This is a genomic window from Streptomyces sp. NPDC001970 (genome assembly GCF_053594115.1).
This window is the reverse complement of sequence record NZ_JBSFDW010000052.1, coordinates 1-47,262: the sequence shown is the minus strand read 5'-3', so window position 1 is coordinate 47,262 and position 47,262 is coordinate 1. Positions and strand designations below refer to the sequence as shown.

Sequence of the window (47,262 nt, the reverse complement as noted above, 5' to 3'; positions counted from 1 at the left end):
TCGCGCCCCACGTGTACGGAGGCTGAGACGCGGACGCCCCCACCCCGCCCACCACGCCCCCGCAGGGGGAGCCAGGTGAGGGGGCGCCCCCTCACCTGCCGTTGAACGCGTCCTTGAGGCGGCTGAACAACCCCTGCTGCCCCGGCTGGAACTGCCCCAGCGGCCGCTCCTCGCCCCGCAGCTTCGCCAGCTCCCGCAGCAACCGCTCCTGCTCCGGATCCAGCTTCGACGGCGTCTGCACCTCGACGTGGACGATGAGGTCACCACGGCCCCCGCCCCGCAGGTGCGTGATGCCGCGCCCGTGCAGCGGGATCGACTGCCCGGACTGGGTCCCGGGGCGGATGTCGACCTCCTCCATCCCGTCCAGCGTCTCCAGCGGCACCTTCGTGCCGAGCGCGCCCGCGGTCATCGGAATCGTCACCGTGCAGTGCAGATCGTCGCCGCGCCGCTGGAAGACCTGATGCGGCACCTCGTGGATCTCGACGTACAGATCACCGGCAGGGCCGCCACCGGGCCCGACCTCGCCCTCGCCGGCGAGCTGGATGCGGGTGCCGTTGTCGACACCGGCGGGGATCTTCACGGTCAGCGTACGACGCGAACGCACCCGGCCGTCGCCCGCACATTCCGGGCACGGCGTCGGGACGACGGTCCCGAAGCCCTGGCACTGCGGGCAGGGACGGGACGTCATGACCTGGCCCAGGAAGGACCGGGTGACCTGCGAGACCTCACCGCGGCCCCGGCACATGTCACATGTCTGCGCCGAGGTCCCCGGCGCCGCGCCCTCGCCCGAGCAGGTCGTACACACGACAGCGGTGTCGACCTGGATGTCCTTCGTCGTGCCGAAGGCCGCCTCGTTGAGGTCGATCTCCAGCCGGATCATCGCGTCCTGCCCGCGCCGCGTCCGCGACCTGGGCCCTCGCTGGGACGCCGTGCCGAAGAAGGCGTCCATGATGTCCGAGAAGTTCCCGAAGCCGCCCGCGCCGAAGCCTCCGGCACCCGCGCCGGCGCCGCCGGACGCGGACAGCGGGTCGCCGCCGAGGTCGTAGACCTGCTTCTTCTGCGGGTCGGACAACACCTCGTAGGCGGCGTTGATCTCCTTGAAGCGCTCCTGCGTCTTCGGGTCCGGATTCACATCCGGGTGGAGCTCCCGAGCCAGCCGCCGGAAAGCCTTCTTGATCTCGTCCTGCGAGGCGTCGCGACGCACACCGAGTACGGCGTAATAGTCCGTGGCCACTACGACTCCGCCAGGATCTGTCCGACGTAACGTGCCACTGCGCGTACCGCTCCCATCGTTCCGGGGTAGTCCATGCGGGTCGGTCCGACCACGCCGAGTTTGGCGACTGCCTCGTCGCCCGAACCGTAGCCGACCGCGACGACGGACGTGGAGGTGAGGCCCTCATGGGCGTTCTCGTGCCCGATCCGTACGGTCATGCCCGAGTCCTTGGCATTGCCGAGCAGTTTCAGCAGCACCACCTGCTCCTCCAGCGCCTCCAGTACGGGCCGGATCGTGAGCGGGAAGTCGTGTGCGAAGCGCGTCAGATTGGCGGTGCCGCCGATCATCAGCCGCTCCTCGGTCTCCTCCACGAGGGTTTCGAGAAGAGTCGAGAGCACGACGGAGACGGTACCCCGGTCGTCGAGTTCGAACGACTCGGGGAGGTCCTGCACCAGCTGCGGCACGTCCGTGAACCGGCGGCCCACCACCCGGCTGTTCAGCCGGGCCCGCAGATCCGCCAGCGAGGTCTCGCCGAACGGAGCCGGGCAGTCCACATGCCGTTGCTCGACCCGCCCCGTGTCCGTGATCAGCACGAGCATCAGGCGTGCCGGAGCAAGTGACAGCAGCTCCACGTGCCGCACGGTCGAGCGGGTCAGCGACGGGTACTGGACGACCGCGACCTGGCGGGTCAGCTGCGCGAGCAGCCGTACCGTACGGGCCACCACGTCGTCGAGGTCGACGGCTCCGTCGAGGAAGTTCTGGATCGCCCGCCGCTCGGGCGTGGACAGCGGCTTGACGCCGGCCAGCTTGTCGACGAAGAGCCGGTAGCCCTTGTCCGTCGGGATCCGTCCGGCGCTGGTGTGGGGCTGGGCGATGAACCCTTCCTCCTCCAGCACCGCCATGTCGTTGCGCACGGTGGCGGGCGACACACCGAGCTTGTGGCGCTCGGTGAGGGCCTTGGAGCCGACGGGCTCCTCGGTGCCGACATAGTCCTGGACGATGGCGCGCAGGACCTCGAGTCTGCGTTCGCTGAGCATCGCGCGCACCTCCAGCTGATCATCGGCGGGTTGGTCGGTCTTGCCTTGCCGTTCGGCCTTGCTGCTCGGCCTGGTCGCTTGGCACTCACTGCTTCGGAGTGCCAGCCTTCCCCGGGCCAGTGTACGGCCGGTGGGTACGCCCCGAGCAAGGGCGGCCGGGCACCCTGTCGAAGGGACGCCGCTGGTCGCCCGGGATAGCGTCGCCGTATGGACGTCGCTTGGGAAGACTTCGGCTGGGAACGGCTCGCCGACGGCGTCGGCCGGCGCCGCCTGCCGATCTGGGACGCGACGGCCGGAGTTGTGGTCGGGAACGACTCGGTCCTCCTGTACGACACCGGCTCGACGCTCCGCGAGGGCGTCGAACTCCGGGCCCAGGTCCAGACCCTCCTCAGCGGCCGTCGTGTGACCCATATCGCGCTCAGCCACCCGCACTTCGATCATGTCCTCGGCACGGCGGCGTTCTCGGCGGCGCACGTGTACGGCGCGGTGGGCGTCGACGACCTGCTCGTCCGGGACCGGGACGTGCTGCGCGACGACGCCATCCGCCACGGGGTGGCGCCGGCCGACGCGGCGCAGGCCACGGATGTGCTGGTGCCGCCGCAGCATGTCGTCTCCGGCGAGTGGACGCTGGACCTCGGCGGCCGGCAGGTCCTGCTCGCGAACGTCGGCCCGGGCCACTCGGGCCACGACCTGGCCCTGCTGGTACCGGGCACGGCGACCGAACCGGAGGTCGTCTTCTGCGGCGACCTCGTGGAGGAGTCCGGAGACCCCCAGGCGGGCCCGGACGCGATCCCCTCCCGCTGGCCGGCGGCCCTGGACCGGCTGCTCTCGCTGGGCGGGGAGGACGCGGTGTACGTACCGGGGCACGGGGCGGTGGTGGACGCCGCATTCGTACGCGCCCAACGGGACGAGCTGGCCCGGCGGTTCACGGTGTCGTAGCGTCTGCCCAATGCGCAGCTACAACCCGGACCTGACCCCGCCGTGGAAGCGGTCCGCCCCCGTTCCGGAGGTTCCTGCCGAGCCGGACCTGGTCGTCGAGGAGGTCACCACCGGGTTCTGCGGCGCGGTGATCCGCTGCGAGGCGGGGACGGTGACGCTGGAGGACCGCTTCGGCAAGCACCGGGTGTTCCCGCTGGAGCCGCGCGGCTTCCTGCTGGAGGACAAGGTCGTCACTCTCGTCCGGCCCGCATCCGGCGCTCCCGCACGGCCCACCCGTACCGCCTCCGGCTCGGTCGCGGTGCCCGGCGCCCGCGCCCGGGTGGCCCGCGCGGGCCGCATCTACGTGGAGGGCCGTCACGACGCGGAGCTGGTCGAGAAGGTGTGGGGCGACGACCTGCGCATCGAAGGCGTGGTCGTCGAGTACCTGGAGGGCATCGACGACCTGCCGTCGATCGTCGCGGACTTCTCCCCGTCGGCCGACGCCCGCCTGGGCGTGCTGGTGGACCATCTGGTCCCGGGCTCGAAGGAGTCCCGTATCGCCGCGTCGGTCACGGACCCGCACGTCCTGGTGGTCGGCCACCCGTACATCGACGTGTGGGAGGCGGTGAAGCCCTCCTCGCTGGGCATCCCGGCCTGGCCCTCCGTCCCGCACGGCCAGGACTGGAAGACGGGCATCTGCCGCGCCCTGGGCTGGCCGGACAACACGGGGGCGGCCTGGCAGCACATCCTGTCGCGGGTCACCAGCTACAAGGACCTGGAACCGGCGCTGCTGGGGAGGGTGGAAGAGCTGATCGACTTCGTGACCGGGTAACCGTTGTGGGCAGTCGCTCCGCTGGGGCGCAACGGCAGCGGGTGCCGTCGACGTGCCCCCGGGCCCGGAGGCCCGGTCCGTCCGGCCGCGTGGCCGCTCAGTCGACCAGGTCCCGGACCACCGCGTCCGCCAGGAGCCGCCCGCGCAGGGTGAGGACGGCGCGCCCGTCGTCGTACGGCCCGGCCTCCAGCAGCCCGTCCGCCAGCGCGCGGCGCGACGCCGCGAGCCCCTCCGGCTTGAGGAGCGACAGCGGACACCCCTCCCGCAGCCGCAGCTCCAGCAGCACCCGCTCCACGCGCCGGTCCTCCTCCGCCAGGACCTCCCGCCCGGCCCCGGGCGAGCGCCCCTCCCCCAGCGCTGCCGCATACGCGCCGGGATGCTTCACGTTCCACCACCGCACCCCGCCCACATGGCTGTGCGCGCCCGGCCCGGCGCCCCACCAGTCGGCCCCGCGCCAGTACAGCTCGTTGTGCAGACAGCGCCCCGCCGCCGAGGTGGCCCAGTTCGACACCTCGTACCAGTCGAAGCCCGCCCCGGACAGCACCTCGTCGGCGATCAGATACCGGTCCGCGTGCACGTCGTCGTCCGTCATCGGCACCTCGCCGCGCCGGATCCGCCGCGCCAGTTGCGTGCCCTCCTCCACGATCAGCGCGTACGCGCTCACGTGGTCGGGCCCCGCCCCGATCGCCGCGTCCAGCGACGCCCGCCAGTCGTCGTCGCTCTCGCCCGGCGTGCCGTAGATGAGGTCCAGGTTGACGTGCTCGAAGCCCGCCGCCCGCGCCTCCGCGACGCACGCCTCGGGCCGCCCCGGAGTGTGCGTGCGGTCGAGCACCTTCAGTACGTGCTGCCGGGCGCTCTGCATCCCGAAGGACACCCGGTTGAAGCCCCCGGCGCGCAGCTCCGCCAGATACGCGGGGTCCACGGACTCGGGGTTCGCCTCCGTCGAGATCTCGGCGTCGTCCGCGAGACCGAACTCGTCACGCACCGCCCCGAGCATCCGTACGAGATCGGCGGCGGCGAGGAGGGTGGGTGTACCGCCGCCCACGAAGAGCGTCCGCACCGGGCGGGGATCGTCGCCGAGGACCTTGCGGGCGAGCCGGATCTCCTCGATCAGCGTGTCCGCGTAGTTGTCGCGGGACGCCAGCACGCCGCCGCTGCCGCGCAGCTCGGTCGCCGTGTAGGTGTTGAAGTCGCAGTAGCCGCAGCGGGTGGCGCAGTACGGAACGTGCAGATAGAAGCCGAGGGGCCGGTCGCCGGCGCCCGTGAGGGCGTGCGCGGGCAGCGCCCCGTCGAGGGGCATGGGCTCGCCATCAGGCAGTACGGAGGGCATACGCCCCATTGTCCGCTACGTGCGGAGCGTGCCGGACAGCTGCGTTCGCCGGACATCCCGGCGTTCAGCGGGCAGCCGGCGCTCACGGCCGGCAGGCGTTCAGCGCGCCTGCAGCACCAGCAGCGCGAGATCGTCGTCCGGCGGGGCGTCCGCGAAGGTGTGCACGGCCTGCCTTATCCGGTCGGCGACACCCTGGGCCGTGAGCCCCACGCATTCCGTCAGCGCCCGCGCCAGCCCGTCGCCGTCGTCGAACATGCGCTGCCCGGAGCGCCGCTCGGTGACCCCGTCCGTGACGCAGAGCAACGTGTCGCCCGGCTCGAGGTCGAAGGTCTGGCTCTCGTACGCGGCGTCCTCGACGACTCCGAGGAGCAGCTGCGACGCGGCGGCCGGGCGGACCGTGCCGTCCGGGCGCAACAGCAGCGGGAGCGGGTGGCCGGCGCAGGCGAGGGTGCAGCGGACGCCGACGCCGTCGGGGAGCGGGGTGAGCTCCCCGTACAGGAGGGACAGGAAGCGCGACTGAGGGCCGTCGTGCGTGCCGTGGTGGGCGCTCGCGGTCGCGGGGCCCGCGACCATGAGTGCCGCCGCCTCGGCGGCCTCCATGGCGTCGTCGAGGAGCAGCCCGTTGAGCCGGTCGAGGACCTGGCCGACCTGGTAGCCCTCGCGGGCGAGCAGGCGCAGCCAGGGGCGGGCGAGGCCGGTGACGACGGCGGCCTCCGGGCCGCTGCCCTGGACGTCGCCGAGCATGAAGCACCAGCGGCCGCCGTTGCCCGCCGGGAAGATGTCGTAGAAGTCGCCGCCTGCGAGGCCCTCGTCGCTCGGCTCGTACACGAGGGAGCTGTCGACGCCGGGGATCTGCGCGACCTGGGCGGGCAGCAGCCCGCGCTGGAGCACCCGGCTGATGGTGGCCTGCCGGGTGTACGCGCGGGCGGCGCCGATCGCGAGGCCGACGCGGCGGGCGAAGTCCTCGATCAGCGCGGTCGCTTCGCCGGGGACGCCTGCGCGGCCGTCCGGCGAACCTTCGCGGCCGAGCAGCAGGGTGCCCACGGGCGAGGCGCCGGCGGTCAGCCGGACCGCGACGGCGGTCCGTTCCCGGGCCGGGGCGGCCTCGGGCGGCCATGCCACGGGGACGGTCACGGCTGCGCCGCGTGCGTCGTCCGCCGGCCGGGGCGGCTCCTTGGCCAGGACCGCGTGCAGGCTCTCGGTGGCGGACTCGTCCGCGTGCCAGACCTTGGCCAGCCTGGGCACGGGCCCCGTCTCGCCGTCCAGCCACACCGCGCACCAGTCGGCGAGCCGCGGCACCAGCAGCTGGCCGGCCAGCGCCGCGACCATGTCCTCGTCGAGCTGCCCGGCGAGCAGGTCGGACGCCTCGGCGAGAAACGACAGCGCCCCGCGGCCCGTCCAGTCCCGGTCGTCCCGCACGGCCCTGCGCGGCGCCGGGGCGAGGATCTCGGCGGCCCGCAGCCCGCGCTGTGCCATTCCCGCGGCCCCGCGCCCGTCGAGCGCCATGCGCGCCCACACCGCCTTCAGCCCCGGCCGGTAGGTGATCCCCCAGGACGCGGCCAGCGCGGCGACGAGCTGGAGCCCCCGCCCGTACTCCGGCTCCCCGGACGCGGCTCCCGGGTCCGGAGCGTCGCTCCGTACGGCCCGCGCCGGATGGTGGTCCGACACCTCGACGACCAGCGAGGCGGGATCGTCGTCGCTCGCCACGTCGAGCCGTACGGCCACCTCCACGGTGGTCCCCGCGTGGACGACTGCGTTGGTCACGAGCTCGCTCACGACGAGCACGGCGTCGTCGGCCAGCCGGTCCGCACCTCGCGTGGCCACCATCCCGAGCCGCGTCCAGTCGGCGAGCGCCGCCCGCACGAACCGCCGCGCGGCGGAGGCGGCCAGCGGATTGCCGGGCAGGCTGGTGTGCGCCGCGGCCCGCGCGTCGCCGCGCGGCGAGATGAGGTGCACCGACCGGTGAGTGGTCTCCTGCTGCATCGGAACAGACCCCACGCTGCGGCTCCTGTCCGGCTCTGGCGTCGCCCCACGGGCGACTGATGACACGGACAGAGTGACAGAAAGAGGCCGCCCGTAAGCGGCGAGTCATCGAACTCGGAGGTCACGGCCCTACCCCGGAGGTGGTACGCGGGCCGCCGAGGCGGCCCGAAACGCGCTGGTGCGCGCACGGGGAGAGTGCTTGGATCCACGCCGCACGCCACCGCGCCTCGCCACCGCGGACGGCAGCAATCGCGGACGGCAGCGACCGCGGACTGCGGGCTGCGGGGCCGCACGGCGACATCGGCACGGGGCGAGCCGGTGTCGCACCGTGCCACGACGAAGAAACCCCCGCGCGGGGCTCCCAGGGGCCGTACGGGGGTCGGCTGCGGGCCGGGCCGGGCAGAGGACCACACCCCTGCGCCGCCCCGGCCCACGCGTTGCTGCGCCTTCCGCGTTTCTGTACTTCCGCGTTCCGCGTTTTGCGCTTCCGCGTTCCGCGTTTCTGTGCTTCCGCGGTTCCGTGCCTCGCGCGTGGCTACGCCTCTCGCGAGCCCTCGTACATCGACTCGATGAGGTCCTTGTACTCGCGCTCCACGACCGGCCGCTTCAGCTTCAGACTGGGCGTCAGCTCGCCGTGCTCGATGTCGAGGTCACGCGGCAGCAGGCGGAACTTCTTGATGGTCTGCCAGCGCTGCAGGCCCTCGTTGAGGCGCTTCACGTAGCCCTCGATGAGCTGTTCGGTCTGCGGGGCCGCGACGACCTCGGCGTAGGGCTTGCCGTCGAGGCCGTTCTCCTTGGCCCAGCCGAGGATGGCCGGCTCGTCCAGGGCGATGAGGGCGGTGCAGAAGTTCCGGTCCGCGCCGTGGACCAGGATGTTGGAGACGAACGGGCAGACGGCCTTGAACTGGCCCTCGACCTCGGCCGGGGCGATGTACTTGCCGCCGGAGGTCTTGATGAGGTCCTTCTTGCGGTCGGTGATCTTCAGATAGCCGTCGGCCGACAGCTCGCCGATGTCACCGGTGTGGAACCAGCCGTCGGACTCCAGGACTTCCGCGGTCTTCTCCGGCAGCCCGTGGTAGCCCTGCATGATGCCGGGGCCGCGCAGCAGGATCTCGCCGTCGTCCGCGATACGGACCTCACAGCCGGGCACGGGCTTGCCGACGGTGCCGGTGCGGTAGGCCTCGCCCGGATTGACGAAGGAGGCGGCGCTGGATTCCGTCAGGCCGTAGCCCTCCAGGATGTGGATGCCTGCGCCGGCGAAGAAGAAGCCGATCTCGGGCGAGAGGGCCGCGGAGCCGGAGACGGCGGCGCGCAGCCGGCCGCCGAAGGCCTCGCGGAGCTTGGAGTAGACGAGCGCGTCGGCGATCTTGTGCTTGGCGGTGAGACCGAAGGAGGCCGAAGCCGTGCCGGTGCGGCGGAAGTTGTCCTGCGACTCCTTGGCGTACGCGCGCGCGACCCCGGCGGCCCACTGGAAGATCTTGTACTTGGCGGCGCCGCCTGCGCGGGCCTTGGCGGCCACGCCGTTGTAGACCTTCTCGAAGATGCGGGGCACGGCAGCCATGTAGGTCGGCTGGACGACCGGCAGATTCTCGATGATCTTGTCGACGCGGCCGTCGACGGCGGTGACATGGCCGACCTCGATCTGGCCGGAGGTCAGCACCTTGCCGAAGACGTGGGCGAGCGGCAGCCACAGGTACTGGACGTCGTCCTGGGTGACGAGGCCGGTCGCGGCGATCGCCTTGGCCATGTACGACCAGTTGTCGTGCGGCAGGCGGACGCCCTTGGGGCGGCCCGTGGTGCCCGAGGTGTAGATGAGGGTGGCGAGCTGCTCGGAGGTGATCGCCTCGACCCGCTCCTTGACCGCGCTCGGATGCCTGGTGAGGTGGTCCGCGCCGCGCGCCTCGAGGTCGGCGAGGGAGACCACCCAGCCCTCGGGGTCGCCCTCGGCCGGCTCGGCGGCGGCGGGGTCGATCACGACGACGTGCTGGAGGTGCGGCAGCTCGGTGCGCTTCTCGCGGGCCTTGGCCAGCTGGGCCGCGTCCTCGGCGACGAGCACACGGCTCTCCGAGTCGGAGAGGATGTACGCCGACTCCTCGGCGTTGGTCTGGGGGTAGACGGTCGTCGTGGCCGCTCCCGCGCAGAGGATGCCGAGGTCGGCGAGGATCCACTCCACCCGGGTGGAGGAGGCGAGCGCCACCCGCTCCTCGGGCTGCACGCCCAGGTCGATCAATCCGGCCGCAATGGCGTACACGCGCTCGGCGGCCTCGCCCCAGCTCAGCGACTTCCACTCATCGGGCCCCTGACCGGTGGCGGAGGGGACCGGGTAGCGGTACGCCTCCGCATCGGGAGTCGCCGCCACGCGCTGGACGAAGAGGGTCGCCACGGAGGGCGGTCGGTTCTCGATCTGGGTCTGTGTGTCGGTCACGACATCCTCCGGGCCTGCTGCGGCGTTGCTGCACGACTGGCTTTGACTGCACGACTGACTCTGATTGCACGACTGGTCACAGTTGTTTAACTCACGAGTAACCCTCGAGCGAGATCAGGGTAGAGCGCCGTGCTCCGCCACGTAAGAGGCTGCGGGCTGCCGCTTGATAACGAAGGAGCCCCCGCGCCGCAGCGCAGGGGCTCCCGGGATGGATCAGGCAAATGGGGCGCTTGGTGCTTCTGGGCTACCGCGCCGCTTCCGCTTCGCCACTTCTGCGAAGCTTTCCCGTCGTTCCGCTTCCCGTCTTCGCCCGTACTCCTGCTTCCTACTTCTTCGCCTTGCTGCCGGCGGAGTCGTCGCTGGAGAGCACCGCGATGAAGGCCTCCTGCGGAACCTCCACAGAACCGACCATCTTCATCCGCTTCTTGCCCTCCTTCTGCTTCTCCAGCAGCTTCCGCTTACGGGAGATGTCACCGCCGTAGCACTTGGCGAGGACGTCCTTGCGGATGGCGCGGATCGTCTCGCGGGCGATGACCCGGGAGCCGACGGCCGCCTGGATGGGCACCTCGAAGGCCTGCCGCGGGATCAGCTCCCTGAGCTTGGCGACGAGCCGCACGCCGTACGCGTACGCCGCGTCCTTGTGCGTGATGGCGGAGAACGCGTCCACCTTGTCGCCGTGCAGCAGGATGTCGACCTTGACCAGGCTGGAGACCTGCTCGCCGGTGGGCTCGTAGTCCAGGGACGCGTAACCGCGGGTCTTGGACTTCAGCTGGTCGAAGAAGTCGAAGACGATCTCGGCGAGCGGCAGGGTGTAGCGGATCTCGACCCGGTCCTCGGAGAGGTAGTCCATGCCGAGCAGCGTGCCCCGGCGGTTCTGGCAGAGCTCCATGATCGAGCCGATGAACTCGCTGGGAGCGAGGATCGTCGCCCGGACCACCGGCTCGTACACCTCATCGATCTTGCCCTCGGGGAACTCGCTCGGGTTGGTGACGGTGTGCTCGCTGCCGTCCTCCATGACGACCCGGTAGACCACGTTGGGCGCGGTCGCGATCAGGTCGAGGCCGAACTCGCGCTCCAGCCGCTCGCGGATCACGTCGAGGTGGAGCAGGCCGAGGAAGCCGACCCGGAAGCCGAAGCCGAGGGCCGCGGAGGTCTCCGGCTCGTAGACGAGCGCGGCGTCGTTGAGCTGCAGCTTGTCGAGGGCGTCGCGCAGCTCGGGGTAGTCCGAGCCGTCCAGCGGATAGAGACCGGAGAACACCATCGGCCTGGGGTCCTTGTAGCCGCCGAGCGCCTCGGTGGCGCCCTTGTGCAGGGTCGTGATGGTGTCACCGACCTTGGACTGGCGGACGTCCTTCACGCCGGTGATGAGGTAGCCGACCTCACCGACGGCGAGGCCGTCGGCCGCGAGCATCTCCGGGGAGTTGGTGCCGATCTCCAGCAGCTCGTGCGTGGCGCCGGTGGACATCATCCGGATGCGCTCGCGCTTGTTGAGCTGACCGTCGATGACGCGTACGTACGTGACGACGCCGCGGTAGGAGTCGTAGACGGAGTCGAAGATCATCGCGCGGGCGGGGGCGTCCTGGACGCCGACCGGGGCGGGAACGTCCTCGACCACACGGTCCAGCAGAGCCTCGACACCCAGGCCCGTCTTGGCGGAGACCTTCAGCACGTCCGACGGGTCGCAGCCGATGAGGTTCGCGAGCTCCTCGGAGAACTTCTCGGGCTGCGCGGCCGGCAGATCGATCTTGTTGAGGACCGGGACGATGGTGAGGTCGTTCTCCATCGCCAGGTAGAGGTTGGCAAGGGTCTGCGCCTCGATGCCCTGGGCGGCGTCCACCAGCAGGACCGTGCCCTCGCAGGCGGCGAGGGAGCGGGACACCTCGTACGTGAAGTCGACGTGGCCCGGAGTGTCGATCATGTTGAGGATGTGGGTCTTGCCCTGGCCCTCGCCCGTGGTGGGCGCCCAGGGCAGACGTACCGCCTGGGACTTGATCGTGATACCGCGCTCACGCTCGATGTCCATACGGTCGAGGTACTGAGCGCGCATCTGCCGCTGCTCGACCACACCGGTGAGCTGAAGCATCCGGTCGGCAAGCGTGGACTTGCCGTGGTCGATGTGCGCGATGATGCAGAAGTTGCGGATCAGAGCCGGGGCGGTACGGCTCGGCTCGGGCACATGGGTAGGGGTCGCGGGCACGCAGGGTCCTGATTCTTGAGCGCCGGGCGCTCGTGTCTCGGGTCGATGTCGGACGATGTCGGATCGATACGCAGTCTCCATCGTCCCATGGCTGCCGCCCGGTGCTCGGTTTGGGCCGGTCCGACGGCGACTGCTAGCCTGGGCAGCTGTGTCTCGTACGCCCTCTCGGCCGCGAGTCGCACCTCTGAAGATCATCGAACCTGAAAAGGCTCTTTCGTGGCGAACATCAAGTCCCAGATCAAGCGGAACAAGACGAACGAGAAGGCGCGCCTGCGCAACAAGGCCGTCAAGTCGTCGCTCAAGACCGCGATCCGCAAGGCCCGTGAGGCTGCCGCCGCGGGTGACCTCGAGAAGGCCACCGTGGCCGCTCGCGAGGCCTCCCGCAAGCTCGACAAGGCAGTCTCGAAGGGTGTCATCCACAAGAACGCCGCCGCCAACAAGAAGTCGGCGCTGGCGGCCAAGGTTGCCTCCCTCCAGGGCTGAGCACTCCCTGTAAGCCCGGGGGGTGACCCCCGGACCCCGGCAGAACCCCACGGGGTGACACGCCGGACGACTTGATCGCCGGAACGGACCAGACGGGCCCTCTCATCCGTCCCTGACCGGCACCCCCGGACTCGCACGCGGCCTGCGTTCGCCACGCGGGTGCGAGTCCACCGTCTTACGTCGAAGGCCCCGGCCTCGCCCTTCCCCAGGGCGACGCCGGGGCCTTCGACGTGTGCGCCTTGTGCGGGCGACGGGGTGCGGTCGGAGTGCGGGGCGGGGGCCGTGCAGGGTGCGTGGGGTGTGCGGGGCCGGGGCCGGGGCAGGGGCCGAGGGGCGTGTGCAGGGTGCGTGGGGTGTGCGGGGCCGTGCAGGCTCCCGACTCCGGATCGTGGCCCCTGGCGCAGGCAGGCGGCCGGAGCCACCGCCTAACGGCGCAGCCGCGCCGCCCTCGCCACCGTCACCACCGCTTTCTCCAGTGCGTACTCGGCGTCGTCGCCGCCCCCCTTGACGCCCGCATCCGCCTCGGCCACCGCCCGAAGGGCGATCGCCACCCCGTCCGGCGTCCAGCCTCGCATCTGCTGCCGGACCCGGTCGATCTTCCACGGCGGCATCCCGAGCTCGCGCGCAAGGTCGGCCGGCCGGCCGCCTCGCGCCGACGAGAGCTTGCCGATCGCCCGCACGCCCTGCGCCAGGGCGCTGGTGATCAGCACCGGAGCGACGCCGGTAGACAGGGACCAGCGCAGCGCCTCCAGCGCCTCCGCGGCACGGCCCTCCACCGCCCGGTCGGCGACCGTGAAACTGGACGCCTCCGCCCGCCCTGTGTAGTACCGGCCGACGACGGCCTCGTCGATCGTCCCCTCGACATCCGCCACGAGCTGCGACACCGCGCTCGCCAGCTCCCGCAGGTCGCTGCCGATGGAGTCCACGAGTGCCTGGCACGCCTCGGGCGTCGCGGACCGGCCCAGCGCGCGGAACTCGGACCGCACGAATGTCAGCCGCTCCGCCGGCTTCGTCGTCCTGGGGCACGCGACCTCACGTGCGCCGGCCTTGCGGGCCGCGTCCAGCAGGCCCTTGCCCTTGGCACCGCCCGCGTGGAGCAGCACCAGGGTGATCTCCTCGACCGGCGCGTCGAGATACGCCTTGACGTCCTTGATCGTGTCGGCGGACAGATCCTGCGCGTTCCGCACGACGACGACCTTGCGCTCCGCGAAGAGCGAGGGGCTCGTCAGCTCGGCGAGCGTGCCGGGCTGGAGCTGCTCCGGGGCGAGGTCGCGGACATCCGTGTCGGCATCGGCGGCCCTGGCGGCAGCGACGACCTGCCGGACGGCACGGTCCAGCAGCAAGTCCTCCTGGCCCACGGCGAGCGTGAGGGGGGCGAGGGCATCGTCGTTCGTGTTCTTCCTGGTGGCCATCGCGGTCCAGCATCGCACGGGGCACCGACACTCCGCGGTCCGCCGGTGGCCCCGGACGGTGCCCGGCCCCCGGCGCACCCTGTTCGCTACGGCGCCTCGCGCCAGCCGTCCCAGTCCGCCACGAACTCGTCCAGCTCGGCCGCGTCGAGCCGGCCCTCCGGGTCCTCCACGATGACCAGCCACTGGGCGTCCTCGGCGTCGTCCTCGCCGGCCAGCGCGTCCCGGAACAGCTGGGGCTCCTCGGGCACCCCGAAACGCTCCCCCACCGCCCCGGCCACCTCCTCCGCGGCGTCGCGGTCGGGCAGCACCAGCACATGTCTCACATCGTCCACCGGCCTATTGTGCCGGTGCCCCGCTGCCCGCCCGACGCACCTGGGGGACCCGGTCCAGCACCACACCGAAATGGTCCCGGTAGGCGGCCAGTACCTCCGTGTCGTCCCCGAGCTGCCGCTCCTTCCGCTCGCCGTGCACCGTCGCCACCAGCTTCCGGCCGGACAGGGTGATCCTGCCGTCCTCGGTGAGCCGGGAGCAGACGAGGGACTGCGTGAAGTGGGAGGCGGGCGAGGAGCGGTGGTACCAGGCACCCGCCTCGAAGTCCGCCAGCACACGCGGACGCCGGTCCACCCGGAACTGCGGCTTGCCGTCCCGCAGTACGTCGAGATCCCCCTCGGGCGCCTCGGCGATCCGGAACGTACCCGCCGGATCGCGCTGCTCGCCCCGCTCCTCCAGCAGGAGCGGGTGGCGACTGTGGTCGCCGAACCCCACGTCGGCCAGCCAGGGACCCGTGCCGTCCACGGTCTCCACGCGCAGGGTGAGGTGGTCGTACGGGATGCCGAGCCGCCCGTCCTTCCCGAACACCCGGCCCTGGAGCAGGGTGACGCCGAAGCCGAGGCCGCGCAGCAACGCCGCGAAGGCGCCGTTGAGTTCGTAGCAGAAACCGCCGCGACGGGCTTCCACGACCTTGTCGAGGAGCGGCTTGTCCTCCAGGACCAGGTTCTCGCCCAGATGGATCGAGAGATTCTCGAACGGTACGGAGAGCAGGTGCCGCAGTTGCAGATCGCGCAGCGCCTCGGCGTCCGCCCGCTCGGGGCGACTGGCTCCGATGCGGCGGAGGTAGGCGTCGACGATCTCCGGCGGCGGCGACTGCGGTGGGGTGTCCATGAACGCAGTCTTGCCGCAGACGCACGGATACGCCATGCGCCACTGGTCCTGGGCCGCTCGGCGGAGGGATCTCCGCCCGCCGCCCCCAGCGCGGCCTCCGGCCCGCGCCTGGCGTTGCGACGCGGTCCCCTGCTGCGTGGGTGTTCATCAGGATCGCTCCTTTCGTGGTGAAGCGGCCGACAGGAGAACGAGCAGGCCGGCCACTGCTCATGTGCGGTGGTCACTGCCCGGACGCGGCAGCGCCCCGCGCCACGGCGCGCAGCTCCTCGCCCGCCCCCGTCACCGCGATCGCTCCGTGCCTGTCCGTGCGGAGCACGGCCGCCCCATGGGCCCGCAGCGCGCCGACGGTACGGGGCGAAGGATGGCCGTACGGGTTGTCGTGTCCGCAGGAGATCAGGGCCAGCCGGGGCCGAATGGCCGCCAGCAGGCCGGGGTGCTGGAACGCCGAGCCGTGGTGGGCGACCTTGAGGACGTCCACCGGCGGCAGCGCCGGGTGGGCCCGTATCAGCCCCTGCTGGGCGGGCGGTTCGACATCTCCCAGGAGGAGCAGCGAGGGGCCCTCCGCGGCCCGCACGAGCAGCACCACGCTGGCGTCGTTCGGCCCTTCCGGCGGAGGCCCCGGCCCGGGCGCCGGCCACAGCACACGCCAGTCCAGCCGCCCCACGCGGCGCCGCTCCCCCGGCGCCGCGCGGACGACCGGCACCCCGGCCTCGGCCGCCGTGCGCCGCACGAACGCCGCCTGGTCGTGCGGCTCTTCGAGCGTCGTCGTCTGTACCGCGCCGACTGCCCTGCCACGCAGCGCCCCCGACAGCCCCGCCACATGGTCGGCATGAAAGTGCGTCAGCAGCAGGAGCGGAATGCGCGTGACGCCAAGCTCCCGCAGGCACCGGTCGGTGAGCAGCGGGTCCGGCCCGGCATCCACGACCACCGCCGTGCCGTCCCCCGCCGCGAGCACCGTGGCGTCGCCCTGCCCCACGTCGCACATCGCGAACGCCCATCCCGGCGGCGGCCACCCGGTGACGATCCGGGTGAGCGGCGCGGGGCGCACCACCGCCAGCAGAAGCAGCAGGGCACAGGCGGCGGCCGGCCAGGGGCGGCGGGCCAGCACGCGCACGGCCAGGACCGCCGCCGCGCTGACTGCGGCGAGCAGCAGCCCGCCGCGCCAGCCGCCCGGCCAGTCCACCTCGGCGCCGGGCAGCGCCGCGCCCGCCCGGGCGACCCCGGCGATCCACTCGGCCGGCCAGCCCGCGCACCGGGCCACCACCTCGGCCACGGGCATGGCCACCGGGGCCAGGGCGAGCGACGCGAAACCCAGGACCGTGGCGGGCGCGACCGCGAGCTCGGCGAACAGGTTGCAGGGGATCGCCACGAGGCTGACCCGCGCCGCGAACACGGCCACCACCGGGGCGCACAGCACCTGCGCCGCGGCAGCCGCGGCCAGGGCCTCCGCCGGCCGCCCCGGCACACCCCGCCGCCGCAGCGCCTCGCTCCAGCGCGGGGCGATGGTCAGCAGGGCGGTCGTGGCCAGCACCGACAGCAGGAAGCCATAGGTGCGGGCCAGCCACGGGTCGTACAGCACGAGCAGCAGCACCGCCCCGGCGAGGGCCGGAACCAGTGATCTGCGGCGGCCCGTCCCGACGGCGAGCAGGGTGATCAGGCCGCAAGCCGCTGCTCTGAGCACGCTCGGGTCGGGTCTGCACACCACCACGAAGGCGATCGTGAGCGCACCGCCGAGCAGCGCCGTCGTCCGGAGTGAGATGCCCAACCGGGGCGCCAGCCCGCCGCGTTCCGCCCGCAGGGCCGTGCCGGGAGGACCGATGAGCAGGAACAGGACGAGAGTGAGATTGCTGCCCGAAACAGCCAGCAGATGAGTGAGATCCGTCGCCTGGAAGGCGTCATGCAGCTCGGGCCCGATCCGGGAGGTGTCGCCGACGACCAGTCCGGGGAGCAGCGCGCGGGCGTCCGGTTCGAGTCCGTCGGTCGCCCGGCGCAGCCCGGCACGCAGCTTCCCTGCCGTCCGCTGCAGCTCCGTCGGCGGCCCGGTGACACGGGGCGGCCCGGCGCCCGGCACCCTCAGAACGGCGGCGAACCTGCCGTCCCCGTCCAGCGGCGGCTCCGACCTGGCGGACAGACCCAGCCGCGTCGAGGGCAGCAGCCGTAACCACTCCCCGGCCGCCGCACCCGGCCTCGCGATCACCAGGACCGGTGCCCTGGTGGCGACGGCGGATCCATCGGACCTGGTAACCCTGGTGACCTTCGCTTCCAGCGCGACCGCTGCACCCGCCATGTGGTTGCCCCGGACACGCGGACGGATCGTGCGCGGATCGCCCGTGACCGTCAACTCCACGATGAGTCGGCCGTACTGGCGGGCCGCATCCGGAACCGGCCCCCGGTACAGATCCGCCCCGCGCAGCCCGCCCGCCGCCGCGCCCGCGGCGGCGCAGAGGAGCACCGCGGCGGTCGCGACGCGGTTCCCCGAGCCGGGCCGAGATCGCCGTCGTACGGCACGCACCACCACAGGCACAAGGAGCAGCGCGGCCGAGGCGAGGCACAGCACCACCATCGTGGCCGGCCAGGGCGGCCGTGCGGTCAGGGCGACGGCTGCCGCACCCCATGCCGCCAGTGCGGGGAGGACCAGACGGAGGTCGAGCGGACCTTCCTGCCGGGGGTCGGACGCGCCGAGCCGGTGCCCGGCCGCGGTGTGAACGTCCGGGGGCGTCATGGCCGTACCAAGGTCTGAAGGTCCGCGAATCGGCGCTCGCCGATCCCCTTGACCTCACGGAGCTCGTCCACGGAACGGAAACCGCCGTGCTCGGTGCGGTAGTCGACGATGTGCTGGGCGAGCACCGGGCCGACGCCCGGCAGGGTGTCGAGCTGCTCGACCGTCGCGGAGTTCAGGCTGATCGGCCCGGCGGCCGGTCCGGTCGCGGCACCGCCCGCCGGGCCCGGAGCAGGCGTGCCCATCCCCGGAGGGGCACCCACGATCACCTGTTCACCGTCCATGAGCACCCTGGCCCGGTTGAGCCCGGTGATGTCCGTACCGGCCTTGACGCCGCCCGCCGCACGCAGGGCGTCGGCGACCCGTGAACCGGCGGGCAGTCGGAGCACTCCCGGCCGCAGCACCCTGCCGCTCACGTCGACGACGATCCGCGCGCCGGTCCCGGCCGGGGGCGGCGGTCCGGGCGAGGGCTCCGGCTCCGGCCCGACCGGCGCGGTCGGAGCCGGACGGCCCTCCCGGACCAGCTCCGGGGCCCGCACCGGCTCCGGCCGACCGGCCCAGAAGTGCTGCACGGCAAACCCGACGCCGACCACCAGCACGACCGCCAGCGCCGCCAGGGTCCTCGGCTCCAGGCCGCATCTCAGCTGGACCCACAGGGGCAGCCGCTCCCGCAGCGCGAGCCGTCCGCGCTCGCACACGGACAGCTCGGGCATGGACCGCCCCGGACCGTCCCGCTCGGGCTCAGACGGCCGGGGCAGCGACCGGGACCCTGCCGTCGTCTCTCCCGGTGCTCCAGGCGCGCGCGGCGCCACCTGTAGTGCCGGTCCTGCCTGCGCTCCCGGCTCTCCCTGCGCTCCCGGTGCCTCTCGACCAGGCGGGCCCGCCGACGCCGGCCCGTCGGCTGTGGCGCCAATGCCCGGCGCATGGAACAGCGCGTCCGCACGCCGCCGCAGAGCCGATGTCGATGCCGATGCCGACTGCGACGACCGGGACAGGGAGCGGGAGCGGGATCGGGATCGGGACGGCAACGGCAACGGCAACGGCGTCGCGTCCGGCGAGGGGATCGGCAAGGTGGCTGCCGGGCGTTGTCGTGTCGACCGCAAAAGCCGCCTGTTGTCACGGACACGGCCGTCCGAGGCCGGGGCACGGCCCGGCCCACTCGTCGCGGAGCGTGATCGGTACGTCATGCCACACGACGTTAGGCAGGTCCGCCCATGCCCGCCGAACAGCATCAATTCCTGTGGACGGCTGCCTCGTTGTGGACAACTCCGTCACCCGCAGGAGCGGCTCACCGCGGTGAGACCACGGCCCCGAGGAGCCCGGGCCCCGTGTGGGCGCCGATCACCGCGCCGACCTCACTGACATGCAGTTCCGCGAGGTTGGGCACCCGCTCGCGGAGCCGCTCCGCCAGGGCGGACGCCCGCTCGGGCGCGGCGAGATGGTGCACCGCGATGTCGACCCGGCCCGCGCCCGCACGTCCGGTGACGATCTCTTCGAGCCGGGCGATCGCCTTTGACGCCGTGCGGACCTTCTCCAGCAGCTCGATCCGGCCGCCGTCGAGCTGAAGCAGTGGCTTCACCGCGAGCGCCGAGCCGAACAGGGCCTGCGCCGCGCCGATGCGGCCGCCGCGGCGCAGATAGTCGAGGGTGTCCACGTAGAAGTAGGCGGACGTGCGCGCGGCCCGCTTCTCGGCGGCCGCCACCGCCTCGTCCAGCGTGCCGCCTCCATCCACCGCCTCCGCCGCGGCGAGCGCGCAGAACCCGAGGGCCATCGCGACCATGCCCGTGTCCACGACCCGCACCGGAACGGGGGCCTCGCGCGCCGCCAGCACCGCCGCGTCGTAGGTCCCGGAGAACTCGGAGGACAGATGCAGGGAAACGATCTCTGCCGCACCGGCCTCCGCCGTCGCCCGGTAGGTCGCGGCGAACGTCTCGGGGCTCGGCCGGGACGTGGTCACGGGACGTCGTTTCTGCAGCGCGAGCGCGAGTGAGCGGGCCGAGATCTCGGTGCCCTCCTCGAGGGCCTGGTCGCCGAGCACGACGGTCAGCGGTACCGCCGTGATGCCATGCCGCTCCATCGTCTGTGGCGGCAAGTAGGCCGTGGAATCGGTGACGATCGCGACATGGCGGGACATGAGCGGGAGGTTACCCGCAGGGGGCGCCGCACGGCAGCCCGACCCCGCGCTCCCGGTCGGGTTCCGCTCTGCGGACCCCTCCGCCAGGGGCGGGTCGTCCACCGCCTCCGAATCCTGCTCTCCGCCCCCGTACGTACCCGCAGCCCGGCACCGACACGCATTCCGTTTCCGCTCCGCGCCAACCGGGCTGCCGACTTTTTCGCTGCTCACGGGCAACGCTACCTGGCGCACGGGCGGCCACCGCCGCCCCGTCCCGCCGTCGCGCGGGTTCGTCAGTTCGTCGTCTCCGGGCGCGCCGACTTCTGCCACGAGTACGTCGACGGCCGGCGCGGATCGCGCGCGGTGATCGCCTGCGGCCCCGGTGCGTCGGCGTCGGGGCCCGCCGCCGGTGCCTGCGACGACGACGTCTCTGCTGCCGGTGCCGTACCTGGAGCCGGCTCGGGCGCCGGGTACGCCGCCGCGGGCTCCGAGGCGGACCCCGGTGCGGAAGCCGGCCCCGAGGCCGCTTCCGCCGCCCAGTCCGGCTCCGTCCTGGACCAGTCCCGCAGCGCCCCCGCCTCCACGTCGATCTGTGCGCTCAGCGCCTCCAGGTCGTCCTCCGCGAAGGCCCGCGCGCGGTCCCGGGCCGCCCACCGCAGCGACTCCGCGGAGTGCATGATCCGCTCCACCCGCTCGCGCAGCTCCGGCAGCCGCTCCACGATCCGGCTCCGGTCGGGCTCCCGCTCCAGCCGCCTCAGCTCGTCGTCCAGGTCACGCCCGTGCACGCTCAGCCGCTCGAAGAGACCCACCGACTCCTTCAGCGACGTGTCCTCGGCCACGCCCGCGGCCAGCGCGTCCTGTGTGGCCTTCATCGACGTCCGCAGGCGCAGTCGCAGCTGGGCCAGCTCGCCGGTCACGCCGGCCTGCCCGAGGCTCTTCGCGCGCAGTGTCGTGTCCTCGACCGTGCGACGGGCCTGGGTGATCGTCCGGTCGACACCGCGCTTGGCCGCACCGATCACCTTGACGCTCACGTACACCCCGAGCGCCACGAAGGCGACGAAGAGCAGCGCCAGGATGAGGATGACGGCTTCCATGGGGCGCCCTCCGGACTCGCGGGCCTGCGGCCCGTGCGGTGTGTTCCTCCACCGTAAACGCAAAGGGCAGGCCGAGGGTTCCAGCGGAACCCTCAACCTGCCCGTAGGGGGTGACCCCCATGCGCCGCTATGCGGGGACGATGTTCACCAGCTTCGGCGCCCGCACGATCACCTTCCGGATCCCCGCGCCGCCCAGCGCCGCGGTGACCGACGCGTCACCCAGTGCCAGCGCCTCCAGCTCCGCGTCCGTGATCGACGGGGAGACCTCCAGACGCGCCTTGACCTTGCCCTTGATCTGCACGACGCAGGTCACGGTCTCGTCCACGACGTACGCCGGGTCGGCGACCGGGAAGTCCTGGTGCACCACGGAATCCGTGTGCCCCAGCCGGCGCCACAGCTCCTCGGCGATGTGCGGCGCCAGCGGCGCGACCAGCAGGACCAGCCGCTCCGCGACCGATCGCGCAACGGGGCCGCCCGTCTTCGTCAGGTGGTTGTTCAGCTCGGTGATCTTGGCGATGGCGGTGTTGAAGCGCATCGCCTCCATGTCCTGGCCCACGCCGTCGATGGCCTTGTGCAGCGCGCGCAGCGTCGCCTCGTCCGGCTCCTCGTCCACGACGGTGACCTCGCCGGTCGACTCGTCGACGACGTTCCGCCACAGGCGCTGCAGCAGCCGGTACTGGCCGACGACCGCGCGGGTGTCCCACGGCCGGGAGACGTCCAGGGGGCCCATCGCCATCTCGTACAGGCGCAGCGTGTCGGCACCGTACTCCGCGGCGATCTCGTCGGGAGTGACGGCGTTCTTCAGGGACTTGCCCATCTTGCCCAGCTCGCGCTTGACCGGCTCGCCGTCGAAGAAGGACGCGCCGTCCCGCTCCTCGACCTCGGTGGCCGGCACCGGGAAGCCACGGCTGTCCCGGTAGACGTACGCCTGGATCATGCCCTGGTTGTACAGCTTGTGGAACGGCTCGGCGGACGAGACGTGCCCCAGGTCGAACAGCACCTTGGACCAGAAACGGGCGTACAGCAGGTGCAGCACGGCGTGCTCGGCGCCGCCCACGTACAGGTCGACGCCGCCGTGCGGCTGCCCCTCACGCGGGCCCATCCAGTAACGCTCGATCGCGGGGTCGACCAGCTTCTGCTCGTTGTGCGGGTCCAGGTAGCGCAGCTCGTACCAGCACGAACCGGCCCAGTTCGGCATCGTGTTGGTCTCGCGGCGGTACCTCTTCGGGCCGTCGCCCAGGTCCAGCTCGACGTCGACCCACTCCTCGTCGCGGGACAGCGGGGTCTCGGGCCGGGTGTCGGCGTCGTCCGGGTCGAACGTGCGCGGCGAGTAGTCGTCGACCTCCGGCAGTTCCAGCGGCAGCATCGACTCGGGCAGCGCGTGGGCGACACCGTCCTCGTCGTACACGATCGGGAAGGGCTCGCCCCAGTAGCGCTGCCGGCTGAACAGCCAGTCGCGCAGGCGGAAGTTGATGGTTCCCTCGCCGATGCCGCGCCCGGTCAGCCACTCGGTGATCTTCGCCTTGGCCTCGGCGACGCCCAGACCGTCCAGCGAGATCTCGTCGTTCGACGAGTTGATCGCCGGTCCCGTGCCGGTGTACGCCTCGCCCTCCCAGCCGTCCGGCGGCTGCACGGTACGGATGATGGGCAGGCCGAAGGCCTCGGCGAACTCCCAGTCGCGCTCGTCCTGGCCGGGGACGGCCATGATGGCGCCGGTGCCGTAGCCCATCAGGACGTAGTCGGCCACGAAGACCGGGATCCGGGCGCCGGTGACGGGGTTCAGGGCGTACGTACCGGTGAAGACGCCCGTCTTGTCCTTGTGCTCGGTCTGCCGCTCGACGTCGCTCTTGGTCTGCGCCTGCTTGCGGTACGCGGCGACGGCCTCGGCCGGGGTGGCGGCGCCGCCCGTCCAGGCCTCCCGTACGTCCTGCGGGATGTCCTGCGGCCACTCGGCGGGCAGGATCGAGTCGATCAGGCCGTGCTCCGGCGCCAGGACCATGTAGGTGGCGCCGAACAGCGTGTCGGGACGGGTGGTGAAGACCGTGATCGGCTCGCCCTCGTGGCCCTCGACCGAGAAGTTGACTCGCGCGCCCTCGCTGCGACCGATCCAGTTGCGCTGCTGCAGCTTGATCGCCTCGGGCCAGTCCAGCGCGTCCAGGTCGTCCAGCAGCCGGTCGGCGTAGGCGGTGATGCGCATGTTCCACTGGCGCAGATTGGCCTTGAAGACGGGGAAGTTGCCGCGCTCGGAGCGGCCGTCGGCGGTGACTTCCTCGTTCGCCAGAACGGTGCCCAGCCCGGGGCACCAGTTGACGGGGGCGTCGGAGGCGTACGCCAGGCGGTACTCACCCAGCACAGCGGCGCGCTCGACGGCGCTCAGCTCGTTCCAGGGGCGCCCGGACGGCGTCGCGCGCTCCCCGCTCTCGAACTGCGCCACCAGGTCGGCGATCGGACGGGCCTTCTTCGCCTCGTCGTCGTACCAGGAGTTGAAGATCTGCAGGAAGATCCACTGGGTCCACTTGTAGTAGTCCGGGTCGATCGTGGCGAACGACCGGCGCTTGTCGTGGCCCAGGCCCAGCCGGCGCAGCTGGACCTTCATGTTCTCGATGTTGGCCTCGGTGGAGATCCGCGGGTGCGTGCCGGTCTGGACGGCGTACTGCTCGGCCGGCAGGCCGAAGGCGTCGAAGCCCAGGGTGTGCAGGACGTTGTGGCCGGTCATCCGCTGGTGCCGGGCGTAGACATCGGTCGCGATGTAGCCCAGAGGGTGCCCGACGTGCAGGCCCGCACCCGAGGGGTACGGGAACATGTCCATGACGAACTTCTTGGGACGGGCCGCGGCGGCCGGGTCGCCCGCCAGGTCACCGCTCGGGTTGGGCGCCTCGTACGTGCCGTCGGCGTCCCAGAAGTCCTGCCAGCGTGCCTCGATCTCGGCGGCCATGGCCGCCGTGTAGCGGTGCGGTGCGGCCACCTCGGCAGAGGGGGCCCCACCCGAGCCGAAGGCGGCGGGGGAGGAATTCGTCTCGCTCATGATCCCTAAAGCTCCATCGATCGTCTCTGCCGGCGTTTCCCGGAACGGGCTGTGCCCACAAACAAAAGGACCCCTCGCACAGGAGGGGACGCCGCGCCGATTCCGACCGGACGATTCACCGGTCGGGACTGATCAGCGCGGCCCGCTAAGCAGAAGGCGTACGGCACGCATGGCGCCAGGGTACCGCAGGGCCGGTACGGGCTGCATCGAACGTCCAGGCGGCCGGCACGGCCGGAAGCGAACGCGATTCGGCCACAACATGAACGTGATCCGATGCCGCCCGAACACGATCGGGACCGTTCCACCCTCCGGGTTACTCGGCGTATCGCCCCTATCCGGGGCAACCCCAAAGTCAGTTGCCGGTCAGGCTGACCACTAAACGAGCATTCCTCGTACTGCTTGGTATGGCTCGACCTAGCATGCGAACCACGGGACCGCTTTCCCGCACCACTCGGAGTCGCCCCCATGAAGCCTCATCGCAAGATCCGTTCGTCGCCCGGACCGAACCCAGGCCTGAGCCGGCAGGTGCAGGGCGGGCTGAGCGCCGCCGCTCTTGTGCTCCTCCCCCTGCTCGCCATCGGCGGCAGTGACGCGTTCCGCGCCGCGCTGGACTTCACCACCGGAGTCCTCTCGCTGGTATCACTCACGGCCTCGGTCGCCTGGGGGCTGATAGCCACCGACCGGCTGCTGCTCTCCACCCGCCACCGGCTGCTCGCCCAAGGCATCCACCGGGCAACGGCGGTCGCCTCACTCGGATTTCTCCTGCTGCACGCCACGGTCAAGGTCTCGCTCGGACACGTCGAACTGCTCGGCGCGCTGATCCCGTTCGGCCTCGGTGTCACCGGCACGTCCGGCCTCATCGGCTTCGGCTCCCTGGCCGGACTGCTGATGGTCATCGCCGGCTCGACGGGCGCTGCGCGCAGCGCGCTCGCCGGCAACATCCGGACCGCCGCGCGCTGGCGGGCCCTGCACATGCTGGCGTACCCCGCATGGTGCTCGGCGCTGGTGCACGGCCTCTATGCGGGTCGCCCCGCGGCCACCTGGGTGGTCGTCATGTACGGCCTTGCGCTGACCGGTGTCGCCAGTGCCGTCGCCCTGCGGCTGCTGCCGCCCCAGACACAGCGGCGCATCGCCGAGCAGCTCATCGCCCTGGTCGGGTCCGGCGGCCGCGTCGCGGGCGAGGCCCCCGAGCGGGCCCAGCGCGACCTGTCGGTCGCCCCTCTGCCCGGCACCTCGGCCGACGCCTCGCAGTTCCAGTACGAGCGCGAGTTCCCGCGGCAGCGTCCGGCCGGCGCGGACGAGACGCCGGGCCGGTCGATCGGCCGGCCCCTGGGGCAGCCACTGGCCCCGCCCCGCGGGGAGCCCCTGCGCATCCCCGCTCCCGCCCCACCGCTCTACGAAGCGGCGCCGCCCCCGTCCGCCGAGCCGGCCACGGCCGCAGGGTCCTTCCCCGGAGCCGGCCCGGTGACCGGCCGGCCGCTGTCCGGTGAAGGCCCCGGAACGGGGATCTCCGCCGCCTACCGCGCCGTCTCACTGGCCGGTGAGGCCACGGCCCGTGCGACAGGGGCGACGGCCCGTACGCCAGGGGCGGCACCTGCGCCCTCGGGCGAGATCCCCCTCGCCGAGCGCATCCCCATGACAGAGGAGCTCCCCGTGGTGGACGAATCCGGTCCCCGCCCCGAGTTCTGGCCGACCCCTTCCCCGCCGCCACCCGGACAGGCGTTCCCCCCGCCGGCCGCGTCCTCGCGGTACGAGACGGGCGTCCCCTACGAGACCGGCCCCACGCCCCCGTACACCGACCCGTACGACCCGGGGCCGGCGTCCCCGTACGGCGGCGGCTACGAGGGCCCGACACCCACCTCCCCGCTCCCCCGCTCGCTCGACGACACCCAGCCGTCGCCCGGCCCGCTCTATCCGCCCCAGGCCGGGGAGCCCTGGAACGCACCCGCAGGAGACCGACCGTGAACACCCCCCTCCCCGATGTCCCCGAGGTCCGCGTCGTCGGCCTCCCCCAGCTGACCCAGGGCTTCGATCTGGTCGAGCGCCTCGACCTCTCCATGCACCTGAAGGTGCACGGACCGCTCGAACCCATGACCGGAGAGCTGCTCGCCCAGCTCGCCGAGGGCATATCCCTGCGGGGCCGCGGCGGCGCCGGCTTCCCTTTCGGCCAGAAGCTGCGGGCAGTGGCCAAGGCGTCGATCCGGCGCGGAGTGCGGCCTGTCGTCGTGATCAACGGCAGTGAGGGCGAGCCTGCCTGCCGCAAGGACACCGTTCTGCTCAACCGGGCGCCGCATCTCATCCTGGACGGCGCCCTGCTGGCGGCCGAGGCGCTGGGCGCCCGCACTCTGATCGTGGCGGTGACCCGTAACTCCACGGAGATCTCCATGCGAGCGGCTCTCGCCGAACGGGGGCTGTCGGACCGGCGTGGCCAGCAGTTGCGCGCGCGGGTGCAGCGCAACCCCGAGCGCATGGTCTCCGGGGAGGCATCAGCGGTCATCCGGGCCATCGGCGGCGGCCCCGCGCTGCCCCCGGGCCGCCGCGAGCGCGCATCGGACTCGGGTGTCGCCGGCGCGCCGACCCTCCTGTCGAACGCGGAGACGTTCGCGCAGCTGGCCGTCGCCGCCCGTATCGGCGCGCGCCGGTACAGCCACACGGGGCTGGAGAACGAGCCGGGCACGGTGATGCTGACGGTCTCCGGGGCGGTCGCGCGCCCCATGGTCATCGAGGTGCCGACCGGTGTCCCGATGCGGTACGTGCTCCAGCTTGCAGGCGCTCCGCCGGTCCCCCAGGGTGTGCTGACCGGCGGCTACCACGGCAACTGGATCGACGCCGCCGCCACGCACGATGCCGTGATCTCGCGGGAGTCGCTGGCCAACGTCGGCGGCTCGCTGGGCGCGGGCGCGATCCTGCCGATCGGCCCGGACACCTGTCCCCTCGGGGAGGCGCAGCGCGTGGCCAACTGGCTCGCGGCCGAGACGGCCGGCCAGTGCGGTCCCTGCAAGCTGGGTCTGCCGGCGGCTGCGGGCGGACTGTCCGACGTGATCAACGGCGGCGGACCGGCTGCTCTGGAGGCGCTGCGCGAGGTGACCCAGGCGGTCAAGGGGCGGGGCGCGTGCAAGCATCCCGACGGTTCGGCGCGCTTCTTCGCCTCGACCCTGTCGGCGTTCACGGACGACCTCGCCGCGCACGTCCTGCACGGCGGCTGCGGCCGCGAGACGGTCGGCGTGCTGCCGCTGCCCGTTCCCGGCTACCAGGAGGCCGAGGAGTCCATCCCGAGCGGTGAGAAGCTCGCCGTGGACTGGACGCTTTGCCAGGGCCACGGGATCTGCGCGGAGATCGTCCCCGAGCTGATCCGTATGGGCGCCGACGGGTATCCGTCGGTGGCGGAGGCCACGGTGCCGATGCATGTGCGCGGGCGTGCGCAACGTGCAGTACGCCGCTGCCCGGCGCTCGCGCTCCGGATCGAGCAGGCGCCCTCCACGCGCCCGGCGTTGCCGAGCACCAACCGCAAGGCCCTTGGCAGCGGCCGGGGTTGACGGGAGACGTAGAAGAGGGCCATCCGCATCGGATGGCCCTCTTCTTGTGCTCTTACCGAGCTGCTGTGGAGCTAAGGAGAATTGAACTCCTGACCTCTTGCATGCCATGCAAGCGCTCTACCAACTGAGCTATAGCCCCTTGTTGTGTGCCGCCCCGTTCCCGGGCTTCCCCCGCGGCGACAGAGAGAACATTACACGGTCACCCCGGTGGTCCACCAAATCGTTTCCGGTCCGCACGACCCCACCCAGAGATGTCCGGGTACGTCCCCTTCGGGCAGACGGTCAGCTCACGCCGTAGCGAACGAGTAGAACCGTTTCAGGGTGCAGTGCTCGTCGAGCAGCCGCCCGTAGATCGGCTCCCCCTCGAGCTCCCGGTACGTCTCGATGGGGTCGCCCTTTATGATCAGCGCCCGCGCGCACTCCTCGCACCAGTACTGGTACTCGGGATTGACGGGGTCCATGTCGCGGACGATCGGCGTACCGCTGCCGCACCAGTCGCACTTCCGCCTGTGTGCACCCATCATTCAGCTCCAGCTGTGGCCGCAGGCAGTGCACACGTACGAGATACCTCCGTTGTCCCCGAGCACTTGGGCGACATGGGGCGAACCGCACGAGGGGCAGCTGAGGCGAGCTCTGGCCTCCGCAGCGGCGAGCAGGTCATCGTCCTCCTCGATGCTGCTACCGGGCATCGCCTCTCCCTCCCGTCCGGGCCGCCGTCCCCTCCGGCCGTCCCGATTCTGCCATGGCCCCGCAAGGGGGTCAGCGCTGTCTGCGGCACGAGACCGGCGGGAACGCAGAAATCCCGCCCCCCTGCGGGGACGGGATCCTGATGTTGAAACTTGTGGAGCTAAGGAGAATTGAACTCCTGACCTCTTGCATGCCATGCAAGCGCTCTACCAACTGAGCTATAGCCCCTCGTGTTCTTCGCGCTCCGCGCTGCGAACAAGAAGAACCTTAGCCTGTGACCAGCCGGAAAGTGAAATCCGGCCGGTCCCTGGCCTGCCCGCGGGCTGCGATCGCCGAGCGAGCAACCTCCGACCGGCCTGTGAGCGACCTGCGAACAGCCCGCGAACGGCCTCGGGCGTCGTCAACAGCCTCAGTCGTCGTCGCCGAGCACCGGCTCGGGCAGCGTGCCCGCGTTGTGTTCCAGCAGCCGCCAGCCGCGGGCGCCCTCGCCCAGCACGGACCAGCAGCAGTTGGACAGGCCGCCCAGGCTCTCCCAGTGGCGCGCCTCCAGGCCGAGCAGCCGGCCGATGGTGGTGCGGATCGTGCCGCCGTGGCTCACCACGACAAGCGTGCCGCCGGAGGGAAGGTTGTCGGCGTGACCCAGCACGAAGGGGGCGGCGCGCTCGGCGACCTCGGTCTCCAGCTCACCGCCGCCGCGGCGCACGGGCTCACCGCGCTTCCAGGCCGCGTACTGCTCGCCGTACTGCCCGATGATCTCGTCGTGGGTCAGCCCCTGCCACACGCCCGCGTAGGTCTCCCGCAGAGCGGCGTCGAAGGTGATGTCGTGTCCCGTGATCGACGCGAGCTGGTGGGCCGTGGCGACCACCCGCTTCAGGTCGGACGCGATGATCGCGTCCGGTTTCAGCGAGGCCAGCAGCCGCGCGGCCCGGCGGGCCTGGTTGACGCCGGTCTCGGTCAGTTCGATGTCCGTCGAGCCCTGGAAGCGGCGCTCCAGATTCCATGCGGTCTGGCCGTGCCGCCACAGAACGATGCGGCGGCCCCTGCCGGGCCCCGTGTCAGTGCCGCTCAGCTCAGCTCACCGTCCGTCCCGCTGCCGTCGCCGACGAGCCGGGCGTGCTCCTCGGCCTTGCCGCGGGTCTTGACTGCGTCATCGGGCAGCGGCAGCTCGGGGCAGTCCTTCCAGAGCCGCTCGAGGGCGTAGAAGACACGCTCCTCGCTGTGCTGGACGTGCACGACGATGTCGACGTAGTCGAGCAGGATCCAGCGCGCGTCGCGGTCGCCCTCGCGGCGCACCGGCTTGGCGCCGAGCTCCTTCAGGAGCTTCTCCTCGATCTCGTCGACGATCGACTTGACCTGGCGGTCACTGGGGGCGGAGGCGAGCAGAAAGGCATCCGTGATCGACAGCACGTCGCTGACGTCGTACGCGATGATGTCGTGCGCGAGCTTGTCCGCTGCCGCCTGGGCGGCGACGTTGATGAGCTCGAGAGAACGGTCCGTGGCGGTCACATGCAGGCTTTCGTCGGCGGTCAAGACCCCCCCAGGGTCTCACGGACCGCCGACAGCCCACGCAGTGATTGTCCCGGCGCCGCGCGCGGCGCCGGGACACGTGCCCTGCTCGGCCCCGTGATCAGCTGCCCTGCCCTGCTCCGCGATCAGCGCTCGACCTCGTAGTCCCGGCCGAGGACGACCGTGACATCGGCGTTGGACGCCGCCTTGCCCTTCTCGACCGCGCTCTCCGGCAGGCCGAGGGTCTTGGCGACCTCCACGGCCTTCGCCTTCTGCGCCTCGTCACCGTAGGTGACCTGTGAGGACGACGCCGTGTCCGCCTTGCCCGCGTCGACGAACGCGTAGCCGCCGTTGACGAGGTCGATCCTGGCGGCTTCGGTGGCGTCGCCGTCTCCGGAGGCGTTCCGTACGCCGACCCGTACCGCCGCGCCCTGCTCCGGGGCGCTGATCTTGCCGCCCAGGATGTCCTTGACGACGCTGTCGCTCGCCTCCTGGCTGAGCGTGCCGTCCTGCTGGACGGGCAACAGGGCGGTCTTGTAGTCGCCGCCCTTGGCGTACTCGGACAGCTTGGCGAGCGAGGCTCCCAGGTCCCTCTCGGGCAACGAGGGGTCGAGGATCTGCGCCAGGGTCTCGATGGTCACCGTCGCGCCCTTCGGATCGCTCGAGACCTTCCGCATCACCCCGTACATCACCTGGCCGAAGCGCTGCAGCTGTTCGGCCTCGGCCTCGCCGGAGGCGCGGTAGGTGGCGTACCCGACGGCCATCCGGCCGTTGAGCGTCTGGTTCTCGCCCTTCTTCACCAGCGGCGCCTCGCCCTTCTTGGCGGGCGGCACCTCGGCGTCGGTGTCGATGTCGACGCCGCCGACGAGTTCGACGAGGTTCTCCAGATAGGGGGTGTCGAGCCGCCAGGTACCGGTGATCTTGGTGCCGAGCAGGGTGCCGATCGACTCACGGGTGCCGGTGGACCCGTCCTCGTCGACGGACTTGCCGAGGGTGGTGGCGACGCCCTCGTCGTCGGCGACGGACAGGGAGTTCGGCAGCAGGACCGTGGTGCCCTGCTTGGTGGTCTCGTTGTCGACGAGGAGGGCGGTGGCGGTGCCGCCCTGCTTGGTGTTGTGCAGATGGAGCACGATGACGTCGCGCTTCTGCGGTCCCGTTGCGCTGTTCTGGGCGGCCCCGGAGCCGGCGCTGCCCGGCAGTTTGTCCGTGTACCAGAGGTAGCCGACGCCGCCCACCGCCACCAGGGCCAGGACGACGACGAGGGTGACGACCCGGTTGCGGCCGCGGCGCCTGGCCTCTTCCCGGCGCTCGGACCGGCTCTCGGTGAACTTGAGCCAGTCGATGACGTCCTCGGAGTCCTCGTCCGGCTCCTCGATGAACGAGAACTGCTCGGTCCGGTAGTCGCGGTCCTCACGGTCACGGGCCGCGCCGTCTCCACGGCCCGGGCCCTGCGGTCCACGGCCCGGGCCCTCCGGGGCGGGGCGGCGCTGGCCGGGAACGGAGGCGGGGCCCTGCGGTGCCCGGGGGGCCGTCTGGGGCTGGGCCTGCTGCTGCGGGATGTTCCACTGCTGCGTGGTGTCGACGGCGGCCTGCTGGCCCGTGTCGTAGGTGTAGCCGTCGTAGCTGTAGCCCTGCTGCGTCTGATGGGCCTGGTTCGCCTGCGGGCCCTGGTGCGCTTGCGGGCCCTGGCTCGTTTGCTGCTGCTGCCCGTACGGGTCGTAGCCCTGGGGCTGCTGCGGCTGGGCATACGGGTCGTATCCGTAGCCCTGGTTCTGGTCCTGCTGCTGCTGCTGTTGCGGCGGGTACGCGTCGTAACCCTGCGACTGCTGAGAGTGGTGAGGCTGCTGGTAGACCGGCCGTCCGTATTCGTCGTAGCCGATGATCTGCGGCTGCTGCGAATAATACGGGTCGTACGGGTTCTGCTGGTCGTTCACCGGTGCCCCTCTCCGTGGCTCAGTCGCCGCGGTACAACTGGCGCTTGTCGATGTAGCGCACCACACCGTCCGGCACCAGATACCAGACGGGGTCGCCCTGCGCGACCCTCGCCCGGCAGTCGGTGGACGAGATGGCCAGGGCCGGCACCTCCACCAGGGAGACACCTCCCTTGGGCAGTCCGTCGTCCGTCAGGTCGTGGCCGGGCCGGGTGACACCGATGAAGTGGGCGAGCGAGAAGAGCTCTTCGGCGTCCCGCCAGGTGAGGATCTGCGCGAGCGCATCGGCTCCGGTGATGAAGAAGAGATCCGAGTCGCTGTTGAGCGCCCGCAGGTCCCGCAGGGTGTCGATGGTGTACGTCGCCCCGCCGCGGTCGATGTCGATACGGCTGACCGAGAACTGCGGGTTGGACGCCGTGGCGATGACCGTCATCAAATAGCGGTCCTCGGCCGGAGAGACCGCCTTGTGGCCCTTCTGCCACGGCTGCCCGGTCGGTACGAACACCACCTCGTCGAGGTGGAACAGGGCGGCCACCTCACTGGCGGCCACCAGGTGTCCATGGTGGATCGGGTCGAATGTCCCGCCCATGACGCCGAGTCGGCGCTTGCCGCCCCTGGTAGGCAGTTCCTGCTGTCCCATGCCCATGCGTGCAGAGCCTACTGGTACGGCTGTGCGGTCGCGTATCAGCGGTCGCGGTTGAAGCGGGTGGTGATCCACAGCAGCAGGAGCAGCGCACCGAGGGCGCCGAAACCGGTGAGGTAGGGGCTGAGGCTTTCGTGGTTGCCGCCGTGCTCGGCGCCCTCGGCGAGGGAGACAAGGTTGGCAGCAGTGCTGGCGAGACTCATCTTCAGCTGAACCTATCGATCGGGAGTCGGAGCGGAGACTTCGCGCACATCGTATGCGGGAGGGGCGGGCACGCTCACGTCGACTCAGTCGTTGTCACTTTCGCCCTCGCCGCCGGCGGTTCGACGGTGGCGCGGTGCACGCGTCGCCGGTGGCGTCCGCGTGGTTGTCCACAGGCTCCCGCGGCACCGCAACCCCAGCGCCTAGTCTGGGGTCTGTCAGGGGGACGGGTCAGTACTCGCAAGGAACAGAAGGAACAGGGGGCATCCGATGACCGACAGCAGTTCCGAGAATGTGCCGAGCAGGCAGCGCCGGCGCTTCCCGGAGATCTCCTCGCGGGCGTACGAGCATCCCGCGGACCGCTCCGCGCTCGTTGCCCTGCGCAAGCTCACCGGCTTCGACACCGTCTTCAAGGCGCTCAGCGGTCTGCTGCCCGAGCGCAGCCTGCGGCTGCTCTTCCTGTCGGACTCCGTCCGGGTGAGCGACGCCCAGTTCGCGCACCTCAACGCCATGCTGCGCGACGCCTGTTACATCCTGGACCTGGAGAAGGTCCCGCCGATGTATGTCACGCAGGACCCGAAGCCCAATGCCATGTGCATCGGGCTGGACGAGCCGATCATCGTCGTCACGACCGGGCTCGTGGAGCTGCTCGACGAGGAGGAGATGCGGGCGGTCGTCGGTCACGAGGTGGGACATGCCTTGTCCGGCCACTCGGTCTACCGCACGATCCTGCTCTTCCTCACGAGTCTGGCGCTCAAGGTCGCCTGGATCCCTCTCGGCAATGTCGCGATCATGGCGATCGTGACCGCACTGCGCGAGTGGTTCCGCAAGTCGGAGCTCTCGGCGGACCGGGCCGGGCTGCTGGTCGGCCAGGATCTGCAGGCGTCGATGCGCGGCCTGATGAAGATCGCCGGTGGCAACCATCTGCACGAAATGAACGTGGACGCGTTCCTCGAGCAGGCCGAGGAGTACGAGGCCGGCGGCGACCTGCGGGACTCCGTGCTGAAGATCCTCAATGTCCTGCCGCGCACACATCCGTTCACCACGGTGCGCGCCGCCGAGCTGAAGAAGTGGGCCGAGAGCCGCGATTACCAGCGGATCATGGACGGGCACTACCCGCGCCGCACGGAGGACAAGGACACCTCGGTCACGGACTCCTTCCGCGATTCGGCATCGCACTACGCGGACTCGGTGCGGACCAGCAAGGATCCGCTGATGAAGCTGGTCGGGGACATAGCCGGAGGCGCCGGCGACCTCGGCGGCCGACTGCGCGACAAGTTCACGGGCGCCGGCGGACCGGCCAGTGCGGACCGCAATGGCAGCAACGGCAGCAAGGACGGCGGAGGTCAGGCCGAGGGCTGAGCGCTGGGGGCGAGGGCGCCGCAGAGCCCGGCGGCAGCCCGGTCCGTCGCATAGGGGTCGGTCCCTGCCGGGCCCTCGTCGGTGGCCCGTTCGCCGGCCAGCAGCGGCTGCAGGGCCCCGGAGGGGTCGGCCGAGCAGGCCATCGGTCCGGCCTGCACGTAGCTGAAGAGCAGCTCGGCGCGGTGGGTGCGCAGATCGTCGCGGTCGAAGCGGAAGTGCAGCTCGCGGCGGACGGTGAACAGGGAGGCGTCGTCCGCGCGCTGCTCGCCGGCGGAGGCAGCGCCATCCGCGCCGGCTCCGGCTCCCGCTCCGGCCGGACGGAGCGCGTAGGCGAAGGTGTGGTCCGAGACCACTTCGAGGGCGTTGGGTCCGGCGTCATGAACGCGGAGCGTGCCCCGGACCCGCACCTCGGGGTCGGCGAGGGCGACCTTCGCCGGGTCGAAGCGCACCAGCCAGCCGGTCGCCGCGTGCCGGCCGTCGTCCACCGGGGCGGCGAGTGACTGGTCGAACTGCTGCAACTGGTCCGGGTCGAGCAGCACCCGCACCGGCCGTGCCACGGTGCCGCTGAGCACATCGGGGTCGAGCGAGGACTCCACGAGGTAGTCCTTGGCGATGGTCAGCGCGGTCATGACCTGGTTTTCCGAGAAGTTCTTGGTGCGCAAGGCGGGCGGAAAGGCGATTCCGGCAGCTCCGGCGCGGAACTGGGCGGCGGGGCTGTGTGCGTACAGTCCGGCGGGCTCCCCGCCGGGCACGGGGCCCTCGGGGGCCAGAGGGACGACCGTGCTCCGCAGCGGTCCCGCGGGCTGGGAGGGCGGTGGCTGGTACGGGTGGCGGACACCCATGTAGATCGCGGTGCCGAAGGCGAGGGCAATCAGCAGCACCAGCAGGAAGGCCTGCCTCGACCCGGTCCGCACACCCCGGCCCGGACGGCTGCGAACGGCCCTGGCGTGGTCGCCCATGCGCTCTTCGGCGGAGTATTCCTGGAGGCGGGCAGCACGGACGAACGATTCGTCGAAGACGACGGACCCGTACTCGTCCTCACCTCCGCCGGGGAGCCCCTCGGGCGGTTCCGGCGGTTCTCCGCGGCCTGCCATGACTTCTCCCGATCCCAACTCACCCATCGTGGTCAGTGCGCCACGCTCCGCCTCGCGCCGCAAGGCATCCGGCAGGGCCTGTCCGTCAGGGGTTCACGCACGTGGACGAGTGAGAAGCCCCTTCTGGGGAGGGGTCACATCTTCAGAGTAGGTCGATCTCGATGAAGGTGAACGCCCCGGTGCGCGAGAACTTGTGTCGAGTTCTCACGCACCAGGGCGACTGCGTTTCAGGGGGTGCGGGGCACGGCGGAGGCGGGAGGTGCGGAGTAGTCCGCTGAGGCCGAAGGGCTGGTCACGAGGTCCGGCGCGGGTGTCCTGGAGGGGACGTCGACGCCGGTCGTGGCGGGTGGCGGGACGCGGTCCTGGCGGTTGGCCGACGCACCCCGGTAGACGGCGGTGAAGGCGAGGGCGACCATCCCGATGCCCATCACCAGGGCGAGCACCCAGGCGACGGGACGGTGCCAGCGCGCGGCGCCGCGGTACGGACGCAGGGAGCCGCCGTGAGGATAGGGGTCCAGGTACCGCCCGGCGCGGTCGTCGGGGTCGCATTCGTCGTAGGCCCGGCCGTACGCGCCGGCCGGGCCGTAGTCGTCGTAGAGCTCGTCGTCCGCGGGGCCCGCTCCGGCGCGGGCGCGGGCGGCCTCGGCCTCCGCGCGTGCCTGGGCGGCCGCCAGCAGCCGCTCGACGGCGCTCGGCTCATGGACCGCAGCCGCCCGTACGAAGTCCTCGTCGAACACCACGGAGGCGAATTCCTCGTCGGCGCCTCCGCGGTCGTCGTCGGGCTCCCAGCCGTCCGGGAACGGCCTGCCCCCCACGTCGTCCGGCACGCCTTTCAGAGTAGACCTGGGCGTGGGTTTTGGGCAGGGAGTACGGGCAACTGCCCGCACTCCTTCGTCACCGAGTGTGACCGTCGCCGGTGACGATGTACTTCGTCGAGGTCAGCTCGGGGAGACCCATCGGGCCGCGGGCGTGCAGCTTCTGCGTGGAGATACCGATCTCGGCGCCGAAACCGAACTGGCCCCCGTCGGTGAAACGGGTGGACGCATTGACGGCGACCGTCGTGGAGTCGACCAGTTGGGTGAAGCGGCGGGCCGCGGCCTGGGAGGTGGTGACGATGGCCTCGGTGTGACCGGAGGACCAGAGACGGATGTGCTCGACGGCCTTGTCGAGGGAGTCGACGACCGCGGCGGCGATGTCGTAGGAGAGGTACTCGGTCTCCCAGTCCTCCACCGTGGCGGCCACGACGGTGGCCTTGGAGCCCTCTGCGAGGGCGAGGGTCCGGTCGTCGGCGTGGACGGTGACGCCGGCATCGGCGAGGGCGTCCAGTGCGCGGGGCAGGAAGGCGGCGGCGATGTCCTGGTGGACGAGGAGGGTCTCGGCGGCGTTGCAGACGCTGGGCCGCTGGGCCTTGGAGTTGATCAGGATGTCGACGGCCATGTCGAGGTCGGCCTGGGCGTCGACGTAGACGTGGCAGTTGCCGGTTCCGGTCTCGATGACCGGGACGGTGGACTCCTCGACGACCGTGCGGATGAGGGAGGCGCCGCCGCGCGGGATGAGGACGTCGACGAGGCCGCGGGCGCGCATCAGCTCGCGCACGGAGTCGCGGCTCTCACCGGGGACGAGCTGTACGGCTTCGGCGGGCAGTCCGGCGCCGCCGACGGCGTCGCGCAGGACCCTCACCAGGGCGGAGTTGGAGGAGTAGGCGGAGGAGGAGCCCCGGAGCAGTACGGCGTTCCCGGACTTCAGGCAGAGGGCGGCGGCGTCCACCGTGACGTTCGGGCGGGCCTCGTAGATGATGCCGACGACGCCGAGCGGGACGCGGACCTGGCGCAGGTCGATGCCGTTCGGCAGGGTCGAGCCGCGGACGACCTCGCCGACGGGGTCGGGCAGCGCGGCGACGTGACGGACGTCGGCGGCGATGGCGCGGATCCGCTCGGGCGTGAGGCTGAGCCGGTCGATGATCGCCTCACTGGTGCCGGCCTCGCGGGCGCGGGCGATGTCCTCGGCGTTGGCCTCGACGATCTCGGCCGCCCGGACCTCGAGGGCGTCGGCGATCGCCAGCAGGGCGTCGTCCTTCACCGAGCGCGGGAGTGGCGCGATCTCGGCGGCGGCCGCGCGGGCCCGGTAGGCGGCCTGGGCGACCGGGGACATGGTGTCGTACGGCGAGAGCGAGGTCATGCCCGCAGGGTAATGCGCGGCTTGCGGACATCCCGCACGTATCCCGCACTACGAGACGCGAGCCGAGACACGAGACGAGGCGTCACCCGGGTGGGGATGCGCGGGGGACGCGAACGGAGGAGCGGGGGCGAGCGGGACACGGACGCACATGGGCCCCGGCCTGGAGACCGGGACCCGATCGCGGGAGTACCGCAGGAAAGCCGTGCGTCCGCCGTCAGGGAGGCCTCGGCGAAAAGCCTGCTACAGCCTCGGACAGCCTCGGAACCGAGCGAAAGGCCTCGGACAGCCTCGGAACCGAAGAGCCTCAGAAGGGGTGAACGCCGACGGGGGCCGCGGGGGGCGGGCCGTAGCCCTCCGCGATGCGCTGGTGATAGGTCTCGCGGTCGATGACCTCCAGGCCGACGATCTCCCACGGCGGCAGTTGCGCGCTGGAGCGGTGCTCGCCCCACAGGCGCAGCGCGACGGCGGCGGCGTCGTGCAGGTCCCGGGCCTCTTCCCAGTAGCGGATCTCGGCGTGATCGTTGGCGTACCGGCTCGTCAGCAGGAACGGGTGGTCGTGCGCGAGCTGTTCGAGACCACGCCGGACCTCCTTCAGCGGGGCCTCCGCACCCGAGACGCAGAGGGTGATGTGCCAGAGCTTGGACGCCGCGCGGTCCCTTCCGCGCGGGTCCGGGCTCAGGTCCGGCTTCTGCTCACGCGCACCGTCGGCACGGGCGTCCGTGCCGGCCGCGCCGGCTGTGTCGTCGGCGCGCTCGTCGTCGAAGTCGTCGTCGAGGTCGGGCCCCGCCTCCACACTGGTGAGGGCCCGCTGCTCTCCCACGGCCCTGCGGGTGCGGGCCGTGCCCCCTGTCCCTCGGGGCGCCGCCCCTGGGCGCGCTCGTCTCACCGGCGGCCTCCTGTTGATGCGTTGTGGTGCTGAACCCCGCCCTGTCCCCGTGACAAAGTCCCCCTGACAAAGTTGACCAGTCCCGGGCCGGTGGTGGGGCGGTTTTGGTAAAGGTCCCTGCCTGAAGGCGGGAGTTTCAGCCGTTTCAGGGGGTGGGTCAGGGCTGCAGGACGACGAGGTCGTCCCTGTGTACGACCTCGCGCTCGTAGGCGGGGCCGAGCTCCTTGGCCAGCTCGCGGGTGGAACGGCCGAGGAGTTGCGGGATCTCCTTCGCGTCGAAGTTGACGAGCCCGCGGGCGACGGCGTGGCCTTCGGAGTCGCGCAGCTCCACCGGGTCCCCGGCACTGAACTCGCCCTCGACCGCGGCGATTCCGGCAGGCAGCAGCGACTTCCTGCCCTGCACGACGGCCCGCACGGCCCCGTCGTCGAGGGTCAGCGAGCCCTGCGGGGTCGAGGCGTGCGCGAGCCACAGCAGCCGGTCGGCCGAGCGGCGGCCGGTACGGCGGAAGTAGGTACCGGTGTCGCGTCCGGCGAGGGCGTCGGCGGCCCGGCTGGCGGAGGTGAGGACGACGGGCACGCCGGCGGCCGCGGCGATCCGTGCCGCCTCGACCTTGGTGACCATGCCTCCGGTGCCGACGCCCGCCTTGCCCGCCGAGCCGATGTCCACGCCCGACAGGTCCTCGGGCCCCCGGACCTCCTGGATCCGGGAGGTGCCGGGCTTGCTCGGGTCACCGTCGTAGAGGCCGTCCACGTCGGAGAGGAGGACGAGCAGGTCGGCCCGTACGAGATGGGCGACGAGTGCGGCGAGCCGGTCGTTGTCGCCGAAGCGGATCTCGTCCGTGGCGACGGTGTCGTTCTCGTTGACGACCGGGACGGCCCCCATGGCGAGGAGCTGGTCGAGGGTGCGGTAGGCGTTGCGGTAGTGGGCACGGCGGCTGGTGTCGTCGGTGGTGAGGAGCACCTGGCCGACGCGGACGCCGTAGCGGGCGAAGGAGGCGGTGTAGCGGGCGACGAGCAGGCCCTGGCCGACGCTGGCCGCAGCCTGCTGACGGGCCAGGTCCCTGGGGCGGCGGGCCAGGCCGAGCGGTGCGAGACCGGCGGCGATGGCGCCGCTGGAGACCAGCACTATCTCCTTCTCACCGCCACTGCGGACCTTGGCGAGCACGTCGACGAGGGCGTCCACACGGTCGGCGTCGAGGCCGCCGGCGGCTGTGGTGAGCGAGGACGAGCCGATCTTGACGACGATCCTGCGGGCTTCCGCCACGTACTGCCTTGCCCCTGCCTGCCTTGCACCTGTCTGCCTTGCACCTGTCACAAGGGCGAATCTATGTCAGGCCGCGTCCTCGGTGCGCGCGCATTTCATCCGCTGGACAGCCGGGCCAGGGCCGACGCCATCCGGCCGAGACCGCGCCTGGCGGCCACCCGCCGCAGGCGCCGGGCGCCGCCCCGCACCACGCGGCGCCCGAGGGGGTGGCGCGGCTGGATGCGCTGCTCGCCGATCCGCTCGGTCACCGTCACCTCGTACGCGGACAGTGCGATCCCGGCGGCCTGGTCACCGAAGTGCGGATACGCGAGATGGTGGCGGCCGCGGCGGCGCACCACCTCGGGCCGGCCGCCGTCGCGGACGAAGACCAGCACGTCCCGCAGCAGATCGGGTCGGCCGAGCGCGACGCAGGTGAGCCGCAGCCGCTCCTCGACCCGGAGCCGGCGCGCCACGCCCGGGGTCCAGTACGCGGCCATGAGCGGGGCGGCGAGCTCCGTCTTGTGCCGGAGGTACTTCTCCGGCTGGCCCAGCACGATCGGGCCGAACTGCGGCAGCAGGGTGACCGTGAAGGGTCTGACCATCAGCTGGTCGCGGCGCTTTCCGGGCGGTACATGGGTGGCGATCAGCTTCATCAGCGCGGCGGCCGAATCGAAGCGTGGCGCGTAACCGCCGGTCTTCGTCAGGTGTTTCCCGTCCTCCCGGCCGACCAGGTAGTAGCACGTGTAGTCGGCGACGACGGAGACTCCCGCGCCCCGCAGATACGCCTCCATCGTGAACAGCGCGTCCTCACCCGTGCGCAGGGACTCGTCGAACCTCATGCCGTGCCGTACGAGCAGCTCGCGCCGGAAGAGTTTCTGCGCACTCAGCGTGAACTTGACGTTTGAGGTGTAGATGTCGGCCCGCTCGACGGTGCGCGCCCACATCGACTTGGCGGCATTCCGGTTGACGCCGACGACCTTGCCGAGTACGACGTCCGTGCCTGCCCGGTCGCCCATCGCGACCAGCCGCTCCAGTGCCTCGTCGCCCAGGTAGTCGTCGGCGTCGAGGAAGAAGACGTAGCGACCGCGGGCCAGGGCCAGACCGGTGTTGCGCGGACCGCTGGGGCCACCGGAGTTGGGCTGCCGGACCACCCGCACCGGCACTTTCGCCCGTGCCGCGAAGTCCTCCAGGTACTCCCCCGTGCCGTCCGTCGATCCGTCGTCGACGGCGACGATCTCGATCCGGGCGGGCCCCAGCGTCTGGGCCTCGACCGAGTCGAGGCATTTCACGAGGTACGGCATCGCCTCGTACGCGCCGATGATCACGCTGACATCGGGGCGGTCCTCGGAAGGAACCTCGGGAAGAGCCTCGGGCTCGGAACGACTCTCGGACATCCGCACATCGTCCACAGCGCATGTATCAGCGGTGTGACGGCACGCGCAACGGCCCGTAAGTCCGCTCCTGCCGGGGGACTTACGGGCCGTTCGGCCGACCGTGGGTGAGCCGTGGCGGGTGAGCCGTGGCGAGAGCCGACGCGGGTCAGCGGGCCACGGTGGCCGTCGCCTCCGCGCCGTTGCCCTCGTTGTCGCCGCCTTCCACGACGCCGGTGCCCTCGGTGCCGGCAACGCCGGCGGCCTCGGAGTCCGACTCCCGGTCGAGCTCACCGATCGCCTGCGACCCGATGCGCTGCTCCACACCGGCGTTGCGCGCCTCGGCCTTGGCCGCCAGCGCCCGCACCGCCGCGTTGAACTGCTCGATCGACGTGGGCTCGTCGGGCCCCAGCAGGTACTTCTTCAACTCGCCGCGCGCGTCCGCGAGCGTGTCGGCGGCCGGGTCGGCCACCGCCGCGAGCAGCAGGTCCAGCTCCTCGGCGCTGTTGGACAGGATCACCGCGGCCCGTACGGCCGTGTTCTGCCGCCTGAACTCCTCCACGCCGAGCTCCGCCGAGTCCGTCACGGCGTACGGCTTGCCGCTCGCGATGAAGTCCGAGACGACGCTGGAGATGTCGGAGACCATGCCGTCGGACTCGTTGAAGCAGTCGTACAGCGTGGGCTCGGAGCCCGTGACCACCTTGTGCTCCCACCAGCCGAAGGAGCGCCAGTAGGCGTCGTTCCACTCGGCCCGCAGCTGCTTGATCTCGGCGAGGCGGTGGGGGTCGGCGAGGGAGACCCGCGACTCCTCCGCCTCGTCGCCGCCCGCACGTCCCGGCTTGGTCAGCTCGGCCAGCCGGGCCTCGATGCGGGCGAGCTCGGCGCGTGCGGCGGACTGGCCGGACTGCGCGGCGGCGGCGTGCTCGGCCCAGCGGGGGTCGGTCGCCCGCTCGGCGGCGGCCTTCTGCACCATCGCGGTGATCCGCTCGTGGACGGCCAGGGCCTTCTTGTTGCGGATGCCGGTGAAGGGGTGCGGCTTGTAGATGACACGCACCGGCCGCTCGGCCTCGAGCAGCCGCCGGACGATGTTCTCGCCGGCGAGGAGCAGGGAGGTGTTGCCGGGGTTGTTGTCCCAGCCCTCCCAGGTGGGGGCGTACAGGATGGTCGGGATGAGGTTCTTGGGGGTCCCGGTCCAGGTCTCTATCGGGGCCAGCTGCGGGCGGCCCACCTCGACGATGTCCTCGTCGCGGACGCCGACGTCGGCGAGGGCGTACCGGTCGCGTCCGGCGCGGCCCGCGGTCCACACCTCGTCGTACACCTTGGAGTAGGGATTGACGCTGGCGAGCTTGTCGCTGTCACCGTGGCCGATGAAGACGTGCTTCATCGTCGGGACGCGGAGCATGTGGATGTTCTTGCCGACGTTGGCCGGGTAGAGCGTGACGCGGACCGTGTCGAGCTTCATCGCCATCAGGTGCTGACCGCCGGGGACGCAGAGGATCGGCACGGAGGTCTCGTTGAGCTTCGCGACGAGCCCGCGCTCGCGCATGATGATGATCGGCCGGCCCTCGACCTGCTCCATGGTCTCCAGCCACATGTTGACCTGGTACGCGGACTCCTCGGAGCCGGAGAAGTACAGGGCGACGGTGGGCTGGTACTCACTGAGCCACTTCTGCACGGCCTTGAGCACCGCGGGCGCCGACGGCACACGGCGCTTGCGGCGCAGGAACGGCACGAGGGCGGCGGTGTAGAGCAGGCCGAGGCCGATGGTGACGGCCGTGCCGACGTATCCGACGAGGTACTGCCCGGTGGCCGCCGCGATGATCACTCCGGCCGTCGCCGGGATGTCGAGGTGCAGCATCTTCTCGGTGGAGCGGCGCAGCAGGGCCCGCGGCGGGGCGTCCGGGATGCGCACGGCGTGGAGGTCGATGTTGCGGGTGGCGACCGGCATCGTCCGGCGCAGCCTGATCAGGGTGGTCAGCGCGCCGTGCGGCGCCTGGAGACCGTAGAAGAGCAGGAAGCAGGCGACCGCCGCGTAGAAGAGCGGCTGCTCCGCGAGACCCTCGCGGGCGAGCAGCAGGATCAGCAGCAGCTGGCGGAGCAGGAAGCGGATCGGCAGACCGGCCCGGACCTTGTTGAGCCGGTTGACCAGGTAGCTGCCGCGCTGATGCAGGAACCAGTCGGCGGCATAGGTCACGGCGGCGGCCGCCGCGAACATCCAGATGTCCGGAATCAGCGCGGCGATCATCACGCACGGGTAGCCCAGTCCCATCAGGACTGCCGCGGCCAGCTCTGACCGGCTGCCCACACGTGCCAGGCGAATGGCGGTCGAAATCACGTAGAACCTGCTCCAAAGGTGCCGGTTGTTTCACGTTATGCGGGAAATGTGAAGGGGGAGCTTCACGAACTCGGGCCTCTGTATTCGCCGACGCGACAACAGAGGCCCGAATTAGTCCATTAACGGAGAATTATTACACATCCTCCTGGCGGTCAAGAACGGACGCCAGCGCCTGCTCGAATCCGGAGGCCTCGCTCGCCCCGCGGGTCGGGTCCTGCTGGCGTACGTCGATGACGTGGCCGGTCAACTCGGAGAGCAGCACGTCCAGCGAGGTACGGGCCACGGCCTCGGAGGAGAGCAGCGAACCGGCGGGCTCCTGGCCGAACGCCTTGGTGCGCATCGGCGTCGCGGTGCGCTCCGGGTTGACGCAATTCACCCGGATTCCGTCGGTTGCCCATTCGTCTGCGAGGGCCTGGGTGAGATTCACCATGGCCGCCTTGGTGGACGAGTAAAGGCTGTATTCGGCGCGGCCGCGAGTGTAGCTGGAAGAAGTGTAGAGAAGGAGCTGACCCTTGGACTCGGCCAGATACTTGTACGAGGCACGCGCAATCTGGACGGGTGCCAGGTAATTGACGTTCAGCGCTTCCTGGATGGTTGCGTTGTCGGTCTCGGCGAGCTTGCCGATGCGCAGCACGCCCGCGGTGTTGATGACGTAGTCGATACGGCCGGACTCCGCGTACGCCTTGGAGAGGGCGTCGTCCACGTGCTCCGGGTTCTCCACATGGGTGCCGGTCGTGGAGCGCCCCAGGGCGTAGACCTTCGCGCCGTACCGCTCGGCGAGGGCGGCGATGTCCGCTCCGATGCCGTACGAGCCGCCGAAGACGACCAGGGTCCTGCCGGCGAGCAGTTCGCGGTAGGCGGCCTCGTCGGCCTGGCGCGGGGCGGCGGTGGAGGCCAGCTGGAACAGCTTGTCGGCGATGAAGACGTCGACGGGCTGGGTGACCTTCATGTTGTACTCGTCACCCGCGACGACGTGGATCGGCACGTCGGGCAGGTACTTGAGCACGACGCTGCAGTCGTCCGTGGCCTGGAAGTTCGGGTCGCCCGCGGCGATCTCGTACGCCTTGCGGATGGTGGAGAGCTTGAACGCCTGCGGGGTCTGGCCGCGGCGCAGCCGGGAGCGGTCCGGGATCTCCGTGATGAACTCGCCGTCCTCGCCGTGGGTGCGGGTCACGATGATCGTGTCCGCGGAGGGGATGGCGACGTCCACCGCCTGATAGCGGTCCAGGGCGTCCACACAGTCGGCGATCACTCGCTGTGACAGAAGCGGACGCACCGCGTCATGGAAGAGGACGTTGGCGTCCTCGCCCTCCGCGAGCTCCTCTCCTATGGCCCGGATCGCGCGCTCGGTGGTCTCGTTGCGGGTCGCGCCGCCCTCGATCACCTTGCTGACCTTGGTGAGTCCCGCCTTGGCGACGATCTTCTCGACGTCGGCCACAAAACCCGGTGCCATCAGCACGATCACGTCATCGATGGCCTCGGCCTGCTCGAAGATCGTCAGGGTGTGCTCGATGACGGCCTTGCCGGCGATCTTCAGCAGCTGCTTCGGGATCGCGAGTCCCACGCGCTGGCCGGTACCACCGGCGAGCACGACTGCTGTGGTGCGGGGCTTGGCTTCGTGCGGCACGGACACAGACGACCTCTACCTTGCGATGACTGGGGGACGGTGTGATGGTCGCACTCTCCGTGACCGTCCCGCAAGGTGGACATAGGAGCCTCCACACCCTCTGGAAACCGTCTGTTCACCGGGTGGCCAGGGGTGTTGGCTAGGGTCCGCCGACCCTTCAGGGTGATTGACACCACAGATGTACGAGGCCGTCCCGGATGCGGAGTTACGCATCCGTCACTGGTCGGAAACGTCCACTACGAGGGCGTTCTGCTGGTCGTATACGAGTTTCGCCGACACCAGGAGCTGGCGGCGGCCGCGGAGCCTGCGCAGGGCCCGGCGGAGCTGGACGAGCGGGCGCGGCCGCTGGACCAGCACCGGCGGATACGTGTAGACCGGGCTCTTCACGACCACGTCGTCGATGATCCTGCCGACGCGGACGGGCTCCGTGTCCGTGGCGTACCTCAGCCAGAGCTCCCAGCGCTCCTTCTCGGCGAGGCGTCGCTCGACCACGGCGGGGACGGACAGGGTGCAGCGGAAGCCGTGCGCACCGTCCCGGGCGCCCGGGAACTCCAGCTCGGCCGGGTCCGCGCCACGGCGGCGGAGCAGGAGGAGGGGGCGTTCGGCGAGCGCGCCGCGCTTCTCGGAGCCGTGCTCCGGGCCGTAGAAGCGTCCGGACACGGTGATGCTCCGGTCCGAGACGGTGATGTCCCCGGCCTCGGCGTGGACGGGCCGCACCCAGGAGCGCAGCGCGAGCAGGTTCGCGGGCGTACGGATGTAGGGGACGAGGTGACGGACGCCGCTGCCGGGCGCGATGCGCCGGGAGGCGTTCATCGAACCGCGCTGGTCGACCGCGCGGGCGAGGATGCCGGCGCGCAGGCCGGAGGAGGGCTGGTCGGCGTGGCAGATCCAGCCGCCGTCGGCAAACTCCTCGCCCGCGGGGACGGTTGCCGTTCCGTCGGCCCGGAACGGGAAGACGCGGTCCTCGGCTTTCCCGCCCGCATGTACGCAGACCAGGCGCAGCCCGGGGTGCGTGACCGCTGCCGCGTCGGGGGCGACCAGGGTGACGGTGAGGCTGCCGTCGGGCTCGGCGACGCAGTCGGCGACAGTCGCTGAGGGGGCGGGGGCGGGGGCGGAGGGCTGCCTGGTGCGGCTGGGCCCGGAGGACTGTGGTGTGGCGTCGCGCTCGGCTGGCTCAGCCATGTCGGAGGGCCTGTCCGACTCGGCCGTCGTGTCGGAGGGCCTGTCCGACTCGGCCGCCTCGGCTCTCTCCGCCCCGGTTCTCTCCGCCCTGGCAGCGGCGCCGCGGGCCGCGCCCAGTTCGGCGAAGAGCTCCTCGTACTGCTTGGCCACCGGGCCCGGGTCGAAGCGTCGCGCGTGCGCACGGGCTGCCGCCCCCAGACGGCGGCGCAACTCCTCGTCGTCGATGAGCCGGAGCAGTGCCGCGGCGATCGCGCCGACATCGCCCACGGGGACCAGCAGCCCGTCGACGCCGTCCGCGACGATCTCCCGAGGGCCGTAGTCGCAGTCGGTGCTGACGACGGGCAGCCCGCAGCGCATCGCCTCGACGAGCGTCATCCCGAACGACTCGTGGCGGGAAGTGGACACGGCGATCGCACCCTTGACCCATTCGGGCTCGATCGGTGAGCGCGGGCCCATCAGCCGGACGCTGTTGTAGAGCCCCAGTTCGTCGATGCGCCGGCGCAGCCGTTCCTTCTGGTTGCCCCAGCCGCAGATGCGCAGGGTCCATTCCGGCCGGGCGGCGACGACCTTCCCGAACGCCTCGATCAGCACGTCGTACTGCTTCTCCGCCGCGAGTCGCCCGGCCGCCACGATCGTGGTCCCGCTCAGGTCGGAGGGGGCGACCACGGGCCCGGGCACGCTGTTCGGAATCGCCAGCACCCGGGTGCCGGGCAGCGGCATGTGCTCCTGCCACACCGCGGCGTCGCCCTCCGAGACGGTCACGAACGCGTCCATGGCGGCGAGGTGCTCGCGCATCTCGGCGCGCAGCGCGGGCTTGTGGTGGTTGTGCGTCATGTGCTCCTGGCCGATGAGCACGGCGCGGTCCGGCGCGAACTGGGCGGTGTACGCGACCAGTCCGGGCCGGGTACCGATGACGACGTCCGCGTCCGAGGCGGCGTAGTGGTCCCGTACCCGCTCGTCGGTGAGCTTGCTGTACTCCTTGAAACGCGCCTCGTGGGCCGGGAAGCGCTCGGCGGGCAGCAGCGCGAGCGGATGCTCCTTCTCGTTCGTGTCCGAGCCGGGGCGGGTGTCGACGAGCGGTACGACGGCGATGCGCGGGTCGATCGCGAAGAGCGGCTCGTCGCGGTGCCGGAACACGGAGACGATCTCCACCTCGTGCCGGTCGGCGAGCTCTTCCGCGAGATTGAGCGTGGTGCGGATGGTGCCGCCGATGCCGTAGATGGTGTGGATGAGGAAGGAGACCTTCATCAACGCTCCGTTCAGTTGTGCTGGGGCCCTTTCCGCCCCACCCCCCGCGTGCAAGACGGTGGTAGGGACCGACAGGTTGTGCCACCGCACGGATCTGAACGGTTCGGGCTTCTCCCACGCCCCGGCGGGACGTGGGGACACCCCACCTCACACGCCGGACGGGCTCACAAGGAGCCCGTCCGGGGACGTACGCGACCTAGACGAGTCATTCCGAATGATCGTTAGTGGTCGTAGGCGGTCAGGGATCGCGTGACCGGCTGGCCGGTCTTGTGGTTGTGCCAGATCGCCGCG

36 protein-coding genes and 2 tRNA genes are annotated in these 47,262 nt (G+C 71.4%); 6 read left to right on the top strand and 32 right to left on the bottom strand.

From position 1 onward, the window contains the following. Positions 1-91 precede the first annotated feature (91 nt). Together dnaJ and hrcA are read right to left on the bottom strand one after the other, a co-directional pair. On the bottom strand, positions 92-1,234 hold the full coding sequence (gene dnaJ, locus ACWCP0_RS38055; protein ID WP_351227476.1) for a molecular chaperone DnaJ: 1,143 nt from the start codon (positions 1,232-1,234) through the stop codon (positions 92-94). Continuing rightward, positions 1,234-2,250: a heat-inducible transcriptional repressor HrcA gene (gene hrcA, locus ACWCP0_RS38050; protein ID WP_351227478.1), complete on the bottom strand. Its 1,017-nt coding sequence runs from the start codon at positions 2,248-2,250 to the stop codon at positions 1,234-1,236. Before hrcA ends, dnaJ begins: the two co-directional genes overlap by 1 nt. A 207-nt stretch (positions 2,251-2,457) precedes the next feature. Here hrcA and ACWCP0_RS38045 point away from each other — a divergent pair, with 207 nt between their 5' ends. Together ACWCP0_RS38045 and ACWCP0_RS38040 are read left to right on the top strand one after the other, a co-directional pair. Continuing rightward, on the top strand, positions 2,458-3,189 hold the full coding sequence (locus ACWCP0_RS38045) for an MBL fold metallo-hydrolase (RefSeq protein WP_451083312.1): 732 nt from the start codon (positions 2,458-2,460) through the stop codon (positions 3,187-3,189). A 10-nt stretch (positions 3,190-3,199) separates the two neighbouring features. Beyond that, positions 3,200-4,000 carry a DUF3097 domain-containing protein gene (locus ACWCP0_RS38040; RefSeq protein WP_451083311.1) on the top strand — a complete coding sequence of 267 codons (801 nt, stop codon included), beginning with the start codon at positions 3,200-3,202 and terminating at the stop codon, positions 3,998-4,000. Positions 4,001-4,097: 97 nt separating this feature from the next. Here the strand turns inward: ACWCP0_RS38040 and hemW are convergent, their stop codons facing one another. The 4 genes from hemW to lepA all read right to left on the bottom strand — a co-directional run bounded on the left by hemW (position 4,098) and on the right by lepA (position 11,935). Continuing rightward, entirely contained in the window at positions 4,098-5,330 is a 1,233-nt protein-coding gene (gene hemW / locus ACWCP0_RS38035) for a radical SAM family heme chaperone HemW (RefSeq protein WP_451083310.1), read from the bottom strand. A gap of 99 nt (positions 5,331-5,429) precedes the next feature. Further along, a complete protein-coding gene (locus tag ACWCP0_RS38030) occupies positions 5,430-7,313 on the bottom strand; it encodes a SpoIIE family protein phosphatase (protein WP_451083315.1) in 1,884 nt (627 codons plus the stop codon). Between the two features lie 535 nt (positions 7,314-7,848). Next, positions 7,849-9,738 carry an AMP-dependent synthetase/ligase gene (locus ACWCP0_RS38025; RefSeq protein WP_451083309.1) on the bottom strand — a complete coding sequence of 630 codons (1,890 nt, stop codon included), beginning with the start codon at positions 9,736-9,738 and terminating at the stop codon, positions 7,849-7,851. Positions 9,739-10,063: 325 nt separating this feature from the next. Then, the gene (gene lepA, locus ACWCP0_RS38020; RefSeq protein ID WP_451083308.1) at positions 10,064-11,935 is read right to left on the bottom strand and encodes a translation elongation factor 4; all 1,872 of its coding nucleotides are present in this window, start codon (positions 11,933-11,935) and stop codon (positions 10,064-10,066) included. 216 nt (positions 11,936-12,151) lie between these two features. On the opposite strand from lepA, the gene rpsT reads away from it, so the two are divergent. After that, on the top strand, positions 12,152-12,418 hold the full coding sequence (gene rpsT, locus ACWCP0_RS38015) for a 30S ribosomal protein S20 (RefSeq protein ID WP_351227490.1): 267 nt from the start codon (positions 12,152-12,154) through the stop codon (positions 12,416-12,418). 425 nt (positions 12,419-12,843) lie between these two features. On the opposite strand, the gene holA is transcribed toward rpsT, so the two are convergent. The 8 genes from holA to leuS form a co-directional block, all read right to left on the bottom strand. After that, entirely contained in the window at positions 12,844-13,830 is a 987-nt protein-coding gene (gene holA / locus ACWCP0_RS38010) for a DNA polymerase III subunit delta (protein ID WP_451083307.1), read from the bottom strand. Positions 13,831-13,916: 86 nt separating this feature from the next. Then, positions 13,917-14,162 (bottom strand): hypothetical protein, encoded by a 246-nt coding sequence (locus tag ACWCP0_RS38005; protein ID WP_451083306.1) that lies wholly within the window; start codon positions 14,160-14,162, stop codon positions 13,917-13,919. A 4-nt stretch (positions 14,163-14,166) separates the two neighbouring features. Next, complete coding sequence (locus ACWCP0_RS38000; RefSeq protein ID WP_451083305.1) at positions 14,167-14,991, bottom strand: arylamine N-acetyltransferase family protein; 825 nt, start codon at positions 14,989-14,991, stop codon at positions 14,167-14,169. Positions 14,992-15,211: 220 nt separating this feature from the next. Then, positions 15,212-17,713, bottom strand: a complete 2,502-nt coding sequence (locus tag ACWCP0_RS37995) for a ComEC/Rec2 family competence protein (protein WP_451083304.1) — start codon at positions 17,711-17,713, stop codon at positions 15,212-15,214. Then, entirely contained in the window at positions 17,710-18,423 is a 714-nt protein-coding gene (locus ACWCP0_RS37990; RefSeq protein ID WP_451083303.1) for a helix-hairpin-helix domain-containing protein, read from the bottom strand. Before ACWCP0_RS37990 ends, ACWCP0_RS37995 begins: the two co-directional genes overlap by 4 nt. Before the next feature lie 575 nt (positions 18,424-18,998). Then, positions 18,999-19,844 (bottom strand): DegV family protein, encoded by an 846-nt coding sequence (locus ACWCP0_RS37985; RefSeq protein WP_451083302.1) that lies wholly within the window; start codon positions 19,842-19,844, stop codon positions 18,999-19,001. 272 nt (positions 19,845-20,116) lie between these two features. Continuing rightward, the gene (locus ACWCP0_RS37980) at positions 20,117-20,917 is read right to left on the bottom strand and encodes a hypothetical protein (protein ID WP_451083301.1); all 801 of its coding nucleotides are present in this window, start codon (positions 20,915-20,917) and stop codon (positions 20,117-20,119) included. Positions 20,918-21,044: 127 nt separating this feature from the next. Beyond that, a complete protein-coding gene (gene leuS / locus ACWCP0_RS37975; RefSeq protein ID WP_451083300.1) occupies positions 21,045-23,942 on the bottom strand; it encodes a leucine--tRNA ligase in 2,898 nt (965 codons plus the stop codon). 465 nt (positions 23,943-24,407) lie between these two features. Here leuS and ACWCP0_RS37970 point away from each other — a divergent pair, with 465 nt between their 5' ends. Together ACWCP0_RS37970 and ACWCP0_RS37965 are read left to right on the top strand one after the other, a co-directional pair. After that, entirely contained in the window at positions 24,408-25,907 is a 1,500-nt protein-coding gene (locus tag ACWCP0_RS37970) for a hypothetical protein (protein ID WP_451083299.1), read from the top strand. Continuing rightward, the gene (locus tag ACWCP0_RS37965; protein ID WP_451083298.1) at positions 25,904-27,478 is read left to right on the top strand and encodes an NADH-ubiquinone oxidoreductase-F iron-sulfur binding region domain-containing protein; all 1,575 of its coding nucleotides are present in this window, start codon (positions 25,904-25,906) and stop codon (positions 27,476-27,478) included. Before ACWCP0_RS37970 ends, ACWCP0_RS37965 begins: the two co-directional genes overlap by 4 nt. Positions 27,479-27,544: 66 nt before the next feature. Here the strand turns inward: ACWCP0_RS37965 and ACWCP0_RS37960 are convergent. The 9 genes from ACWCP0_RS37960 to ACWCP0_RS37920 form a co-directional block, all read right to left on the bottom strand. Further along, positions 27,545-27,617: transfer RNA gene (locus tag ACWCP0_RS37960), tRNA-Ala, on the bottom strand. A gap of 148 nt (positions 27,618-27,765) precedes the next feature. After that, on the bottom strand, positions 27,766-27,999 hold the full coding sequence (locus ACWCP0_RS37955) for a hypothetical protein (RefSeq protein WP_026277450.1): 234 nt from the start codon (positions 27,997-27,999) through the stop codon (positions 27,766-27,768). A gap of 3 nt (positions 28,000-28,002) precedes the next feature. After that, entirely contained in the window at positions 28,003-28,167 is a 165-nt protein-coding gene (locus ACWCP0_RS37950; RefSeq protein WP_351227512.1) for a hypothetical protein, read from the bottom strand. Positions 28,168-28,320: 153 nt separating this feature from the next. After that, a tRNA-Ala gene (locus ACWCP0_RS37945) sits at positions 28,321-28,393 on the bottom strand. A gap of 181 nt (positions 28,394-28,574) precedes the next feature. Beyond that, entirely contained in the window at positions 28,575-29,234 is a 660-nt protein-coding gene (locus ACWCP0_RS37940; RefSeq protein ID WP_451083314.1) for a histidine phosphatase family protein, read from the bottom strand. After that, the gene (gene rsfS, locus ACWCP0_RS37935; RefSeq protein WP_351227706.1) at positions 29,231-29,671 is read right to left on the bottom strand and encodes a ribosome silencing factor; all 441 of its coding nucleotides are present in this window, start codon (positions 29,669-29,671) and stop codon (positions 29,231-29,233) included. The genes ACWCP0_RS37940 and rsfS overlap by 4 nt, the downstream gene beginning before the upstream one ends. A gap of 146 nt (positions 29,672-29,817) precedes the next feature. Further along, complete coding sequence (locus ACWCP0_RS37930) at positions 29,818-31,605, bottom strand: LCP family protein (protein ID WP_451083297.1); 1,788 nt, start codon at positions 31,603-31,605, stop codon at positions 29,818-29,820. A 19-nt stretch (positions 31,606-31,624) separates the two neighbouring features. Then, positions 31,625-32,242, bottom strand: a complete 618-nt coding sequence (gene nadD / locus ACWCP0_RS37925; protein ID WP_451083313.1) for a nicotinate-nucleotide adenylyltransferase — start codon at positions 32,240-32,242, stop codon at positions 31,625-31,627. A gap of 44 nt (positions 32,243-32,286) precedes the next feature. Continuing rightward, positions 32,287-32,448: a hypothetical protein gene (locus ACWCP0_RS37920; protein ID WP_351227516.1), complete on the bottom strand. Its 162-nt coding sequence runs from the start codon at positions 32,446-32,448 to the stop codon at positions 32,287-32,289. 268 nt (positions 32,449-32,716) lie between these two features. Between ACWCP0_RS37920 and ACWCP0_RS37915 the strand changes: the two genes are divergently transcribed. Continuing rightward, positions 32,717-33,808, top strand: coding sequence for a M48 family metallopeptidase (locus ACWCP0_RS37915; protein WP_451083296.1), 1,092 nt, complete (start codon positions 32,717-32,719; stop codon positions 33,806-33,808). Here the strand turns inward: ACWCP0_RS37915 and ACWCP0_RS37910 are convergent. From ACWCP0_RS37910 to ACWCP0_RS37870, 9 genes are all read right to left on the bottom strand, one after another. Beyond that, positions 33,793-34,902: an SCO2583 family membrane protein gene (locus ACWCP0_RS37910; protein ID WP_451083295.1), complete on the bottom strand. Its 1,110-nt coding sequence runs from the start codon at positions 34,900-34,902 to the stop codon at positions 33,793-33,795. The two genes, ACWCP0_RS37915 and ACWCP0_RS37910, sit on opposite strands and share 16 nt — an antisense overlap. Before the next feature lie 227 nt (positions 34,903-35,129). Further along, positions 35,130-35,729, bottom strand: a complete 600-nt coding sequence (locus ACWCP0_RS37905; protein WP_451083294.1) for an SCO2584 family spore wall biosynthesis protein — start codon at positions 35,727-35,729, stop codon at positions 35,130-35,132. Positions 35,730-35,796: 67 nt separating this feature from the next. Then, positions 35,797-37,080 carry a glutamate-5-semialdehyde dehydrogenase gene (locus tag ACWCP0_RS37900; RefSeq protein ID WP_451083293.1) on the bottom strand — a complete coding sequence of 428 codons (1,284 nt, stop codon included), beginning with the start codon at positions 37,078-37,080 and terminating at the stop codon, positions 35,797-35,799. Between the two features lie 304 nt (positions 37,081-37,384). Next, positions 37,385-37,966, bottom strand: coding sequence for a hypothetical protein (locus ACWCP0_RS37895; protein ID WP_451083292.1), 582 nt, complete (start codon positions 37,964-37,966; stop codon positions 37,385-37,387). A 157-nt stretch (positions 37,967-38,123) separates the two neighbouring features. Further along, positions 38,124-39,230, bottom strand: a complete 1,107-nt coding sequence (gene proB / locus ACWCP0_RS37890) for a glutamate 5-kinase (protein ID WP_451083291.1) — start codon at positions 39,228-39,230, stop codon at positions 38,124-38,126. Positions 39,231-39,325: 95 nt separating this feature from the next. Beyond that, positions 39,326-40,603 carry a glycosyltransferase family 2 protein gene (locus ACWCP0_RS37885; RefSeq protein WP_451083290.1) on the bottom strand — a complete coding sequence of 426 codons (1,278 nt, stop codon included), beginning with the start codon at positions 40,601-40,603 and terminating at the stop codon, positions 39,326-39,328. A gap of 145 nt (positions 40,604-40,748) precedes the next feature. Continuing rightward, a complete protein-coding gene (locus tag ACWCP0_RS37880; protein WP_451083289.1) occupies positions 40,749-42,914 on the bottom strand; it encodes a hypothetical protein in 2,166 nt (721 codons plus the stop codon). Positions 42,915-43,047: 133 nt separating this feature from the next. Then, positions 43,048-44,547: a D-ribitol-5-phosphate cytidylyltransferase gene (locus ACWCP0_RS37875; protein ID WP_451083288.1), complete on the bottom strand. Its 1,500-nt coding sequence runs from the start codon at positions 44,545-44,547 to the stop codon at positions 43,048-43,050. 210 nt (positions 44,548-44,757) lie between these two features. Next, on the bottom strand, positions 44,758-46,971 hold the full coding sequence (locus tag ACWCP0_RS37870; protein WP_451083287.1) for a glycosyltransferase family 4 protein: 2,214 nt from the start codon (positions 46,969-46,971) through the stop codon (positions 44,758-44,760). Between the last annotated feature and the right edge of the window lie 291 nt (positions 46,972-47,262).

Excerpts from the sequence above, each read along its gene's own strand:
- hrcA (WP_351227478.1), bottom strand. The coding sequence starts at position 2,250 with ATGCTCAGCGAACGCAGACTCGAGGTCCTGCGCGCCATCGTCCAGGAC.
- ACWCP0_RS38045 (WP_451083312.1), top strand. The coding sequence starts at position 2,458 with ATGGACGTCGCTTGGGAAGACTTCGGCTGGGAACGGCTCGCCGACGGC.
- ACWCP0_RS38040 (WP_451083311.1), top strand. The coding sequence starts at position 3,200 with ATGCGCAGCTACAACCCGGACCTGACCCCGCCGTGGAAGCGGTCCGCC.
- hemW (WP_451083310.1), bottom strand. The coding sequence starts at position 5,330 with ATGCCCTCCGTACTGCCTGATGGCGAGCCCATGCCCCTCGACGGGGCG.
- ACWCP0_RS38030 (WP_451083315.1), bottom strand. The coding sequence starts at position 7,313 with ATGCAGCAGGAGACCACTCACCGGTCGGTGCACCTCATCTCGCCGCGC.
- holA (WP_451083307.1), bottom strand. The coding sequence starts at position 13,830 with ATGGCCACCAGGAAGAACACGAACGACGATGCCCTCGCCCCCCTCACG.
- ACWCP0_RS38000 (WP_451083305.1), bottom strand. The coding sequence starts at position 14,991 with ATGGACACCCCACCGCAGTCGCCGCCGCCGGAGATCGTCGACGCCTAC.
- ACWCP0_RS37995 (WP_451083304.1), bottom strand. The coding sequence starts at position 17,713 with ATGACGCCCCCGGACGTTCACACCGCGGCCGGGCACCGGCTCGGCGCG.
- ACWCP0_RS37990 (WP_451083303.1), bottom strand. The coding sequence starts at position 18,423 with ATGCCCGAGCTGTCCGTGTGCGAGCGCGGACGGCTCGCGCTGCGGGAG.
- ACWCP0_RS37985 (WP_451083302.1), bottom strand. The coding sequence starts at position 19,844 with ATGTCCCGCCATGTCGCGATCGTCACCGATTCCACGGCCTACTTGCCG.
- ACWCP0_RS37980 (WP_451083301.1), bottom strand. The coding sequence starts at position 20,917 with ATGGAAGCCGTCATCCTCATCCTGGCGCTGCTCTTCGTCGCCTTCGTG.
- leuS (WP_451083300.1), bottom strand. The coding sequence starts at position 23,942 with ATGAGCGAGACGAATTCCTCCCCCGCCGCCTTCGGCTCGGGTGGGGCC.
- ACWCP0_RS37970 (WP_451083299.1), top strand. The coding sequence starts at position 24,408 with ATGAAGCCTCATCGCAAGATCCGTTCGTCGCCCGGACCGAACCCAGGC.
- ACWCP0_RS37955 (WP_026277450.1), bottom strand. The coding sequence starts at position 27,999 with ATGGGTGCACACAGGCGGAAGTGCGACTGGTGCGGCAGCGGTACGCCG.
- ACWCP0_RS37950 (WP_351227512.1), bottom strand. The coding sequence starts at position 28,167 with ATGCCCGGTAGCAGCATCGAGGAGGACGATGACCTGCTCGCCGCTGCG.
- nadD (WP_451083313.1), bottom strand. The coding sequence starts at position 32,242 with ATGGGACAGCAGGAACTGCCTACCAGGGGCGGCAAGCGCCGACTCGGC.
- ACWCP0_RS37920 (WP_351227516.1), bottom strand. The coding sequence starts at position 32,448 with ATGAGTCTCGCCAGCACTGCTGCCAACCTTGTCTCCCTCGCCGAGGGC.
- ACWCP0_RS37915 (WP_451083296.1), top strand. The coding sequence starts at position 32,717 with ATGACCGACAGCAGTTCCGAGAATGTGCCGAGCAGGCAGCGCCGGCGC.
- ACWCP0_RS37910 (WP_451083295.1), bottom strand. The coding sequence starts at position 34,902 with ATGGCAGGCCGCGGAGAACCGCCGGAACCGCCCGAGGGGCTCCCCGGC.
- ACWCP0_RS37900 (WP_451083293.1), bottom strand. The coding sequence starts at position 37,080 with ATGACCTCGCTCTCGCCGTACGACACCATGTCCCCGGTCGCCCAGGCC.
- ACWCP0_RS37885 (WP_451083290.1), bottom strand. The coding sequence starts at position 40,603 with ATGTCCGAGAGTCGTTCCGAGCCCGAGGCTCTTCCCGAGGTTCCTTCC.
- ACWCP0_RS37870 (WP_451083287.1), bottom strand. The coding sequence starts at position 46,971 with ATGAAGGTCTCCTTCCTCATCCACACCATCTACGGCATCGGCGGCACC.